At 67.0% G+C, this 56040-nt stretch carries 53 protein-coding genes and 2 pseudogenes (2 of these 55 only partly in view); 22 read left to right on the top strand and 33 right to left on the bottom strand.

Annotation, left to right across the window (positions count from 1 at the left end; genetic code table 11):
* The 4 genes from EV657_RS05340 to hslO all read right to left on the bottom strand — a co-directional run.
* On the bottom strand, window positions 1–1075 hold the 5' portion of the coding sequence (locus tag EV657_RS05340; protein WP_134077344.1) for an ABC transporter ATP-binding protein. The gene continues 767 nt to the left of window position 1, outside the view; only the first 1075 of its 1842 coding nucleotides appear in the window; it begins with the start codon at window positions 1073–1075; its stop codon lies off the left edge, out of view.
* An 86-nt stretch (window positions 1076–1161) separates the two neighbouring features.
* Window positions 1162–2328 carry a CCA tRNA nucleotidyltransferase gene (locus EV657_RS05335; RefSeq protein ID WP_134077343.1) on the bottom strand — a complete coding sequence of 389 codons (1167 nt, stop codon included), beginning with the start codon at window positions 2326–2328 and terminating at the stop codon, window positions 1162–1164.
* Window positions 2325–2921, bottom strand: coding sequence for an NUDIX hydrolase (locus tag EV657_RS05330; protein ID WP_075784157.1), 597 nt, complete (start codon window positions 2919–2921; stop codon window positions 2325–2327). Before EV657_RS05330 ends, EV657_RS05335 begins: the two co-directional genes overlap by 4 nt.
* Entirely contained in the window at window positions 2911–3915 is a 1005-nt protein-coding gene (hslO, locus tag EV657_RS05325) for an Hsp33 family molecular chaperone HslO (RefSeq protein WP_134077342.1), read from the bottom strand. The genes EV657_RS05330 and hslO overlap by 11 nt, the downstream gene beginning before the upstream one ends.
* Window positions 3916–3990: 75 nt before the next feature.
* Between hslO and EV657_RS05320 the strand changes: the two genes are divergently transcribed.
* Entirely contained in the window at window positions 3991–4437 is a 447-nt protein-coding gene (locus EV657_RS05320) for an NUDIX hydrolase (RefSeq protein WP_134077341.1), read from the top strand.
* On the opposite strand, the gene EV657_RS05315 is transcribed toward EV657_RS05320, so the two are convergent.
* A complete protein-coding gene (locus tag EV657_RS05315) occupies window positions 4434–5696 on the bottom strand; it encodes a PP2C family protein-serine/threonine phosphatase (protein ID WP_243627877.1) in 1263 nt (420 codons plus the stop codon). The two genes, EV657_RS05320 and EV657_RS05315, sit on opposite strands and share 4 nt — an antisense overlap.
* A 163-nt stretch (window positions 5697–5859) precedes the next feature.
* Between EV657_RS05315 and EV657_RS05310 the strand changes: the two genes are divergently transcribed.
* Window positions 5860–6189, top strand: a complete 330-nt coding sequence (locus tag EV657_RS05310; RefSeq protein WP_113669463.1) for an Hpt domain-containing protein — start codon at window positions 5860–5862, stop codon at window positions 6187–6189.
* A gap of 14 nt (window positions 6190–6203) precedes the next feature.
* On the opposite strand, the gene ilvA is transcribed toward EV657_RS05310, so the two are convergent.
* Entirely contained in the window at window positions 6204–7451 is a 1248-nt protein-coding gene (gene ilvA, locus EV657_RS05305) for a threonine ammonia-lyase IlvA (protein WP_134077340.1), read from the bottom strand.
* 121 nt (window positions 7452–7572) lie between these two features.
* On the opposite strand from ilvA, the gene EV657_RS05300 reads away from it, so the two are divergent.
* Both EV657_RS05300 and msrA read left to right on the top strand, forming a co-directional pair.
* Complete coding sequence (locus tag EV657_RS05300) at window positions 7573–8805, top strand: argininosuccinate synthase (protein ID WP_134077339.1); 1233 nt, start codon at window positions 7573–7575, stop codon at window positions 8803–8805.
* A gap of 126 nt (window positions 8806–8931) precedes the next feature.
* Window positions 8932–9600, top strand: a complete 669-nt coding sequence (gene msrA / locus EV657_RS05295) for a peptide-methionine (S)-S-oxide reductase MsrA (RefSeq protein WP_113669466.1) — start codon at window positions 8932–8934, stop codon at window positions 9598–9600.
* 7 nt (window positions 9601–9607) lie between these two features.
* On the opposite strand, the gene EV657_RS05290 is transcribed toward msrA, so the two are convergent.
* Window positions 9608–11866, bottom strand: a complete 2259-nt coding sequence (locus EV657_RS05290; RefSeq protein ID WP_075784150.1) for an NADP-dependent malic enzyme — start codon at window positions 11864–11866, stop codon at window positions 9608–9610.
* A 173-nt stretch (window positions 11867–12039) separates the two neighbouring features.
* Between EV657_RS05290 and mutS the strand changes: the two genes are divergently transcribed.
* On the top strand, window positions 12040–14670 hold the full coding sequence (gene mutS, locus EV657_RS05285; RefSeq protein ID WP_134077378.1) for a DNA mismatch repair protein MutS: 2631 nt from the start codon (window positions 12040–12042) through the stop codon (window positions 14668–14670).
* A gap of 58 nt (window positions 14671–14728) precedes the next feature.
* On the opposite strand, the gene EV657_RS05280 is transcribed toward mutS, so the two are convergent.
* Window positions 14729–15277, bottom strand: a complete 549-nt coding sequence (locus EV657_RS05280) for a nucleotide exchange factor GrpE (protein ID WP_075784148.1) — start codon at window positions 15275–15277, stop codon at window positions 14729–14731.
* A gap of 3 nt (window positions 15278–15280) precedes the next feature.
* A complete protein-coding gene (gene hrcA / locus EV657_RS05275; RefSeq protein WP_243627885.1) occupies window positions 15281–16321 on the bottom strand; it encodes a heat-inducible transcriptional repressor HrcA in 1041 nt (346 codons plus the stop codon).
* 158 nt (window positions 16322–16479) lie between these two features.
* Here hrcA and rph point away from each other — a divergent pair, with 158 nt between their 5' ends.
* The 3 genes from rph to hemW are packed head-to-tail and all read left to right on the top strand — an operon-like array spanning window position 16480 to window position 18961.
* Window positions 16480–17196 carry a ribonuclease PH gene (gene rph / locus EV657_RS05270; RefSeq protein WP_134077338.1) on the top strand — a complete coding sequence of 239 codons (717 nt, stop codon included), beginning with the start codon at window positions 16480–16482 and terminating at the stop codon, window positions 17194–17196.
* Between the two features lie 3 nt (window positions 17197–17199).
* On the top strand, window positions 17200–17808 hold the full coding sequence (gene rdgB / locus EV657_RS05265; RefSeq protein WP_134077337.1) for an RdgB/HAM1 family non-canonical purine NTP pyrophosphatase: 609 nt from the start codon (window positions 17200–17202) through the stop codon (window positions 17806–17808).
* A complete protein-coding gene (hemW, locus tag EV657_RS05260) occupies window positions 17798–18961 on the top strand; it encodes a radical SAM family heme chaperone HemW (RefSeq protein WP_113669471.1) in 1164 nt (387 codons plus the stop codon). The genes rdgB and hemW overlap by 11 nt, the downstream gene beginning before the upstream one ends.
* Before the next feature lie 3 nt (window positions 18962–18964).
* Here hemW and EV657_RS05255 read toward each other — a convergent pair whose 3' ends face one another.
* The 7 genes from EV657_RS05255 to EV657_RS05225 form a co-directional block, all read right to left on the bottom strand.
* Window positions 18965–19816, bottom strand: coding sequence for a ParB/RepB/Spo0J family partition protein (locus EV657_RS05255; RefSeq protein ID WP_279587382.1), 852 nt, complete (start codon window positions 19814–19816; stop codon window positions 18965–18967).
* A gap of 63 nt (window positions 19817–19879) precedes the next feature.
* Window positions 19880–20689, bottom strand: a complete 810-nt coding sequence (locus tag EV657_RS05250) for a ParA family protein (protein WP_113669473.1) — start codon at window positions 20687–20689, stop codon at window positions 19880–19882.
* Window positions 20682–21302 carry a 16S rRNA (guanine(527)-N(7))-methyltransferase RsmG gene (gene rsmG, locus EV657_RS05245; protein WP_134077336.1) on the bottom strand — a complete coding sequence of 207 codons (621 nt, stop codon included), beginning with the start codon at window positions 21300–21302 and terminating at the stop codon, window positions 20682–20684. The genes EV657_RS05250 and rsmG overlap by 8 nt, the downstream gene beginning before the upstream one ends.
* Window positions 21299–23164 carry a tRNA uridine-5-carboxymethylaminomethyl(34) synthesis enzyme MnmG gene (gene mnmG, locus EV657_RS05240; protein WP_134077335.1) on the bottom strand — a complete coding sequence of 622 codons (1866 nt, stop codon included), beginning with the start codon at window positions 23162–23164 and terminating at the stop codon, window positions 21299–21301. Before mnmG ends, rsmG begins: the two co-directional genes overlap by 4 nt.
* 12 nt (window positions 23165–23176) lie before the next feature.
* Window positions 23177–24463: a tRNA uridine-5-carboxymethylaminomethyl(34) synthesis GTPase MnmE gene (gene mnmE, locus EV657_RS05235; protein WP_134077334.1), complete on the bottom strand. Its 1287-nt coding sequence runs from the start codon at window positions 24461–24463 to the stop codon at window positions 23177–23179.
* A gap of 24 nt (window positions 24464–24487) precedes the next feature.
* Complete coding sequence (gene rho / locus EV657_RS05230) at window positions 24488–25759, bottom strand: transcription termination factor Rho (RefSeq protein ID WP_075784138.1); 1272 nt, start codon at window positions 25757–25759, stop codon at window positions 24488–24490.
* A gap of 132 nt (window positions 25760–25891) precedes the next feature.
* Window positions 25892–26341 carry a CopD family protein gene (locus tag EV657_RS05225; RefSeq protein WP_075784137.1) on the bottom strand — a complete coding sequence of 150 codons (450 nt, stop codon included), beginning with the start codon at window positions 26339–26341 and terminating at the stop codon, window positions 25892–25894.
* A gap of 440 nt (window positions 26342–26781) precedes the next feature.
* Between EV657_RS05225 and EV657_RS05220 the strand changes: the two genes are divergently transcribed.
* From EV657_RS05220 to dnaQ, 4 genes are read left to right on the top strand one after another with little or no spacing between them, the layout of a single operon-like run.
* Window positions 26782–27381, top strand: a complete 600-nt coding sequence (locus EV657_RS05220; RefSeq protein WP_134077377.1) for a Maf family protein — start codon at window positions 26782–26784, stop codon at window positions 27379–27381.
* On the top strand, window positions 27378–28211 hold the full coding sequence (locus tag EV657_RS05215; protein ID WP_075784136.1) for a shikimate dehydrogenase: 834 nt from the start codon (window positions 27378–27380) through the stop codon (window positions 28209–28211). Before EV657_RS05220 ends, EV657_RS05215 begins: the two co-directional genes overlap by 4 nt.
* Entirely contained in the window at window positions 28208–28804 is a 597-nt protein-coding gene (gene coaE / locus EV657_RS05210; protein ID WP_134077333.1) for a dephospho-CoA kinase, read from the top strand. The genes EV657_RS05215 and coaE overlap by 4 nt, the downstream gene beginning before the upstream one ends.
* Window positions 28797–29534, top strand: a complete 738-nt coding sequence (gene dnaQ, locus EV657_RS05205; RefSeq protein ID WP_134077332.1) for a DNA polymerase III subunit epsilon — start codon at window positions 28797–28799, stop codon at window positions 29532–29534. Before coaE ends, dnaQ begins: the two co-directional genes overlap by 8 nt.
* Before the next feature lie 6 nt (window positions 29535–29540).
* On the opposite strand, the gene secB is transcribed toward dnaQ, so the two are convergent.
* Together secB and EV657_RS05195 are read right to left on the bottom strand one after the other, a co-directional pair.
* Entirely contained in the window at window positions 29541–30047 is a 507-nt protein-coding gene (gene secB, locus EV657_RS05200) for a protein-export chaperone SecB (protein ID WP_075784133.1), read from the bottom strand.
* A 58-nt stretch (window positions 30048–30105) separates the two neighbouring features.
* Entirely contained in the window at window positions 30106–30615 is a 510-nt protein-coding gene (locus tag EV657_RS05195) for an FxsA family protein (RefSeq protein ID WP_113669479.1), read from the bottom strand.
* Between the two features lie 111 nt (window positions 30616–30726).
* On the opposite strand from EV657_RS05195, the gene EV657_RS05190 reads away from it, so the two are divergent.
* On the top strand, window positions 30727–31395 hold the full coding sequence (locus EV657_RS05190; protein WP_075784131.1) for a Tim44/TimA family putative adaptor protein: 669 nt from the start codon (window positions 30727–30729) through the stop codon (window positions 31393–31395).
* Between the two features lie 228 nt (window positions 31396–31623).
* On the opposite strand, the pseudogene EV657_RS22115 reads toward EV657_RS05190, so the two are convergent.
* Window positions 31624–31761, bottom strand: a pseudogene (locus EV657_RS22115) (LysR family transcriptional regulator); the annotation flags it as partial.
* A 163-nt stretch (window positions 31762–31924) separates the two neighbouring features.
* Here EV657_RS22115 and bla point away from each other — a divergent pair.
* Complete coding sequence (bla, locus tag EV657_RS05180; protein ID WP_134077331.1) at window positions 31925–32821, top strand: class A beta-lactamase; 897 nt, start codon at window positions 31925–31927, stop codon at window positions 32819–32821.
* 49 nt (window positions 32822–32870) lie between these two features.
* On the opposite strand, the gene efp is transcribed toward bla, so the two are convergent.
* The gene (gene efp, locus EV657_RS05175; RefSeq protein ID WP_075784130.1) at window positions 32871–33437 is read right to left on the bottom strand and encodes an elongation factor P; all 567 of its coding nucleotides are present in this window, start codon (window positions 33435–33437) and stop codon (window positions 32871–32873) included.
* 103 nt (window positions 33438–33540) lie between these two features.
* Here efp and epmA point away from each other — a divergent pair, with 103 nt between their 5' ends.
* The 4 genes from epmA to EV657_RS05155 all read left to right on the top strand — a co-directional run bounded on the left by epmA (window position 33541) and on the right by EV657_RS05155 (window position 36925).
* On the top strand, window positions 33541–34578 hold the full coding sequence (epmA, locus tag EV657_RS05170; RefSeq protein ID WP_113669481.1) for an EF-P lysine aminoacylase EpmA: 1038 nt from the start codon (window positions 33541–33543) through the stop codon (window positions 34576–34578).
* A gap of 127 nt (window positions 34579–34705) precedes the next feature.
* On the top strand, window positions 34706–35041 hold the full coding sequence (locus EV657_RS05165) for a hypothetical protein (protein WP_075784128.1): 336 nt from the start codon (window positions 34706–34708) through the stop codon (window positions 35039–35041).
* 309 nt (window positions 35042–35350) lie between these two features.
* Window positions 35351–36349: a murein transglycosylase A gene (mltA, locus tag EV657_RS05160; protein ID WP_134077376.1), complete on the top strand. Its 999-nt coding sequence runs from the start codon at window positions 35351–35353 to the stop codon at window positions 36347–36349.
* A gap of 3 nt (window positions 36350–36352) precedes the next feature.
* The gene (locus EV657_RS05155; protein ID WP_243837488.1) at window positions 36353–36925 is read left to right on the top strand and encodes a Smr/MutS family protein; all 573 of its coding nucleotides are present in this window, start codon (window positions 36353–36355) and stop codon (window positions 36923–36925) included.
* 6 nt (window positions 36926–36931) lie between these two features.
* Here the strand turns inward: EV657_RS05155 and hslU are convergent, their stop codons facing one another.
* From hslU to regB, 10 genes are all read right to left on the bottom strand, one after another.
* Window positions 36932–38245 (bottom strand): ATP-dependent protease ATPase subunit HslU, encoded by a 1314-nt coding sequence (gene hslU / locus EV657_RS05150; RefSeq protein WP_113669483.1) that lies wholly within the window; start codon window positions 38243–38245, stop codon window positions 36932–36934.
* On the bottom strand, window positions 38242–38802 hold the full coding sequence (gene hslV / locus EV657_RS05145) for an ATP-dependent protease subunit HslV (RefSeq protein WP_108025716.1): 561 nt from the start codon (window positions 38800–38802) through the stop codon (window positions 38242–38244). The genes hslU and hslV overlap by 4 nt, the downstream gene beginning before the upstream one ends.
* A 110-nt stretch (window positions 38803–38912) precedes the next feature.
* Complete coding sequence (trxA, locus tag EV657_RS05140; RefSeq protein WP_075784124.1) at window positions 38913–39233, bottom strand: thioredoxin; 321 nt, start codon at window positions 39231–39233, stop codon at window positions 38913–38915.
* A 60-nt stretch (window positions 39234–39293) separates the two neighbouring features.
* Window positions 39294–42662, bottom strand: a complete 3369-nt coding sequence (addA, locus tag EV657_RS05135) for a double-strand break repair helicase AddA (RefSeq protein WP_134077330.1) — start codon at window positions 42660–42662, stop codon at window positions 39294–39296.
* On the bottom strand, window positions 42659–45595 hold the full coding sequence (gene addB / locus EV657_RS05130) for a double-strand break repair protein AddB (RefSeq protein ID WP_134077329.1): 2937 nt from the start codon (window positions 45593–45595) through the stop codon (window positions 42659–42661). Before addB ends, addA begins: the two co-directional genes overlap by 4 nt.
* Window positions 45588–46280, bottom strand: a complete 693-nt coding sequence (locus EV657_RS05125) for a nucleotidyltransferase family protein (RefSeq protein WP_134077328.1) — start codon at window positions 46278–46280, stop codon at window positions 45588–45590. The genes addB and EV657_RS05125 overlap by 8 nt, the downstream gene beginning before the upstream one ends.
* Entirely contained in the window at window positions 46262–47269 is a 1008-nt protein-coding gene (locus EV657_RS05120; protein ID WP_134077327.1) for an aminoglycoside phosphotransferase family protein, read from the bottom strand. The genes EV657_RS05125 and EV657_RS05120 overlap by 19 nt, the downstream gene beginning before the upstream one ends.
* The gene (gene tsaE, locus EV657_RS05115; RefSeq protein ID WP_075784119.1) at window positions 47262–47765 is read right to left on the bottom strand and encodes a tRNA (adenosine(37)-N6)-threonylcarbamoyltransferase complex ATPase subunit type 1 TsaE; all 504 of its coding nucleotides are present in this window, start codon (window positions 47763–47765) and stop codon (window positions 47262–47264) included. The genes EV657_RS05120 and tsaE overlap by 8 nt, the downstream gene beginning before the upstream one ends.
* A gap of 41 nt (window positions 47766–47806) precedes the next feature.
* Window positions 47807–49240: a PAS-domain containing protein gene (locus EV657_RS05110; RefSeq protein WP_166673648.1), complete on the bottom strand. Its 1434-nt coding sequence runs from the start codon at window positions 49238–49240 to the stop codon at window positions 47807–47809.
* Between the two features lie 232 nt (window positions 49241–49472).
* The gene (regB, locus tag EV657_RS05105; protein ID WP_075784117.1) at window positions 49473–50867 is read right to left on the bottom strand and encodes a sensor histidine kinase RegB; all 1395 of its coding nucleotides are present in this window, start codon (window positions 50865–50867) and stop codon (window positions 49473–49475) included.
* A gap of 97 nt (window positions 50868–50964) precedes the next feature.
* Between regB and EV657_RS05100 the strand changes: the two genes are divergently transcribed.
* Both EV657_RS05100 and EV657_RS05095 read left to right on the top strand, forming a co-directional pair.
* Entirely contained in the window at window positions 50965–51600 is a 636-nt protein-coding gene (locus tag EV657_RS05100) for an SCO family protein (protein WP_134077325.1), read from the top strand.
* 79 nt (window positions 51601–51679) lie between these two features.
* A complete protein-coding gene (locus EV657_RS05095) occupies window positions 51680–52231 on the top strand; it encodes an ActR/PrrA/RegA family redox response regulator transcription factor (RefSeq protein ID WP_075784115.1) in 552 nt (183 codons plus the stop codon).
* Between the two features lie 52 nt (window positions 52232–52283).
* Here the strand turns inward: EV657_RS05095 and EV657_RS22655 are convergent.
* Both EV657_RS22655 and EV657_RS05085 read right to left on the bottom strand, forming a co-directional pair.
* A pseudogene (locus EV657_RS22655) lies at window positions 52284–52478 on the bottom strand (hypothetical protein); the annotation flags it as partial.
* Window positions 52475–53038 (bottom strand): HD domain-containing protein, encoded by a 564-nt coding sequence (locus tag EV657_RS05085; protein WP_243837487.1) that lies wholly within the window; start codon window positions 53036–53038, stop codon window positions 52475–52477. The gene EV657_RS05085 and the pseudogene EV657_RS22655, both read right to left, overlap by 4 nt.
* Before the next feature lie 138 nt (window positions 53039–53176).
* On the opposite strand from EV657_RS05085, the gene ahcY reads away from it, so the two are divergent.
* Window positions 53177–54571, top strand: a complete 1395-nt coding sequence (gene ahcY / locus EV657_RS05080) for an adenosylhomocysteinase (RefSeq protein ID WP_075784113.1) — start codon at window positions 53177–53179, stop codon at window positions 54569–54571.
* An 80-nt stretch (window positions 54572–54651) separates the two neighbouring features.
* On the opposite strand, the gene trpB is transcribed toward ahcY, so the two are convergent.
* Window positions 54652–55854, bottom strand: a complete 1203-nt coding sequence (gene trpB / locus EV657_RS05075; protein ID WP_134077323.1) for a tryptophan synthase subunit beta — start codon at window positions 55852–55854, stop codon at window positions 54652–54654.
* Window positions 55855–56029: 175 nt separating this feature from the next.
* Here trpB and EV657_RS05070 point away from each other — a divergent pair, with 175 nt between their 5' ends.
* Window positions 56030–56040, top strand: partial view of a DUF2853 family protein gene (locus EV657_RS05070; protein ID WP_075784112.1) — the beginning only. The gene runs 331 nt beyond the window's last position; 11 of the gene's 342 nt are visible here — the first part of the coding sequence; the start codon lies at window positions 56030–56032; its stop codon lies off the right edge, out of view.

Raw genomic sequence — 56040 nt, 5'->3', positions numbered from 1 at the left:
CGCGGAACGCAAGCGCGGCCGCGTCCGGCGCATCGACCAGCTCGATCGGCTGGGCAATGGTCTCCATCCCTTCCGAGATCACCCCGAGCGAGCGGAAGAAGCTCGACAGCGCCCACATGATCCAGCCGGTCGTCGCGTTCAGCCTCAGCGTCAGCGCGGTCGCCGCCGCCACCACGCCGACACTGGCCTGACCCTGCATCCACAGCGCGATGGCCCAGCCGACGACGCCGACGATCAGGAACCCGTTCAGCGCGGTCAGCGCCACATCCATCTTGGTGATGATCCGCATCTCGGTGCCGAAGGCCTTGCGCAGATCCTCGATCGCCTCCTTGGCATAACCAAGCTCGCTGTCGTGATGGGCGAAAAGCTTGACGGAATGGATGTTGGTATAGGCATCGACCACCCGGCCGGTGACGGTGCTGCGCGCATCGGACGAGGCCTTCGAGGCCACGGCGATGTTCTTCATCGTCCAGCGCACCAGCACCGCATAAAGCGCAAGCCAGGCCAGAAGCGGCAGCATCAGCCGCGGGTCGGCCTGCCCCAGCAGCACCAGCGCGCCGCCGACATAGGCCAAGGCAAAGGCGATGGCATCGAAGATCTGGAACACCGCCTCGCCCGCAGCGGGGGGCGTCTGCATCTGGCGGTTGGCGATCCGCCCGGCAAAGTCGTTCTCGAACCAGCCAACGGACTGGCGCAGCACATGGGCATGGGCGCGCCAGCGGATCAGCGTGCCGAAATTGGGCATGATCGCGTTGTTCAGCACTGCCACGTCCAGCGCCTGCAGCGCGGGCCTGAGGACCAGGATGAACAGTGCCAGCCCGATCAGCGACAGGCCGTGCTCCTGCCAGACCTGCTCGGGCGTGCCCGAGGACAGCATGTCGACCAGCCGACCCATGACGTCGATCAGCCAGATCTCGACAATGGCCACCAGCAGCGCCAGCACCGCCGCCACCGCAAAAACCTTGCGGAACGGCCACATATAGGCCGCGAGAAACGGCCAGAGCCGGTTCGGCGGCGTATCGCTCTGCGCATAGGGCGCATAGGGGTCGATCAGGTTTTCGAAATAGCGGAACATGGCGGGATCTCGTTCGGGACGGGCAAAGCTTACAGGGGCGGCCGGGCAAGAGGAACACCCCGCGAACAGGGGGGCGCGACCCGCGCCTATCCCTGCCGGGCGCGGGCGATCAGTTCGGCCGCGCTCAGCCGGAAGCCCGAGGCGACCCAGTCCGCCTCAAGCCGCTTGAGCGCCGCGCCCAGCGCCGGACCGTCGAACCCGGGCATCAGATCGGCCGCGCTGAGCGGAAACCGGGCGGCGGTGCCCCGGGCAAGCTCGGATGCCAGATCGCCGGACAGCGGTTGGCCCAGCGCGGCAGAGCGCAACAGCACCGCATCGCGCGCCATGTCCGGGCCCAGCCGGTAGGCCAGCTCGGCGGCACCCGCCATCTGCCCCGCAGCACCCGTCAACCGCTCCAGGCGCCGGGCCTCGGCCTTGCTCAGGCGCAGCCGTTTGGCCGGGGCCTCGCCGCCCAGCGTCGCCAGCCGCCGGACAGGATCGGGGGGCAGCCCTTGCGCCTGTTCGAGAGCCACCAGAACCGGCAGGGCGCGCGGATCGGCCCCGGGCAGGGTCCGCGCCAGAACCCCCGCCGCCGCCATCGCCGCGACGCTGGGTGCGGGGTCGGGCGCCGCCAGCAGCTTGCGGATCTCGGCGCCGATCCGTTCCTTCGAAAGCGTCTCTATTCCGGCCGAATTCGCGGCCGCGGCCGCCAGACCGTCAGGGTCGAGCCCCGCCTCGGCATCGCCATACCAGGCATGAAACCGGAAAAAGCGCAGGATGCGCAGAAAGTCCTCGCGGATCCGCGCATCGGCATCGTCGATGAACCTGACCCGCCGCGCCGCAAGATCCGCAAGACCGCCAAGGGGATCGATCACCGCGCCCTCGGGCGTGGCATAGATCGCGTTCATGGTGAAGTCGCGGCGGCGGGCGTCTTCCTCGGGACTGTCGGCGAAGGCCACGACGGCGCGGCGGCCGAAGGTTTCGACATCGCGCCGGAAGGTGGTCACCTCATGCGGCAGATGCCCCGCCACGACCGTGACCGTGCCATGGTCGAACCCGGTCGGCACCGCCTTCAGCCCGGCGGCCTCGGCCAGCGCCATGACGGTTTCGGGCCGGGCATCGGTGGCGATGTCGATATCGGTCACCGGCACGCCCAGAAGCGCGTTGCGCACACAGCCGCCGACGAAAAGCGCCCGGTATCCGGCGCGGGTCAGCACTGCGCAGACCGCCTGGGTGTGGTCGGCGAAGAACCAGTCGCCGAAGACGCGCGTCATGACGCCACTCGGTCGGCCAGCGCGCGCAGGATGCGGGCGGTCGCGCCCCAGATGTAATAGGGGCCGTAGGGCACGGTGTAATAATAGCGCCGCTGGCCTCGCCAGATCCGGTACTGGATCGAAAACCGGGCGGGGTCGCGGACATGGTCGAAGGGCACGTCGAAGACCTCGTCGACCTCTCCTGCCTCGGGCACCCGCAGGAAATCCGGCCGCAGCCGGGCCAGCACGGGCGTCACGGTAAAGGCGGTCACCGTCTCGTGCGGCGGCATGGTGCCCAGCACCTCGACATGGCTTTCGGGCAGGCCGATTTCCTCGCGCGCCTCGCGCAGCGCCGCCGCGACCGGCTGTTCGCCCGGTTCCAGCTTGCCGCCGGGAAAGGCGATCTGGCCGGGATGGTGGGTCAGCCGCGACGACCGTTTGGTCAGGATCAGCTGCACCCCGTCCGGCCCCGGCACGAGGCCGACCAGCACCGCCGCCGGGCGCAGCACCCGCCCCTCGGGCAATGCAAATCCCGGGTTCAGGTCGTGGTCCGAGGTTTCGCGCCCCGGCCGGGCCAGCGCCGCGGCCAGCGCCTCGAACGGGTCACTCGGCATCGGGGTCCTTCTCCGCCTCGAAGCCCAGCGTCGCCGGGTCCAGCACGTAATGCGCGCCGCAGAACTGGCAATCGGCGGTCACCACACCCTCGGGCGTCGTCATGTGGCCGATATCCTTGGCCGAATAGATCGACAGGCTCTGCCGGACCCGCGCCTCGGAACAGGTACAGCCGAACTGCACCGGCTGCGGGTCGAAGACCCGCGGGCGCTCCTCGTGAAAGAGCCGCACCAGCAGGTCGGTCGGCTGCACGCGCGGCCCGACCAGTTCGATTTCCTCGACGGTGTCGAGCAGGATGTTGGCGCGCTTCCAGTGTTCGGCCTGGGCGCCCTCCAGCATGTCCTCGGCCTGAAGCAGACCCTCCTCGCCGCTGCCGCCCTCGGGGCTTTGCGGGATCGAGGCCCTGGGCATCAGCTGCAGCATCACCCCGCCCGCGCGCCAATGCTCGCCCTTGCCCGACCCAGGCAGCATCGCCCGCCCGAAGCTGAGCGCGAAGCGGGTCGGCAACTGCTCGGACTGGGCGAAATACGTCTCTGCACAGGCCGAAAGCGAGCCACCGGCAATGGGCGTGATGCCCTGATAGGGCACCGTGCCCGGCCCCTGGTCGAGCAGCACGGCGAAATAACCCTGCCCGATCTGCGAGAACGGGTCGGCCGAAGGGTCCAGCCGGTCCTTGTCGAAGCTGGCATAGGCGCGGATGCGGGCCGGGGCGCCATCCTCGGACGGCGCATAGTAATCGGTCGCGATCAGCCGCGCGGGGCCATCGCCCCGGACCTGAAGGCTCAGCTTCCAGCGCAGTTTGATGGTCTGCCCGATCAGCGCGGTCAGCAGCGCCATCTCGGCCACCAGCGCCTCGATCAAAGGCGGGTAGTCGTGCTGCGCCAGCACATGGTCGAGCACGCCGTCCAGTCGGGCGACCCGCCCGCGAACGTCGCTGCGGTCAAGCTGGAAAGGAAGGACGGTATCGTCCCAGGCGATCTTCGATCCGATGGACATGAGGTTCCCTTGGGCTCTGGGCCTTGGCATACCCGCCTTATATAGACGCGGCAACGAAAGCACAAAGAGGCGGCAATGATCCGGCGATTCGGCGAGGCGGTCAGGGCGGACCAGAGCTACAAGCTGAGACAGGGCGCCTACGCCCTTCTGGAACGCGACGGGCTCTTGCTGGTCACTCATCAGCAAAGGCCGGTGCCCGAATACCAGCTGCCCGGCGGCGGCATCGACCCGGGCGAGTCGCCCCTGCAGGCGCTGCATCGCGAGGTGTTCGAGGAAACCGGCTGGAAGATCGAGCTGCGTCGGCGGCTGGGCGCATTCCGGCGCTTCACCTACATGCCCGAATACGACATCTGGGCGGAGAAGCTCTGCACCATCTATCTTGGCCGTCCGGTCCGCCCCTATGGTCCGCCCAGCGAGCCCGGGCATACCGCGCTGTGGATGCCGGCCGGCGTGGCCGCGCGACAGCTTGGCAATGCCGGCGACCGCCATGCGGTGCGGCGGTGGCTGGGGCTGGCGCGCTAGCCGACCTCGAACAGCACGGCCGAAACGTCATCGGGGAATTCGCCGCGGCCGCCCGCAAAGGCGGTCAGCCCGGTCTGGATCGCATCGAGGAAGGCCGGGCCGCGCACCCCGGCATTGGCCTCGATCAGCCGACGCAGGCCTTCGTCGCCCAGTTGGGCGCCGTCCGGCGCCGGGCATTCGGTGATGCCGTCCGACACCAGAAGAACCCGGTCGCCCGGCGCAAGCCGGACTTCGCAGCTTTCGAAGTTGGCGCCCGGGATCAGGCCCAGCGGCAGCCCGCCTTCGCCCAGATAGTCAAGCGCCCCATCCGCGCGCTGCACCACCGGATGCGGATGCCCGGCCTGAACGAACCGCATCTGCCCGGTGTCCAGCGTGACGAAGGCCAGCAGCAGCGTGAAATAATGTTCGGTCTCGATATCCTCGAGAAACAGCCGGTTGAGATGCGCGGCGACCTCGGCGGGCGGGCGGGCGCGATAGCTGCCCCCGGGCGCGGGTTCCAGCGCGATGTTCTGATCGGGCGACCGCGAGCCCAGAAGCCCCGCCAGACGCGCGGTCAGCATGGCCGAACTGATCCCGTGGCCCGACACATCGGCCGAGAACACCCCGACCTCGCCCGGCCCGGCGGGAAAGAACCCGACCAGATCGCCGCCGACATGGCCGCAAGGGCGCAGCAGAAGCGACACCTCGCACCCGCCGAACCGGCGGTGGCGTTCGGGCACCAGCGATTGCTGAAGCTTGCGCGCCTCGACCAGATCGCGGTCGAGCGCGTCGTAAAGCGTGCGCAATTCGGCCAGCGCATCGGTCAGCAGGCGGTTCTTGTCGCGCAGCTGATGTTCCATCCGGAGGATGCGTTCGCCCGAGGCGATCCGGGCACGCAACTCGCTGGCATTGACCGGCTTGGTCAGGAATTCGTCGGCCCCGACATCGAGCCCGTGGATCATCTCGACCATTTCGGATTTCGAGGTCAGCAGGATGAAATAGCCGTAGCTTTCGCGCGGCAAATCGCGAAAGGCCTGGCAGAACTCGGGGCCGTTCATGCCCGGCATCATCCAGTCGCTGATGATCAGGTCGACCGGCCGGTCGCGGCAAATATCCAAAGCCTCTTCGGCCGAGCCGCATTCGGCGACCTCATATCCCCAGCGTTCCAGCGATGCGCGCAGGATCCGCCGTTGCAGGCGGCTGTCATCGACCAGAAGAACCAGTCGCACGAGACTGGCCTTGGCAGGGTCGAGATGCGTCGGGTCTGGCTGGGCGTTCACGGGAGTCCCGGTCCTGATCTGGCTTTAGTTCATAAAGCCGCCGACTTAACGCCCCATGAACGCGCGAATTAGACCCATCTGTCCAGATATGGGCTAAGACCCCGTTAAGCGGTCTCGGCTAGCCTCCGGGCCGACGGAGAGGCAAGGCGATGGAGTATGTGCGATGATCGACTGGACTCGCGTTGACGAGTTGCGGGACGAAGTCGGCGAAGACGCGTTCGACGAGGTGCTCGATCTTTTTCTCGAAGAGGTCGACGAGGTGATCGAGCGTGTGGCGCCGGGGCGCGACCCGGCCGATCTGGCCGCCGATCTGCATTTCGTGCGCGGCTCTGCGCTCAATCTCGGGTTCAAGGATTTCTGCGTGCTCTGTCAGGGCATCGAACGCCAGCTGGCCCAGGGCCAGAACGTCGATCTGGTGCCCTTGACCGCGGCCTATGCCAGTTCGAAGGTCGAGCTTCTGGGCAGGGTCCGCACGCGCCGCGACGTCGCCTGACGAGCAGGCGCCCGTCAGATCAGGAAATCGGCGAGCGTCGGGTCCTCGGTAATATCGCGATAGGTCAGGCCCTGCGCCTCCATCCGCGCGAAAAGCGCTGCAAAATTGCGCGCCTCCGTCGTTTCGATCCCGATCAGGACGGTGCCGAAATTGCGCGCCGATTTCTTCAGATATTCGAAACGCGCGATATCGTCCTCGGGCCCCAGAAGATCGAGAAAATCGCGCAATGCACCGGGCCGCTGCGGCATCCGCAGGATGAAATACTTCTTCACGCCCGAAAACCGCTGGGCGCGTTCCTTCACTTCGGGCAGCCGCTCGAAATCGAAATTGCCGCCCGAGGTGACGCAGATCACCGACTTGCCCTCGATCTCCTCGGCCAGCCCCGGCAGCACATCGACCGACATCGCGCCCGCGGGTTCCAGAACGATCCCCTCGACATTCAACAGATCGAGGATGGTGGTGCAGATCCGGTCCTCGGGCGCCAGCAGCACATGCGCCGGGTCGATCCCGCGCAGCCGCTCGAAGGTGCGCGCGCCGATCCGGGCCACCGCCGCCCCGTCGACGAAGGTATCGACCTTGGGCAGGGTCGCCGGCCCGCCCTCGGCCAGCGCGGCGGTCAGCGAGGCGCCGCCCGCTGGCTCGACGAACCGGAAGCCGATCCCGGGCGCGGTCTCGCGCAGGAAGGACACGACCCCGGCGGCCAGACCGCCGCCGCCCACCGGCAGAATCACCAGATCGGGGGTGTGATACAGCACAGACATCATCTCGACCGCGACCGAGGCCTGCCCCTCGATCACGTCCTCGTCGTCGAAGGGCGCAAGAAAATGCCCGCCCACTTCGCGGCAATAGGCCTGGGCCGAGGCCAGCGTGTTGTCGAAATAGTCGCCGGTCAGGCGGATCTCGATATTCTCGCCGCCGAAGATCCGGGTCTTGCCGATCTTCTGGTCGGGCGTCGTCACCGGCATGAAGATCACGCCCCGGACCCCGAAATGCCGACAGGCGAAGGCCACGCCCTGGGCGTGGTTCCCGGCGCTGGCGCAAACAAAGACCGGTGCCTCGGTGGCACCTTCCAGCGCTTTGCGCATCGCGTTGAAGGCGCCGCGCAGCTTGTAGGACCGCACCGGGCTGAGATCCTCGCGCTTGAGCCAGATATCGGCCTTGTAGCGTTCGGACAGGTGCACGTTGCGTTGCAGCGGTGTGGGCGGGAACAGCGCGCGCATCGCCTTTTCGGCGGCGCGGGCCTTTTCGGCAAACTCGGTCATGCCGCAGCATTGGCGCGTTCGCCCTGCGCGCGCAAGCGTCCCGTTGCGCGCGGGTTCCCTTGCTCTGGCCCCGGAAAAGAGCTATCCGCCGCCCGATATCCGAATGACGAAAGGTCGCCCCATGTCTGCGCCCAAGTCCGCGCCCAAGAAAGTCGTCCTGGCCTATTCCGGGGGTCTCGACACCTCGATCATCCTGAAATGGCTGCAAACCGAATACGGCTGCGAGGTGGTGACCTTTACCGCCGATCTGGGCCAGGGCGAGGAACTCGAGCCCGCCCGCAAGAAGGCCGAGATGATGGGCGCCAAGGAGATCTTCATCGAGGATCTGCGCGAGGAATTCGTGCGCGACTTCGTCTTCCCGATGTTCCGTGCCAATGCGGTTTATGAGGGGCTGTACCTGCTGGGCACCTCGATCGCGCGGCCGCTGATTTCCAAGCGCCTGATCGAGATCGCCGAGGCGACCGGCGCCGATGCCGTGGCCCATGGCGCCACCGGCAAGGGCAACGACCAGGTCCGGTTCGAGCTGTCGGCCTATGCGCTGAACCCGGAAATCAAGGTGATCGCCCCCTGGAGGGAATGGTCGCTGACCAGCCGGACCAAGCTCCTGGCCTTCGCCGAGGAAAACCAGATCCCGATCGCCAAGGACAAGCGCGGCGAGGCCCCCTTCTCGGTCGATGCGAACCTCCTGCACACCTCGTCCGAGGGCAAGGTTCTGGAAAACCCCGCCGAAGAGGCGCCCGATTACGTCTATCAGCGCACCGTCGACCCCGAAAAGGCGCCGAACGAGCCTGAATATATCGAGGTCACCTTCGAGAAGGGCGACGCGGTCGCGATCAACGGCGAGGCGATGTCGCCCGCCACGGTCCTGACCAAGCTGAACGAGCTGGGCGGCAAGCACGGCATCGGTCGGCTCGATCTGGTCGAGGGGCGCTTCGTCGGCATGAAGTCGCGCGGCATCTACGAGACGCCCGGCGGCACGATCCTTCTCGAGGCCCATCGTGGCATCGAGCAGATCACGCTCGACCTTGGCGCGGCGCATCTGAAAGACGAGCTGATGCCGAAATATGCCGAGCTGATCTATAACGGCTTCTGGTTCAGCCCCGAACGCGAGATGCTGCAGGCGCTGATCGACAAGAGCCAGGAACACGTCTCGGGCACCGTCCGGCTGAAGCTCTACAAGGGCTCGGTCCGCACCGTCGGCCGCTGGTCCGAGGCCTCGCTTTATTCCGAAAGCCACGTCACCTTCGAAGACGACGCCGGCGCCTACGACCAGAAGGATGCGGCGGGCTTCATCAAGCTGAACGCCCTGCGCCTGCGCCTGCTGGCGACGCGGAACCGCAAGTTGAAGGGCTGATCCGCTTCAGGGACCGGTCCTGCGCGGGCCGGCCCCGCTTTCGCGAGTTCACGCGCTTTTGCGTTTCGCGCGATTTCCCGGGGGCTCTATCCTTTTCCTCGACGATATCGGGAAAGGGAGGCCTTCATGGGCACGTCCTTCGGAACCATCAGAACGGCCTTGCTGATCGCGGCCATCGCCCTGGGCCATATCGCACAGGGCCATCGCGCCCAGGCCGCCGAGCCGCAGACAGCGATCTTCGCAGGCGGCTGCTTCTGGTGCGTCGAGGCCGATTTCGAGAAGGTCCGGGGCGTGAGCGACGTCGTCTCGGGCTATACCGGCGGTCATGTCGACCATCCCGCCTACCGGCAGGTGGCGCGCGGCGGCACCGGCCATGTCGAGGCGGTAAAGATCACCTACGATCCGGACGTGGTCAGCTATGAAAGGCTGGTCGAGCTGTTCTTCCGCTCGGTCGATCCGACCGATGCGGGCGGTCAGTTCTGCGACCGGGGCGAAACCTACCGGACCGCGATTTTCGTCTCTGATCCGGCCGAACGGCGCGTGGCAGAGGCCGAAAAGGGCAAGGCCGGGCGGGCGCTCGGGTCCGGGATCGCGACCGAGATATTGCCCGCCGCGACCTTCTGGAAAGCCGAGGCCTATCACCAGGACTATTACAAGAGCCGCGACCTGATCCTGACCCGGTTCGGGCCCAAGACCAAGGCCGAGGCCTACAAGCTTTATCGCGCGGGCTGCGGGCGCGACGAAAGGGTGCGGGCGCTTTGGGGCGACGCCGCGCCCTTTGCCGGAGCCTCGTGACGCGCGCTTACCCGACCTCGCAGGCGGCAAGCAGCGCCATGTTCAGGATGTCGTTGACGGTCGAGACCGTGGAACAGATCTGGATCGGCTTGTCGACACCGGCAAGGATCGGGCCGATCACCGTGGCCCCGGCCATCTCCTGCATCAGCTTGACCGAGATCGAGGCCGAATGCCGGGCCGGAACCACCAGCACGTTTGCAGGCCCCGACAGGCGGCAGAACGGATAGCGCGCCATCGCCACCGGGTTCAGCGCCACATCGACGGTCATCTCGCCGTCGAATTCGAAATCGACCCCGCGTCTGGCCAGCACCTCCGAGGCGCGATGCATCTTGGTCGCGCGCTCGCTGACCGGATAGCCGAAGGTCGAGAAGCTGAGGAAGGCCACGCGCGGCTCGATCCCCAAACCGCGTGCGACATTGGCCGCGTGCACGGCGATATTGGCCAGATCCTCTTCCTCGGGCCATTCATGCACCAGCGTATCGGCGATGAAGACGATCTTGCCCTTGTGCAGCAGAGCGGTCACGCCGACCGCGCCGTCCTGGGCGCGGGCATCGAAGACGTGATTGATCAGTTCCAGCACATGGGCCGATTTCCGGGTCGCCCCGGTCACCAGCGCATCGCCATGGCCATTGGCCAGCATCAGCGCCGAAAAGACGTGCCGGTCGCGCGCGGCCAGCCGGTTGATGTCATGGGTATCGTAGCCCTTGCGCTGCAGGCGCTGGTACAGGAACGACCGATAGGCCTCGAGATGGCCGGTATTGGCCGCGTTCACCACCTCGAGTTCGCGATAGGCATCGGCAAGCCCCGCCTGCTGCAGCTTTTCCCTCACCTCGGCCTCGCGGCCGACGACGATGGCCTGGCCATAGCCCGCGCGGTGATAGCTGACGGCGGCGCGCAGCACGCGTTCGTCATCGCCCTCGGCAAAGATCATCCGGGCCTGCGCCGCCTTGGCCCGCGCCGCGATCCCCGACAGGACCGAAGCCGTCGGGTCCATCCGCGCTTTCAGCCGCTGTTCGTATTCGTCCATGTCGACGATCGGCCGCCGAGCGACGCCGGTATCCATCCCGGCCCGCGCCACCGCCGGCGGAATGGTGTAGATCAGCCGAGGATCGAAGGGCGTCGGGATGATATAGTCGCGCCCGAAGGTCAGCTTGGTGCCATAGGCCATCGCGACCTCGTCGGGCACGTCCTCGCGGGCGAGTGCGGCCAGCGCGTCGGCGCAGGCGATCTTCATCTCGTCATTGATCGCCCGGGCATGGATATCCAGCGCCCCGCGGAAGAGATAGGGAAAGCCCAGCACGTTGTTGACCTGGTTCGGATAGTCCGACCGCCCGGTCGCGACGATGGCGTCGGGCCGCACCTCCTGCGCCTCTTCGGGCGTGATCTCGGGATCGGGGTTCGCCATCGCGAAGATCACCGGGTTCTCGGCCATCGAGGCCACCATCTCGGGCGTCACCGCGCCCTTGGCGCTGACGCCCAGGAAGACATCCGCCCCCACCATCGCGTCTTCCAGCGTGCGCGCGTCGGTCTTGGCGGCATGGGCCGATTTCCACTGGTTCATGCCCTCGGTGCGGCCCTGGTAGATCACGCCCTTGGTGTCGCAGGCGATGCAGTTGTCATGCTTCGCCCCCATAGCCTTGATCAGTTCCAGGCAGGCGATCCCGGCCGCACCCGCGCCGTTCAGGACGATCTTGCAATCCTCGATCTTCTTGCCCGACAGATGCAGCGCGTTGATCAGCCCCGCCGCGCAGATCACCGCCGTGCCGTGCTGGTCGTCATGGAAGACCGGAATGTCCATCTCTTCCTTGAGCCGCTGCTCGATGATGAAACACTCGGGCGCCTTGATGTCCTCGAGATTGATCCCGCCGAAGGTCGGCCCCATCAGCCGCACCGCCCGGATGATCTCTTCCGGGTCCTCGGTGTCCAGCTCGATATCGACCGCGTTCACATCGGCAAAGCGCTTGAACAGGACCGACTTGCCCTCCATCACCGGCTTCGAGGCCAGCGCGCCCAGATTGCCCATGCCGAGGATCGCGGTGCCGTTCGAGATGACGGCGACCATGTTGCCCTTGGTGGTGTAGTCATAGGCGGTCTCGGGCGCGTCGGCGATGGCCTGCACCGGCACCGCGACCCCCGGGCTGTAGGCCAGGCTGAGATCGCGCTGGGTGGTCATGGGCTTGGTCGCCACGATCTCGTATTTCCCCGGCACGGGCTCGATATGATAGCTCAGCGCTTCTTCCGGTGTGATCTTGGACTTCTCGGCCATTGTCGGGGGTCTCCTCCTAGGTGAAAAGCGTCTTAACCCTCCGGCGCCCGCGCCTCAATAGACTTGAAAATCGACATGGATTTCCCGCTTTTCGCCGCAGGGTCGGATTTGTAAGGTCCGCGGACCAGCGACAGGGGGGTTCCGTGACCGAAGCCGGCGCATCCGTCACACCGATGATGGCGCAATATCTGGACATCAAGGCCGCCCATCCCGGCGCGCTGCTGTTCTACCGAATGGGCGATTTCTACGAGATGTTCTTCGACGACGCCGTGGCCGCGGCCGAGGCGCTGGACATCGCGCTGACCAAACGCGGCAAGCATCTGGGCGAGGACATCCCGATGTGCGGCGTGCCGGTCCATGCCGCCGAAAGCTATCTGCTGACGCTGATCCGCAAGGGGTTCCGGGTCGCGGTCTGCGAACAGATGGAAGACCCGGCCGAGGCGAAGAAGCGCGGGTCGAAATCGGTCGTGAAACGCGACGTGGTCCGGCTGGTCACGCCCGGCACCCTGACCGAGGAAAGCCTTCTGGAGGCCCGGCGCCACAACTTCCTGGCCGCCTTCGCCGAGGTCCGGGGCGAAGCCGCCCTGGCCTGGGTCGACATCTCGACCGGCGCATTCCGGGTGATCGGTTGCCCGGGCGTGCGGCTGGGCGCCGAACTGGCCCGGCTTGCCCCGCGCGAGGTGCTGCTGAACGAGGCCACCGAACGCGATTGGGCCGAGGCAGTCTCTGATGCGGGCGCCGCCGTGACCCCGCTGTCGCGCATGAGCTTCGACAGCGCCTCGGCCGAAAAGCGGCTGACCGCGCTGTTCTCGGTCGGCACGCTCGAAGGCTTCGGCAGCTTCGGCCGGGCCGAGCTGTCGGCGATGGGCGCGCTGGTCGACTATCTGGAGATCACCCAGAAGGGCAAGCTGCCGCTGTTGCGCCCGCCGGTGCGCGAGGCGATGGGCGGCACCATGCAGATCGACGCCGCGACCCGGCGCAATCTGGAACTGACGGCCAGCCTTTCCGGCGGGCGTGAGGGCAGCCTGCTGGCCGCCATCGACCGAACCGTCACCGCCTCAGGCGCGCGGCTGCTGGAACGGCGGCTTTCCAGCCCCTCGCGCGATCTGCCGACGATCCGCGCGCGGCTCGATGCGGTCCGCGCACTGGTTGAGGATTCCGGGCTGCGCAATGCGCTGCGCGACGAGTTGCGGAAATGCCCGGACATGGACCGGGCGCTGTCGCGGCTTGGGCTCGACCGGGGCGGGCCGCGCGATCTGGCCGCGATCCGTACGGGGCTGACCCAGGCGGGCGCGCTGGCCGACCGGCTGGGCTGCGATCTGCCAGCCCTGATCGCCGAGGCGCGTCGCTCGCTGACCGGGCATGACGCGCTGGTCGACCTGCTCGACCGGGCGCTGGTGGCCGAACCGCCGCTGCTGGCACGGGATGGCGGCTTTATCGCCACCGGTTATGACGAGGGTCTCGACGAGGCACGAACGCTGCGCGACGAGGGCCGGGGCGTGATCGCGCGTATGCAGGCAGGGTTCATCGACGAGACCGGCATTTCCTCGCTGAAGATCAAGCACAACAACGTGCTGGGCTATTTCATCGAGGTGACCGCGACCCATGCCGAGCGGATGCTGTCGCCGCCGCTGTCGGACACCTTCATTCACCGCCAGACCACGGCCAATGCGCTGCGCTTTACAACGGTCGAGCTGTCTGAACTGGAAACCCGCATCCTGAACGCGGGCAACCGGGCGCTGGAAATCGAAAAGCGCCTTTTCGACGACCTCCGGGCGGCGATCCTGACCGAGGCCGGGCCGGTCGGGCAGGCCGCCGCCGCGCTGGCCGAGATCGACCTGACGGCAAGCCTTGCCGATCTGGCCCGGGGCGAGGACTGGTGCGAACCGCTGGTCGATGACAGCCGCGCCTTTGCCGTGACCGCAGGCCGGCATCCGGTGGTCGAACGGGCGCTGCGGCGTCAGGGCGGCGCGCCCTTCATCGCCAACGATTGCGACCTGGCCCAAGGCGGGCAAGGTGCCGCGATCTGGCTGCTGACCGGGCCCAACATGGCCGGTAAGTCAACCTTCCTGCGGCAGAACGCGCTGATCGCGCTGCTGGCGCAGGCGGGCAGCTTCGTGCCCGCCGCCTCGGCCCATATCGGGCTGGTGTCGCAGCTGTTCAGCCGGGTCGGCGCCTCGGACGATCTGGCGCGGGGCCGGTCCACCTTCATGGTCGAGATGGTCGAGACCGCCGCGATCCTCAATCAGGCCGATGACCGCGCGCTGGTGATCCTTGACGAGATCGGGCGCGGCACCGCCACCTATGACGGGCTGTCGATCGCCTGGGCGACGCTGGAACACCTGCACGACACGAACCGCTGCCGCGCGCTCTTCGCCACCCATTACCACGAGATGACCGCGCTGGCGCAAAAGCTGGCGGGGGTCGAGAACGCGACCGTGGCGGTCAAGGAATGGGAAGGCGACGTGATCTTCCTGCACGAGGTCCGCAAGGGCGCGGCCGACCGGTCCTACGGGGTGCAGGTGGCGCGGCTGGCGGGCCTGCCCGACAGCGTCGTGGACCGGGCCCGGGTGGTGCTGGACGCGCTGGAGCGCGGCGAGCGCGAGGGCGGGCGGTCCCATGCCACGCTGATCGACGATCTGCCGCTGTTCTCGGCCGCCGCGATCCCGCAGCGCCCTGCCCCGGTGCCGGCCGGCCCCTCGCCGCTGGAAGACCGGATGTCGGCCATCCATCCCGACGAACTGACCCCGCGCGAAGCGCTGGAGCTGCTTTACGAACTGAAGGCCCTGGCGCGGCCGGACTAGCGCCGAAAGAAAAACGCCCGGCCTATGCGCCGGGCGTTTCACAGGAAACAGTTAGGTCTCAGGAGGCCGGTGTCGACGAGACGCCCACCTGCGCCGGACGCAAAAGCCGGTCATGCAGCATGAAGCCCGAGGCCATCACCTGGATGATGTCGCCCGCCTTCGTGCCGGGCACCGGGGCCTCGAACATCGCCTGATGATGCTGCGGATCGAACTTGTCGCCAACTTCGGGCGCCAGCCGCACGATCCCGTGCTTGGAGAAGACGTTCAGAAGCTCGCGCAGGGTCAGCTCGACCCCTTCCAGCAGCGCCGCATTGGCCGCACGCTGTTCGTCGGTCACGACCTCCAGCGCCCGCGAGAGGTTGTCGTAGACCGGCAGCATGTCGCGCGCGAGTTTCGAGCCGCCGTAATTCTCCGCCTCACGGCGGTCGCGGTCGGCCCGCTTGCGGGCGTTCTCGGCATCGGCCAGCGCCCGCATGAACCGGTCGCGAAGCTCGTCCCGCTCGGCCCTCAGCGCCTCGACCTCCGCCGGGGTGATCTCGGGGGCTTCGGTTTCGCCTGCGGTCTCGGTCGCAAGGTCTTCGGGTTCGGTCTTTTCAGGTTCTGCCATCTTTCATCCCTTGCCGCGGTCGGCGATCAGCTTGCCCACCAGCTGGGCGGTATAGTCCACGATCGGCACGATCCGCCCGTAGTTCAGCCGGGTCGGTCCGATCACCCCCACGGCGCCAATGATCTTACGGTCCGCGTTCATATATGGAGAGACCACCAAAGAGGAACCCGAAAGTGAAAAAAGCTTGTTCTCGGAGCCGATGAAGATGCGCACGCCTTCGCCCTCTTCGGCCAGTTCGAGGAATTCGGCAATGTCGCGCTTGCGTTCCAGATCGTCGAAGAGGCTGCGGATCCGGTCCAGATCGGCGGCCTCTGCCGGATCGGACAGCAGGTTCGCCCGGCCGCGCACGATCAGCCGCGCCTGATCCTGACCCTCGCTCTCCCAGACCGCAAGCCCCGCCTCGACCATGGTGCGTGCCAGCTCGTCCAGTTCCTGCCTGCGCCGCGCGATCTCGACCTTCATCGCCTCGCGCAACTCGCTGAGCGTGCGCCCCTCGGCCAGCGCATTGAGGAAATTGGCGGCCTCCCGCATCGAGGACGGTGTCTGCCCCGGCGCGGGCTGGAACAGACGGTTCTCGACATGGCCGTCGGCAAAGACAAGAACCGTCAGCGCCCGGTCGGCCCCGAGGCTGACGAATTCGATATGCTTGATCGGCGCCTCGTGCTTCGGCGCCAGGACGAGGCTTGCGCCATGGGTCACGCCCGACAGTGCCGCGCCCACCCGGTCGAGCAGCGTCCCCACATCGGACGTATTCGACCCCAGCGTCGCATCGATCTTCTCGCGGTCTTCCTCCTTGAGATCGCGCACCTCCAGAAGCCCGTCAACGAACATCCTCAGCCCCAGCTGCGTCGGCACCCGCCCGGCCGACACATGGGGGCTGTTCAGAAGACCCAGGAATTCCAGATCCTGCATCACATTGCGGATCGTGGCGGCGCTGACCTTCTCGCTCATCGTCCGGGTCAGCGTGCGCGACCCGACCGGGTCGCCGGACTCGAGATAGCCCTCGACCACGCGGCGAAACACTTCGCGCGAGCGGTCGTTCATTTCTTCGAGAATGCCTTGGGTGCTCACCTGCCGCGCCTCCATCGAAGCGGTGCCATTAAAGGGAAGATCCCGATCACGTCAATCGGCCCGATCAATCGGGGTTGCATCGGCGTCCGGCTCATGGGAGCAAAGCGCCAACGCCAAGAAAGGACAGTCCGATGCGCCCATCAGGTCGTGATGTAAGCGAACTCCGCCCGGTTTCAATCGAGACCGGCGTGACCAAGCATGCCGAAGGCTCCTGCCTCATCCGCATGGGCGATACCCATGTCCTGTGCACCGCGACGCTGGAAGAGCGCGTTCCGCCCTTCCTCAAGAACAGCGGTCTGGGCTGGGTCACCGCCGAATACGGGATGCTGCCGCGCGCCACGACCACCCGGATGCGCCGCGAAGCCGCCCAGGGCAAGCAGGGCGGCCGCACGGTCGAGATCCAGCGCCTGATCGGCCGCAGCCTGCGCGCGGGCGTCGACCGCGTGGCGCTTGGCGAACGCCAGATCACCGTCGACTGCGACGTGATCCAGGCCGATGGCGGCACCCGCTGCGCCTCGATCACCGGCGGCTGGGTCGCGCTGCGGCTGGCCGTGAACAAGCTGATGAAGACCGGCGAGGTCATTTCGGACCCGCTGGTCGATCCGGTCGCCGCCGTCTCTTGCGGCATCTATGCAGGTCAGCCGGTGCTGGATCTGGACTATCCCGAAGACAGCGAAGCGGGCGTCGACGGCAATTTCGTAATGACCGGGTCCGGCAAGCTGATCGAGGTGCAGATGTCGGCCGAAGGCTCGACCTATACCCGCGCACAGATGAATGCGCTTCTCGATCTGGCCGAAAAGGGCGTGGCCGACCTGGTCGCCGCCCAGAAAGCTGCGATCGGAGCCTGAGACATGCGCCGGTTTGACGGAAAGACGCTGCTGGTGGCGACCCATAACAGCGGCAAGCTCGAAGAAATCGCCGATCTGCTGAAGCCTTTCGGCATTTCCGTCACCGGCGCCGCCGACCACGCCCTGCCCGAACCCGAAGAAACCGAGGACACATTCGTCGGCAATGCGCGGATCAAGGCCCATGCGGCGGCGAAGGCGACCGGCCTGCCCGCTTTGGCCGACGATAGCGGCCTTGCGGTCGATGCCCTGGACGGTGCCCCGGGCGTCTATACCGCCGATTGGGCCGAAACAGGCTCTGGTCGCGACTTCCCGATGGCGATGGAAAAGGTCTGGACCAGACTTCAGGAGGCCAACGCCCCCGAGCCCCGGACCGCGCAATTCTGCTGCACCTTCGTGCTGGCCTGGCCCGACGGCCATGACGAGGTGTTCGAGGGCCGCATGCCCGGCCGCATCGTCTGGCCGATGCGCGGCGATCAGGGCCATGGTTTCGACCCGATCTTTCAGCCCGAAGGCTACGACATCACCTTCGGCGAGATGGACCGCTGGGAAAAGAACAAGATCAGCCACCGCGCCCGCGCCTTCGAGAAACTGGTGAGCCTGTTTGACCGCTGAAGACTGGCAGGAAGGCGGGTTCGGGCTTTACGTCCACTGGCCGTTCTGCCTGTCGAAATGCCCCTATTGCGACTTCAACAGCCATGTGTCGGCCGAGATCGACACGAAACGCTGGCAAGACGCCTATCTTTCCGAAATCCGCCGCCTTGCCGCCGAAACCGGCCCCCGTGTGCTGAACACCGTCTTTTTCGGCGGCGGCACCCCCAGCCTGATGGCCCCCGACCTGGTCGGCGCCATCCTCGAGACCGCCCGGTCTGTCTGGACCCCCGCGAATGACATGGAAATCACGCTCGAGGCCAATCCGACCTCGGTCGAGGCCGGACGTTTCACGGGATTTGCCGAGGCCGGCGTCAACCGCGTCTCGCTGGGCGTCCAGGCCTTGAACGATGCAGACCTGAGGCGGCTCGGCCGGATGCACAGCGTAGCCGAGGCCCGCGCCGCCTTCGAGATCGCCCGCGCCCGCTTTCCCCGCGTCAGTTTCGACCTGATCTATGCCCGGCAGGCCCAGTCCCTCGCCGCCTGGCGCGAGGAATTGACCGAAGCGCTGGCCATGGCCGCCGATCACCTGTCGATGTACCAGCTGACCGTCGAACCCGGCACCGCCTTTGGAGACCGGCTGGCGCGCGGCGGTCTGAAGGGCCTGCCCGACGAAGATCTCGGCGCCGATCTTTACGCCCTGACGCAAGAAATCTGCGGCGCCGCCGGAATGCCCGCCTATGAGGTCTCGAACCACGCCCGGCCCGGTGCCGAGTCGCGGCACAACCTGATTTACTGGCAGGCGGGCGACTATGCCGGAATCGGCCCCGGCGCCCATGGCCGGTTGACCCTGGACGGCGCACGGCTGGCAACCGACACGCCGCTTGCCCCGGCCGCCTGGCTCGACCGGGTCGCCCGCACCGGCACGGGCGAGCTGTCGCGAAGCCCGGTTTCCCCTGCCGATCAGGGTGTCGAATATCTTATGATGGGGCTCCGCCTCGCCCGTGGACTGTCGCTGACGCGCTACGAGAGGCTGGCGGGCGTGCCGTTGGATTCTAAAGAAATCAATGAGTTGTCCGAACTTGGCCTGGTCCGGGCCGAGGCGGGTTTCCTACGCGCCACGGCCGCGGGCCGCGCTGTGCTGAATGCGGTAATCCGCGCGCTGCTGCCCGATTAACCCTCAGTCGAAGCCGCCCCCGGGCGAGCTCAGCGCCGCACAAAGCCGGTCCAGCTCTTCAAGCGAGGCATAGGACAGGACAAGATCGCCAGATCCGTCGGTGCGATGCTCGATCGAGACGCCAACGCCAAGATTGGCCGCCAGATCCTGCTCGAGCGCGCGGGTATCGGCATCTTTCGCAAGTGGTGGCGGAACCCGGCGCGGCTTCGGCCCAGAGCCCGCCTTGGCCAGTTTCTCTGTCGCACGCACCGAGAGCTGACCCTTGATCACCTGCCGCGCCAGTTTGGCCGGATCTTCAGTCGTAATCAGCGCGCGGGCGTGGCCCGCGCTCAACCGCCCTTCGCGCAGATGGCCCTGCACCTCTTCCGGCAATTGCAGCAGACGCAACAGATTGGCGATGTGGCTGCGGCTTTTCCCAAGCGCCTCGGCTACCTTATCTTGTGTGTGCCCAAAGCGATCCATCAACTGACGGTAGCCCATCGCCTCTTCCAGCGGATTCAGATCGGCCCGCTGGATGTTTTCGATGATGGCGATCTCCAGCACCTCGATATCGTCCAGCTCGCGGACGATGACCGGCACCTCATGCTGCTGGGCCAGTTGCGAGGCGCGCCAGCGGCGTTCACCCGCGACGATCTCGAATCGCCCTTCGCTGCGCTTGCTGGGCCGCACGATCAGGGGTTGGATGACCCCCTTCTCACGAATCGAGTCGGAAAGCTCCTTAAGCGCCTCTTGGGCAAACATCCGCCGCGGCTGATCCGGATTGGGCTCCAGCAGATCCAAGGCCACCATCAGATCGGCCTTGCCGCGCGTCGCCTCGCCCCGCTCGGCCGCGGGCTCGATCTTGACGTCCGCCATCAGCGCCGACAGGCCGCGCCCGAGGCCGCGTTTTTCCGGTTGTCTCATGTCAATCTCCCCGCCTCAGGCGCCAACCGGCACCTTCGGCTCCAGCATTTCCTGCGCCAGAGCCCGATAAGCCTCGGCCCCGCGTGAATTCGGATCGTAGTCGAGCACTGGCATCGCATAGGACGGCGCCTCGCTGACCCGCACATTGCGCGGGATCACGGTCTGGAACACCAGATCGCCCAGATAGGCCCGCGCATCGTTTTCGACCTGTTGCGACAGGTTGTTCCGGCGGTCGGCCATGGTCAGCACCACGCCCTCGATCCGAAGCGTCGGGTTCGCGGTCTGGCGCAATTCGCGGATCGTGAGCATCAACTGCGACAGCCCTTCCAGCGCGAAAAACTCGCTTTGCAGCGGCACCAGCACCGAATGAGCCGCCACCATCGCGTTGACCGTCAGAAGACTCAGCGCCGGCGGGCAGTCGATCAAGACGAAATCGAACGCGTAGGCGTCAATCGCCGGTTGGCGCAAGGCGTCATGCAGCAGAAAGCTGCGCCGCTCGTTTGCCACCATTTCGATATCGGCAGAGCTCAGATCCGTGGTTGATGGCGCAATATAAAGCCGGTCCGATTTCGTTTTCATCAGAATTTCGGACAAGGGGGCGTCGCCGAGGATCAGATCGTAAGTGGTCCGGGTCCGCGCGTCGGGGTCGACCCCCAGTCCGGTCGAGGCATTGCCCTGTGGATCGATGTCGACAATCAGCACGGTCTTGCCAAGCTCGACCAACGCCGCGGCCACATTGATGGCGGTGGTGGTCTTGCCCACCCCACCCTTCTGGTTTGCAACCGCGATGATTTTCGGCCCTTTGGGGCGCGTGGGATCAGACACGGGCGATGCCTCCGAGTTTCAGAACGACGGCCTGCGGATCGGTCTTGCTGGGATGGTTTTGAACGTCGAACCGCCAGGATGCAAGCGCCGCGTCGAGCTCTTCAGCATAACGCGCGCCCTTCGGGAAGAGTGCGACGCCTCCGGGCGCCAGATGCCTGTCTGCGTAGTCCAAAAGCCGGGGCAACGGGGCCAGGGCGCGGGCCGACAGGACATCCGCGCCCTGCGGTTTCGCTGACTCGATTCGGGAGTCGATCACGTTTGTCGCCGCAAGGCCGAGATCCCGGCACACCGTCCGCAGAAACGCGGCCTTCCGCTGATCGCTCTCAATCAGCGTCACATGCAGATCCGGGGCCAATTCGCGCGCCAGGATGGCAATCACGAGTCCCGGAAAGCCTCCGCCGCTTCCCAAATCGACCATATGGCGGGCGTCTGTCGGGCATAGCCCGAAAAGCTGTGCGGAATCCTTGAAATGTCGGGTCTCCAGATCGTCCAGCGTCGAGCGCGCCACAAGATTGATCGCCGGGTTCCACTTGCGCAGAAGCGCAGCATAGGCGGACAGTCGCTCGGATGTTTCACGTGAAACATCGCCGAGCACCTGGAGGGAGCCGCTCATGCCGATCGTCGCCCCATCTGCCGAAGCCGCGCCAGAATCAGCGTCGCGGCCGCCGGGGTCATGCCATCGATGCGCGCGGCCTGCGCCAGAGTTTCGGGCCGTGCTTGTGATAGCTTGCACTTCAATTCGGTCGACAGACCTTCCAACTGATCGTAAGGGAAGTCCGCCGGGAGGCTTTGCGCCTCGTCACGGCGCATGGCTTCTACATCTTGGGCCTGTCTATCGATGTAATGCGCATATAGTGCGTCGCGCGCCAACTGGGTTCGGATCTCGATATCGACATTCTCAAGCGCGGGATCGAGCGGAATCAGGTCGTCGAACACGACATCCGGGAAGGCAAGAAGATCGGCGCCGTTTCGACGGGTCCCGTCCGCGTTGACCTTGATCCCCGCAGCCGCGATCTGCTTTGGCGTCAGAGACAGGGATTCCAGCCGACCACGCGCCGCAGTAAGCCGCTCCATCTTGTCGCCAAAGGCGCGTTTGCGCGTCTCACCCACGCAGCCAACCTCGATCCCCGCGGGCGTGAGGCGCTGATCCGCGTTGTCTGCGCGCAACGAAAGACGGAATTCGGCGCGCGAAGTGAACATGCGATAGGGCTCGCTGACACCGCGCGTCACCAGATCGTCAATCATCACGCCAATATAGCTTGTCGTCCGCGTGAAGGTCGCGGGCCGCTGGCCCTTCACTTGCAGCGCGGCGTTGAGCCCGGCGACCACCCCCTGGGCGGCCGCCTCCTCGTAGCCCGTCGTGCCGTTGATCTGCCCGGCAAGGAACAACCCCGGCACGTCGCGCAATTCCAGCGACGAGCACAACGCGCGCGGATCGACATAGTCATACTCGATGGCATAACCGGGTTGCAGGATCTGTGCCGACTCGAGTCCCACTATGGAATGGACGTAAGCCTCCTGCACGTCCTCGGGCAGAGATGTCGAAATGCCGTTCGGATAGACGGTCGGGTCGTCGAGGCCCTCGGGTTCAAGGAAGACCTGATGCGATTCCTTGTCGGCAAAGCGCACGACCTTGTCCTCGATCGAGGGGCAGTAGCGCGGGCCGACCCCTTCGATATGACCGCCGTACATCGCCGATCGAGGCAGATTTTCCCGAATTATTTCATGCGTCTGCGGGTTCGTGTGCGTAATTCCGCAGGCCACTTGACGGACCTCGATCCCTTTCGACAGAAATGAAAACAAGACCGGGTCCTCATCGCCGGGCTGGCTGTCGAGCCGATCCCAATCGATGGTCCTTCCGTCAAGGCGAGGCGGTGTGCCGGTCTTGAGCCGACCGAGCGGGAGACCGAAGCCGTCGATCCTTTCCGCCAGACGCACGGAGGGCCGGTCCCCGATCCGGCCGCCGGGTCGACGCTGGTCGCCGATATGGATGACGCCGCGCAAGAATGTCCCGGTCGTCAGAACCACGGCGCCCGCCGTGATCTCCCCCCCGTCCGCGAGGACAATCCCCGCCACCCGGCCATCGCGTTCGATCAGGTCGGCGGCCTCACCTTCTATGATCTCCAGGCCGGGCGTGACGGACAGCATCGTCTGCACGGCGTTGCGGTACAATTTTCGGTCAGCTTGGGCGCGTGGCCCTTGCACGGCGGGACCCTTACGACGATTCAGAAGCCGAAACTGGATCCCGGCACGGTCGGCCGCCCGCCCCATCAGCCCGTCAAGCGCATCGACCTCCCGCACCAGGTGCCCCTTGCCAAGCCCGCCAATGGCCGGATTGCAGGACATGACGCCAATCCCGTCGCGGCGCAGTGTCACGAGGGCGACCTGCGCGCCCAGCCGGGCAGCGGCATGCGCCGCTTCGGCCCCGGCATGGCCGCCGCCGACCACGACGACATCGAAGCTGCGATGTTTCACGTGAAACACTCCTCACTTTCCCAGACAGAAGCGCGCAAAGATCTCATCGAGCAGGTTTTCGACATCGATCTTGCCAAGCAGCGACTCGAGCGCCCGCGCTGCCCGGCGGATATCCTCAGCCGCCAGCTCCGCCGTTTCCATGCCGTGAGATAACTGATTCTGCGCCTCGGCGATAGCGCCTCGCGCCCGCCTCATCGCTTCAGCATGCCGTTCTCGCGTCGCCGTGACCGCCCGTGTCGAGCGGTCATCAAGGATCGCGGCAATTCGCTCGACCAGCTCGGCCACGCCCTGCCCCGTTTTGCCCGACACACCTGCCGCCCCGCTGTCCAGATCGGCCTTGCCGCGCAAAACGATGTCCTCCGGCCCCGGCGCCATGCCCTCGGTTCGGCCGGTCTCGTCAAGAAGGAAGACGCGCAGATCCGCCGCGGTTGCCCGGTCGATGGCTCGCGCAATCCCGATGGTTTCCACCTCGTCGGTGCTCTCGCGCAGGCCGGCGGTGTCGAGAAATGTCACGGGAAGACCGCGCAGATCCAACCGAACCTCGATCACGTCGCGCGTCGTGCCCGCGTGTTCTGAAGTGATCGCCGCCTCTCGGCCCGCCAAGAGGTTCAAAAGCGTGGATTTTCCGGCGTTCGGCGGTCCGACGATGGCGATTTCAAAGCCTTCCCGGATGCGCTCGGCCATTGCGACGCCCTCGATCTCTGTCTCAAGCGCGGTCGAGACCCCGGAAAGAAGACCGGCGACCTCGGGGGTCACGTCGACCGGTACATCCTCGTCAGCAAAATCGATGGTGGCTTCCAGCAGCGCGGCAGCGCGGACCAGAGACTCGCGCCACAACGCGACCTTTTCCCCAAGGGCTCCCGACAGGACGCGCATGGCCTGACGCCGCTGAGCCTCTGTCTCTGACTCAAGCAGATCTGCCAGCCCCTCGACCTGGGCCAAGTCCAGCACGCCATTTTCCAGCGCCCGCCGGGTGAACTCTCCGGGCTCGGCCAGCCGCAGCCCATCCTGTTCGCCCAAGGCACGCAACACTGCAGCGACCGTTGCAGGGCTGCCATGGCATTGAAATTCTACAACATCCTCGCCAGTAAAGCTCGCCCCCTTCGCAAAGCAAAGCACCAGAGCCTCGTCCAGAAGCACGCCCTCGGCATCAGTCAGCCGACGCAGGCCCGCCTGTCGAGGTGCGGGAAGCGATCCGGCCAGCGCGCGCGCAGCCGTCATGGCCCGCGGGCCGGAAACGCGGATCACGGCGACGCCCGCCTTTCCGCGTGCCGTCGCCTGGGCGAAGATCGTGTCCAGGGATCACCTCCGGGCGATGCCGCCTCAGGTGTTCATCGAATCGAAGAATTCCGAATTCGTCTTGGTTTGCTTGAGCTTGGAAATCAGGAATTCGATGGCATCGGTCGTGCCCATCGGGTTGAGGATCCGGCGCAGAACGAAGGTTTTCTGCAGATCGGACTTGTCGACCAGAAGATCCTCTTTCCGCGTGCCCGATTTGAGGATGTCCATCGCCGGGAAGACCCGCTTGTCGGCGACCTTCCGGTCGAGCACGATCTCGGAGTTACCGGTGCCCTTGAATTCCTCGAAGATCACCTCGTCCATGCGCGAGCCGGTGTCGATCAGGGCGGTCGCGATGATGGTCAGCGACCCGCCCTCTTCGATGTTCCGCGCGGCCCCGAAGAACCGTTTCGGCCGTTGCAACGCATTGGCGTCGACACCACCGGTCAGCACCTTGCCCGAGGACGGCACGACGGTGTTATAGGCCCGCCCAAGTCTTGTGATCGAATCGAGAAGGATCACAACATCTCGTTTGTGTTCAACCAGACGCTTGGCCTTTTCGATGACCATCTCGGCCACCGCGACGTGGCGCGTCGCCGGTTCGTCGAAGGTCGAGGAAATGACCTCGCCCTTCACCGACCGCTGCATGTCGGTCACCTCTTCCGGCCGCTCGTCGATCAGCAGGACGATCAAATAGGTCTCGGGGTGGTTGGTCTCGATCGAATTGGCAATGTTCTGCAGCAGGACGGTCTTGCCGGTCCGCGGCGGCGCCACGATCAGCGCGCGCTGGCCCTTCCCGATCGGCGCCACCAGATCGATGATCCGGGCCGACCGGTCGCGGATCGTCGGATCCTCGATTTCCATCTTCAGCCGCTCGTCCGGGTAAAGCGGCGTCAGGTTGTCGAAGTTGATCTTGTGCCGGGCCTGCTCGGGATCCTGGAAGTTGATCTTCGTGACCTTGGTGATCGCGAAGTAGCGTTCATTCTCGCGCGGCGCCTGCATCACGCCCTCGACCGTGTCGCCGGTGCGCAGGGAATGCATGCGGATCATGTCGGGCGAGACATAGATGTCGTCCGGACCCGGCAGGTAGTTTGCTTCGGGCGAGCGCAGGAAGCCGAAGCCGTCCTGCAGGACCTCGAGGACGCCATCGCCCGAGATTTCCCAGCCATCTTCGGCGCGCTCTTTCAGGATCGAGAACATCATCTCGCCCTTGCGCATCGCCGACGCGTTCTCGATCTCAAGTTCTTCCGCCATGGCAAGAAGATCCTTGGGGCTTTGGGCCTTGAGATCGGCAAGGTTCAGACAGTCTTGGGTCATGGGAAAGCTTTGCGGATGACGGCGCCGGGCAGGCTGCGCACACGTTATACGGGAATCCCCGGACCGGACGATCCGAGTTAAGAAAGCTGCTTAGCCCGGTGCGGCCCCCGAGTCAACTCGGAGCAGCGCGGCCTAGAACTTGACGACCACCGAAAACACGATGACCAGCATCAGAAGCGTCGGCACTTCGTTCATCATGCGGAAGGTCCGACCGGTCCGGGTGTTGCGCCCGGCCACGAAATCCTTGCGCCGCGCCCCCAGCCACATGTGGAACCAGGTCATCGCGATCACGCAGGCCCCCTTCGTATAGGGCCAGATCGAGTCCCAGTACACCACATTTGGTGTAAGCACCAAGGCCAACCCGAAGATCCAGACCGCGATGATCGAAGGGTTCATGATGTAGCGGTACAGCTTCATCTCCATGACCTGAAACAGCGCGTCCGTCTCGTGGCCCGGGGTCACCTTTTCGGTGTGATAGACGAAGATCCTCGGCAGATAGAACAACCCGGCCATCCAGGTCAGCACTGCGATGATGTGGAGCGACTTGGTCCACGGATACAGGTTGGACAGGAATTCGGACATCGTCTGCCTCGCTACGCTTGGTCGCCTACCGCGCCTCTTCTAGAGCAATAGGAAAAGAAAAGAAAAGATGATGATTTTGTAGGGCCTGTGGAGGATGTGGATTACTGGTCACTCCACGCTCTCATCCACAGCTCGGGCCCTTGTGGAAGAAAGTGGAGATAACTTGTCGAGATCTGCGCGGAAAATCGGTAACCTTCTATTGTAAAAAGAAAATACACCTCATGGATCGGTCTGCGATCTGTGGATAACTTTTGAATGAATGGTCTGCGACGATTCGTTCACAGGTCGGGATCCCATCCATCCACGGTGGATTTGAGTCCCCGGATTCTTGACATTTCCACCCCGGAACGGCACCCCAAGGCTCTGAGGCCTCTTATCCTGAAACCGTGCGACCGTCTCACCTGTGTTTTTCCACAGGGTTGCCCAGAATGCCCGAACCGATGCCCGAACCTGTGATCCTTGCCTCCGGCTCTGCCATCCGGCGCCAGCTTCTGACCCGGGCGGGGCTTGTCTTCGACGTCGTGCCCGCGCGCGTCGACGAAGACGCGATCCGTGCCGCGATGGAGGCCGAGGCCGCGGGGCCAGGCGACATCGCCGAGGAACTGGCCGCCTTCAAGGCCAAGCGGGTCGCCGAAAAGCACCCCGGTACCCTGGTGATCGGCTGCGACCAGGTGCTGGCCCATCGTGGCAAGGTGCTGGCCAAGGCCGAAACCTGCGAGGCGGCGCGCGATCAGCTGCGCAACCTGCGGGGCGGCAAGCATCAGCTTCTGTCGGCGGTGGTGGTCTATGACGACATGCGCCCGCTTTGGCGCCATGTCGGCGAGGTCTCGCTGACGATGCGGCCGTTTTCCGACCGCTACCTGGACGAGTATCTTGACCGGAACTGGCCCGCCGTGCGCGATGCGGTGGGCGGCTACAAGCTGGAAGAAGAAGGCGTGCGTCTGTTTTCCGCCATCGAGGGCGACTATTTTGATGTTCTGGGTTTGCCCTTGCTACCGCTGCTGACCTTCCTGACGACCAGAGGAGTCTTGATGGCATGAGTGACAGAATCCCCCTCGCCGGTGTCATCGGCTCTCCCATCGCGCATTCGAAATCGCCGCTGCTGCACCGCCACTGGCTGGAACGCTACGGCATTCGCGGCTTCTACATTCCGATGGACGTGGCCCATGCCGACCTGAAACAGGTGCTCGAGGCGCTGCCGCGCATGGGATTCGTGGGCATCAACGTCACGATTCCGCACAAGGAAACCATCCTCAGTCTGGCCGATTCCGTGTCCGATCGCGCCGCCCTGATCGGGTCGGCCAACACGCTGATCTTCCGCGCCGACGGCAAGGTCTATGCCGACAATACCGACGGGATCGGGTTCATCGAGAACCTGCGCCAGGGCGCGCCGGGCTGGGATCCGACCGCCGGGCCCGCCGCGGTTCTGGGGGCGGGCGGCGCCGCGCGGGCCGTCGTCGCCGCGCTGTCGGAACAGGGCGTGCGCGAGATCCGCGTTTCCAACCGCACCCGCTCGCGCGCCGAGGCGCTGCGGGCCGAGTTCGGTCCCAAGATCGTGGTGCATGACTGGGTGCAGGCGGCCGCGATGATCGACGGCGCCGCGACGGTGGTGAACACCACGTCGCTGGGCATGGTCGGCAAGGCCGAGTTCAAGGTGCCGCTCGACGCGCTTTCGCCCGATGCGGTGGTCAGCGATCTGGTCTATGTGCCGCTGGAAACCGCCTTCCTGCGCGAGGCGCGCGCGCGGGGCTGTGTCGCGGTCGACGGGCTGGGGATGCTGCTGCATCAGGCCGCGCCCGGGTTCGAGCGCTGGTTCGGTCGCCGCCCCGAGGTCGACGAGGCCGCGCGCGCAGTGCTGCTGGACGCATGAGCCGGCCGTTTCTTCTGGGGCTGACCGGCTCCATCGGCATGGGCAAATCGACCACAGCCGCGCTGTTCCGCGAGAAGGGCGTGCCTGTCTGGGATGCCGATGCCGCCGTGCACGCGCTTTATGCCGAAGGTGGCGGCGCGGTCCGGCCGCTGGCCGCGCTCTGCCCCGAGGCGGTCCGTCACGGGGCCGTCGACCGCGACGCGCTGAAGGCCTGGATCGCGCGCGAGCCCGAGGCGCTGATGCGGATCGAGGCGGTGGTGCATCCGCTGGTCGCGGCCGACCGGCAGGCCTTCATCGACCGGCACCGCGAGGCGCCGCTTCTGGTGCTGGACATCCCGCTTCTGTTCGAGACCGGGGCCGATAAATGGCTCGACGCGGTGCTGGTGGTGACCGCGACGCCCGAGGCTCAGCGCGCCCGGGTGCTGGACCGTCCGGGCATGACCGAGGCGCAGCTGGACGCGATCCTGGCCCGGCAGATGCCCGATGCCGAAAAACGCGCCCGCGCCGATCATGTGATCGAGACGCTGACGCTCGACCAGGCCGGGGCCGGGGTCGCGGCGCTGATCGACAAGCTGGGGACTGCCGATGCGTGAGATCGTTCTCGATACCGAAACCACGGGTTTCGAGCCCGAGACCGGCGACCGGATCGTCGAGATCGGCGCCGTCGTGCTCTGGAACCATCTGCCGACCGGCGAGACGTTTCACGTCTATATCAACCCCGGCCGCGACATGCCGGACGAGGCTTTCGGCGTGCACGGGATCGGGCCGGATATTCTGGCCAATCCGCGACCGGCGAAGCCCGGAGAGGTCACGCTGCGCGACAAGCCGCCCTTTTCCGAGGTCGGGCGGAAATTCCTCGATTTCGTGCAGGATTCGAAACTGGTGATCCACAATGCCAGTTTCGACATGAAGTTCCTGAACGCCGAACTGGGCTGGCTCGGCCTGCCCAAGCTGCCGATGAGCCAGGCGCTCGACACGCTGGCCATGGCGCGCAAGAAGTTTCCGGGTTCGCCCGCGACGCTGGACGCGCTCTGCCGCCGCTTCGGCATCGACAACACGATGCGCGAAAAGCACGGCGCCTTGCTCGATTCCGAGATCCTGGCCGAGGTCTATCTGGAACTGATCGGCGGCCGACAACCCGATTTCATGCTGGCCACCCGGTCTCGGGCCACGGGCGGCGGGTCCGAGGGAGACGCCGCTGCCTGGCGCCCGCGCCCGCGGCCGACCCCCCTGCCCCCGCGACTTACGGATGACGAAGCCGCCGCCCATCGGGCCTTTGTTCAGGCGATGGGCGACGGCGCGCTTTGGAAAAACTACGACTGAGCGGGGTCAGGCGGTGCCGCTCGGCGTCTGTTCGTTCTGAACGGCGGCGGCGCGGCGCGCGATTTCCTGACGGTACAGTGCCACGAAATCCACGGGCTCGAGGTTCAGCGACGGGAAACCGCCGTCACGCGTCACGTCCGACACGATGCGCCGCACGAAGGGGAACAGCATGCGCGGACATTCGATCAGCAGGAAGGGATGCAGCTGGTCCTCGGGCACGTTCTCGATATGGAAGAGCCCGGCATAGTCCAGTTCCATCAGGAAAAGCTGGCTTTGGTCGGCCTTGTTCTTCGACGAGACGGTGAACTTGGTGATGATCTCGTACTGGTGCTCGGCCGGACGTTTGCGCGCGTCGAGTGCGACCTGCACCGTCACGTCGGGCGTCACCTCGCCCGAGGCGCCCTTCTGGACCAGAATGTTTTCGAAGGACATGTCCCGGATGTACTGGCCCAGGATCTGCAGTCTCACTTGCGGCGGTTGCGCGGCGGCGCCGTTGCCTTCGGTCTCGCTCATGGCGTGCTCCTGCGAAGGGTTGCGTTGCGCTTTCGCTTAGCAGGTCAGTCCCCGCCGCTCAATGCCGCGTCCAGCCCGAAGGCGGCAGCGAGTCACGGTCTTCCGGTGCGCCCTGCGACGACAGGTCCTCGAAATCGCCGTCGATGATGTCCTCGCGGGCCGGGCGCGGCCGGGCATGGGCCGGGCCGCCGCGCGGCGGGGCGCCGAAGCCGACCGACTGCACCACCACGCGTTTGGACAGCCAGCGATAGGCCGCCGACCGGACCGGCGGGATCAGCAGCAGAAGGCCCATCGTGTCGGTGAAAAAGCCCGGCGTCAGCAGCATCGCCCCGGCAAAGAGGATCATCGCGCCATGGGCCAGCGGCTCGGTCGGGTCGCGCAACTCGTTGAACGAATTGCGTACCTGCGACAGCGCCAGCGCGCCCTGCTGGCGCATCAGCCAGGTGCCCGCCACGGCGGTCGCCAGCACGATGCCCAGCGTCGGCCACAGCCCGATCAGCCCGCCCACCTGGATGAAAAGCGCGATCTCGATCAGCGGGATCGACAGGAACAGCAGGAAAAGCCACATTGCATCACCTCATTCTGCTTCGTGCGGCCCGGTGGACTTGATCGAAGGCGTACCTTACATATGTGCGGTAACGCTTCGATACAAACGCTTCCCGCGACCCGCGAGGTTTTCATGAGCTCTGCCATCATCCAGCTTCTGGTTCTCGCCGGGATCGCCGTGTTCCTGATCCTGCGGCTGCGATCCGTCCTTGGCACGCGCGAAGGGTTTGAAAAACCGCCCGTGCAGATGCCCGATCCCGCGGCGCGCCGGGCCGACAGCCGCCGGGCTTTCGAAGTGATCGAGGGCGGTCCAGATACCGACATCACCGACCATGTCGAGGATGGCAGCCCGGCCGCGAAGGCGCTGGCAGCGATGAAACTGGCCGAACCGGGCTTTTCGGTCGGCGAATTCCTGCATGGCGCGCGCGGCGCCTACGAGATGATCCTGATGGCCTTCGAGCATGGCACCATCGAGGACGTAGCGGCGTTTCTGGCCCCCGATGTCCGCGACAGCTTTGCCGAAGTGATCCGGCTTCGCGAGGAACAGGGCCTGTCGGTCGATGCCAATTTCGTCGGCGTGCGCGAGCTGTCGCTGAAGGATGCGACCTATGACCGCGAGACGGGCGAGGCCGAACTGATGGTGCGGTTCGTGGGCGAACTGACCTCGGTCGTGCGCAACGAGGCGGGCGAGATCGTCGAGGGCAGCCCCAGCGAAATCAAGCGTCAGCGCGATGTCTGGACCTTTGCCCGCGTGATGGGCTCGGACGATCCGAACTGGCAGCTCGTCGCGACCGACGAGTGACGCGCCAGGCCGCGATGCGGCGGCGCGCCTGAAGGCCCCTCGTCCCCTTTCAGTGCCTCGGCCTTCAGCCAGGCGGCAAGACGGGCCATTTCCGGCGTCGGCGCGCGATCCGGTCGAGCGCCCCCGCCATTCCGTCGTGCCCCTGTTCCAGCACCGGACACAGCATCCGCCCTCGTCGGTCGGCACCAGTCCGCGGGGCGTGCGCGGCCGAAGCGCGGTGCCCGGCAGATCTTCCACCCGCGAGATCTGATGGCTGACTGAGGCCTGTGCCACCCGCAGTTCGACTGCCGCGAGGGTAAAGCTGCCCTGCCGCGCCGCGACCTCGAAGACGCGCGGGCCGTTCAGCGGAATGTCGGGCCGGTCCATCTCCATTACCTCTGCTCATGCGGCGCGTGACGATTTCTCGTTGGTCTCGGACGGGGTGCCTCCCTATCAGATCTTCAGGACCACGCGCGCCCTCGATCCCCATGACCGGCCCTTTCGGGCCCAGACCCGGTCGGCCGGTCGCCGCCAAGGAGTGTCTTTCGCGATGTCCCATGCCCTTCGACTGCCGCGCCTTCTGGCGGGACTTGCCCTCGGCCTCGCGCTAAGCAGCCCTGCCCTTGCCCGCACCGCGGAGGACGACGCGGCCCAGGCGCTGGCCGACACCATCTCCCGGCTTGAAAGCGCCCTGCCCGCGCGGATCGGCGTCGCAATCCGCGACAGCGGGTCCGACTGGGGTTGGGGCCACCGCGACTCAGAACGGTTCCTGATGGCCAGCACCTTCAAGTCGGTGCTGTGCGCCGCTGTGCTCGATCGCGCCGACCGGGGATTGCTGTCGCTGGGCGATGCGGTGGCGATCCCGCCCGAGGCGATCCTCGACTACGCCCCGGTGGCCGAGACCCATGTCGGCGGGACGATGACGCTTGGCGATCTCTGCCTCGCCACCCTCGACATGAGCGACAACACCGCCGCCAATCTGCTGATCGCGCGGTTGGGCGGCCCGCAGGAGGTGACGGCCTTTCTGCGCCGGATCGGCGATCCGGTGACGCGGCTCGACCGCACCGAACCCGACCTGAACCTGTTGGACCCGGCCGATCCGCGCGACACCACCAGCCCCGCGGCGATGGCGGCGACCTGGCAGAGGCTGTTGCTGGGGGATGTGCTGTCGCCCGCCTCTCGGGCACGCCTTGCGGACTGGATGAGCCATGGCTCGGTCACCGCGTCGCTGATCCGTGCCAGCGCGCCGCCGGGCTGGACGGTTTCCGACAAGTCGGGTGGCGGCCGGGAGTATACCCGCAATCTTGTGGCGATGATCCGGGCCCCGGGCCGGGCGCCGGTCGTCGTGGCGATCTATCTGTCCGATTGTCCCGCCGACTGGGCCACGCGCAACGCCGCCGTGGCCGAGATCGGAGCGGCGGTGATCGCGCTTCTGAAGACGCGCTAGGCGTCCTCGGGTCCGGCCGCGCGGCAGGCGGCCGGACATCCCGCCCGGATCAGTCCTTCGAGCGTTCGACGTAGGTGTTGTCGGCGGTGTTGATCACGATCCGGGTGCCGACGTCGATATGGGGGGGCACCATCACCCGCACGCCGATATCGGTCATCGCGGGCTTGTAGCTCGACGAGGCGGTCTGCCCCTTCACCACCGGTTCGGTCTCGGCGACCTCGACCACCATCTTCTGCGGCAGTTCGATCGAGATCGGGTTGCCCTCGAAGGTCTGCAGGAAGACCCGCATCCCCGGCTGCAGATAGGCCGCCGAGTCGCCGACAACGTCGGGATGCGCCGCCACCTGATCGAAGCTTTCCGGGTTCATGAAGTGGAACCCTTCCGCGTCGTCATAGAGAAAGTCGTATTCGCGCTCGTCGACATTGGCCTTTTCCACCTGTTCGGTGGTCTTCCAGCGCTCGGTGGTCTTCACGCCGTCCGAAATCCGGCGCATGTCGACCGAGGTGGTGGGCGTGCCCTTGCCGGGATGGAAGTTCTCGGCCTTGAGAACGACGTAGAGCTGGCCATCCTTTTCGACGACGTTGCCCTTGCGGAGCGAGGAGGCGATGACTTTCACGGGGGATTCCTTGTGGACGGTCTTGCTGCGGTATATCCGGCTGATCGGACACGGCCGTAGCCGAACTTGGCGCGAAATTCCAGAAGAAAGAAAGGCGCAGCGCATGACCGACACGCCCTGGTGGACCCCGACCCGGCATGCCGACCGCCGCCCGGCGCTATTGGCGCGCAACCGGATTCAGGCCGCGATCCGGGGCTGGCTGGCGGCTCGGGATTTCGTCGAGGTCGACCCGTCCGCGCTGGCGATCAGCCCCGGCAACGAGGCGCATCTGCATGCCTTCGCGACCGAGGCCATCGGCACGGACGGGGGGACGCGGCGGATGTATCTGCACACCTCGCCCGAATTCGCGATGAAAAAGCTGCTGGCCGCGGGCGAGACCCGGATCGCGGCCTTCGCCCATGTCTGGCGCAACCGCGAAAGCGGGCCGCGCCACAGCGCCGAATTCACCATGCTGGAATGGTATCGCGCGGGCGAGGATTACACCCGGCTGATGGAGGACACCGCCCGCATGCTGCAACTGGCCTGCGAGGCGGCGGGCACAAGGCGGCTTTGCCATGGCGGGCAGGAGTGCGATGCCTTCGCCCCGGTCGAGCGGCTGTCGGTGGCGCAAGCCTTCGCCGATCTTGCCGGGATCGACCTTCTGGCGACGCTTGCGCCCGGGGGCGGCACCGACCGGGACGGGCTTGCCGCCCAGGCCAGCGCCGCCGGGATCGCCTTCGGCGCGGGCGACAGCTGGTCGGACATCTTCAGCCGGGTTCTGGTCGAGAGGATCGAGCCGCATCTGGGGCGCGGCCGGATCACCGTGCTCGACCGCTATCCGGCCGCCGAAGCCGCACTGGCGCGGGCCTGCCCCGACGACCCGCGCGAGGCCGAACGGTTCGAAGTCTATGCCTGCGGGGTCGAACTGGCCAACGGCTTCGGCGAGCTGACCGACCCCGCCGAACAGCGCCGCCGCTTCGAGGCCGAGATGGACGAGAAAGAGCGCGTCTATGGCGAGCGCTATCCGCTGGACGAGGATTTCCTTGCGGCGCTGGCGCTGATGCCGCCCGCCTCGGGCATCGCACTCGGCTTCGACCGGCTGGCGATGCTGGCCACCGCCGCGCCGCGGATCGAAGACGTGCTCTGGGCTCCGGTGTCCTGAACCCTCTACCCGGCCCCGCGGTTCCAAACGCTGCGTCAGATTTCTCCCGGCGCGAAACGGCTGGCATTCTCATCCCGGGAAGGTATTCACCCTTTCGTGATGAGTTCCATTTTTTGAGGTTGCTGCAGTGAAATATCGTTTCGTCGGACTGCTGTCCGTTGCCCTGGTCCTGTCGGTTTCTGCCTGTGCCAAACGCCCCGACGCCATCGCGCCCGCTCCGATGCCCGCCGGCATGTACGACAAGATGAGCTGCACAAAGGCCCGTGACGAGCTGATGAAGGTCAATGCCGAGGTCGAAGAGCTGTCGCGCAAGCAATCGGGCGCCGCGACCGCCGATGCGATCGGCGTCTTCCTGATCCTGGTGCCGATGTCGACCCTTTCGGGCGGCGACAAGGCGGGCGATCTCGCGGCCGCCAAGGGCCGGAAACTGGCGCTGGAAGCGCGGCTCGAAAACTGCCGCTGACCGGGTGACCGGCCCGGCGGGACTGCGGCCTGCCGGGTCAGCCTGTCTTTCGATCATTCCGCCGATCCGGGCCGGTTTCGGCACATCCGGTCTGGGACCGGGCGGCGTTTGGCGCTATCACGGGGCTTGGCCCCGACCTGCGCCCGGGGCGCGCGCCTGCGCCCGGCCGGACCCGGGTCGGGCGGAACGCGGCGCAGCGGATCGCGACAGCAGGGCCCCGTGGAAAAGCGCAGCGCAGCACCCTCCCCGACCAGCGACGAGGCGCCCTCGCGCGCGCTTCGCGGCTTCGGGGCGGCGGTCTGTCTGGCGATGGCCCTGGGCGGCGCCGGCCCGGGCACGGCGGCGCCATCGGTCGAGATGCTGTCCTTTGCCGATCTCAAGGGCTGGGACACCGACGATCATGCCCAGGCGCTGGCCACCTTCCGCGAAACCTGCCCCGACCTGCCCGATCCGCCCTGGACCTCGCTTTGTGCCCTGTCCGAACGGCAATCGAGCGCCCGCAGCTTCTTCGAGCTGTTCTTCCGGCCGGTCCTGATCGGCGGCGACAGCCCGGCGCTGTTCACCGGCTATTTCGAGCCCGTGCTCAAGGCCGCCCGCGCCCCCGATGCCCGCTTTCGCTATCCGATCTACCGCCTGCCGCCCGACCTGCCCGCCGACCGGCCCTGGTTCTCGCGCCGCGAGATCACCGAAGGCGGGGTGCTTGACGGGCGCGGGCTGGAAATCGCCTGGCTTGAAGACCCGGTCGACGTGTTCTTTCTTCAGGTGCAGGGATCGGGCCGACTGACCCTGCCCGACGGCACCCTGCTGCGCGTCGGCTATGGCGGCAAGAACGGCCACGACTACCGGTCGATCGGCAAAGAGCTGGTCCGGCGCGGGGTCTATGAGGCGCATCAGGTCTCGGCCCGGGTGATCCGCGCCTGGGTCCGGCGCCATCCCGAAGCGGGGGCCGAGCTTTTGCTGCACAACCCGTCCTTCGTCTTCTTCCGCGAACTCGACGCGCTGCCGCCGGGCAAGGGGCCGCTCGGGGCGATGAACCGCCCGGTCACGCCGATGCGCAGTCTCGCGGTCGATCCCGCCTACGTGCCGCTGGGCGCCCCGGTCTGGATCGAGAAGGGCGGGCGGCATCCCTTGCACCGGCTGATGGTCGCGCAGGATACCGGCTCGGCGATCAAGGGGGCGCAGCGGGCCGACATCTTCTATGGCACCGGCGCGGGTGCCGGGCGGCTGGCGGGCGAGGTGCGCGATCCGGGCCGGATCGTGGTGCTGCTGCCGATCGACCTGGCGCTTGCGCTTCTGCCAGGAGGCTGAGCCTTGCGTCGCCGCCGCCTCAGCCGCGAGGACCGCGCAGTTTGGGACGAGGTCGCGCGCCGGGTTCGCCCGATGCGCGACGCAGCCCCCGACCCCGTGCCCGACACGGCACCGCCCGCGCCGGTCCCCGCCCCGCCGCTCAAGGCAGCGCCGCCGCCGCTGGCACCGTTCCGGCTGGGCGCGAAGGCGCCCTCCCCGGCCGCCGCGCCCGACCCGGCCCCGGCCTCGATCCGCATGGACCGCAAGGCGTTTCTGCGGATGAAGGGGGGCAAGCTCGACCCCGAGGCACGGATTGACCTGCACGGCATGACCCTGGCCGAAGCGCATCCGGCGCTGATCGGGTTCATCCTGCGCAGTCAGGCCGAGGGGCGGCGGCTGGTGCTGGTGATCACCGGCAAGGGGCGCGGCACGGAATGGGAACCGGCCTTCGCCGACCGGCGCGGGGTTCTGCGGCGGCAGGTGCCGCACTGGCTGCAACAGGCGCCGCTGACCGGCGCGGTGCTGCAGGTGACCCCCGCCCACCGCAAGCATGGCGGCGAGGGCGCCTTCTACGTCTATCTGCGGCGACCCCGCTAGGCGGGATCAGAGGATATAGCGGGTCATGTCGGCCGATCTGGTCAGCTCGCCCAGGTTTTTCTCGACGAAATCCGCATCGACCCGGACGCTGTCGCCGCCCCGGTCGGGCGCGGTGAAGCTGAGTTCCTCGAAGACCCGTTCCATCACCGTGTAAAGCCGCCGCGCGCCGATATTCTCGATGCTTTCATTGACCTCGGCCGCGACGCGGGCCAGCGCCGCGATGCCGTCTTCGGTGAATTCGACGGTGACATCCTCGGTGCCCATCAGCGCGGTATATTGCCGGGTCAGGGCGTTGTCGGTCTCGGTCAGGATGCGGACAAAATCGCCCTCGGTCAGTGCCCTGAGTTCCACCCGGATCGGCAACCGGCCCTGCAATTCGGGCAGCAGGTCCGAGGGCTTGGCGATATGGAACGCGCCCGAGGCGATGAACAGGATATGGTCGGTCTTCACCGGCCCGTACTTGGTCGAGACCGTCGTGCCCTCGATCAGCGGCAGCAGGTCGCGCTGTACGCCCTCGCGGCTGACATCGGCGCCGCGCATGTCGGACCGGGCGCAAACCTTGTCGATCTCGTCGAGGAAGACGATGCCGTTTTCCTGCACCGCCTCCAGCGCGGTCCGGTTCACCGTCTCGTCGTCGAGAAGCTTGTCGGCCTCTTCCGAAATCAGGATCTCGTAGCTTTCGGCCACGGTCATCCGCTTCTTGACGGTGCGCCCGCCGAAGGCCTTGCCGAAGAGATCGCCCAGCGACATCATCCCCTGCTGGCCCTGCCCCGGCGCCATGCCCGGAAGCTCCATCCCTTGCAGCGGGTTCGAGGTGTCGGTGATCTCGAGTTCGATCGTCGTGTCGTCAAGCTCGCCCTTCTTCAGCTTGGTGCGGAACATCTCGCGGGTCTGCTCGCGCGCATCCGATCCGGCGATGGCGGCGATCACCCGGTCCTCGGCGGCCTTGTAGGCGGCGGCCTTGACGTCCTCGCGCATCCAGTCGCGGGTCTGCACCAGCGCGATATCGACCAGATCGCGCACGATCTGTTCCACGTCGCGGCCGACATAGCCCACTTCGGTGAACTTGGTCGCCTCGACCTTGATGAAGGGCGCCCGGGCCAGCCTGGCCAGACGGCGCGAAATCTCGGTCTTGCCGACGCCGGTCGGGCCGATCATCAGGATGTTCTTGGGATAGACCTCTTCGCGGAGGTCGTCGGCCAGCTGCTTGCGCCGCCAGCGGTTTCGCAGCGCGACCGCGACCGCGCGCTTGGCATCGCTTTGGCCGATGATGAACCGGTCGAGTTCCGAGACGATTTCGCGGGGGGTCAGGTCGGTCATCGGGAAATGGTCTCCACCGTCAGGTTGCCGTTCGTGTAGACGCAGATATCGGCCGCGATCGCCATCGCCCTGCGGGCGACGTCTTCGGCCGAAAGCTCGGTATTTTCCATCAGCCCCCGGGCCGCGGCCAGCGCGTAGTTGCCGCCCGATCCGATGGCGGCCACGTCGAATTCGGGGGCAAGCACGTCGCCCGCGCCGGTGATCACGTAAAGCTCGGCCCCGTCGCTGACGATCAGCATGGCCTCGAGCTTTTGCAGATACTTGTCGGTGCGCCAGTCCTTGGCCAGCTCGACCGCGGCGCGCTGCAGCTGGCCCGGGGTTGCCTGCAGCTTGGCCTCCAGCCGTTCGAGGAGTGTGAAGGCATCGGCCGTCGATCCGGCGAACCCCGCGACGACGTCATAGCCGCCGGGCGACAGGCGGCGCACCTTGCGGGCGGTGCCCTTGATGACGGTCTGGCCCAGGCTGACCTGTCCGTCGCCCGCGATCACCACCTGCCCGCCGCGGCGGACGCCGATGATGGTGGTCCCGTGCCATCCGGGAAACTCGGTTTTCGACATGCCGTTCTCCTGCGATTTCCGGGTCCGATATATGCGCGCGATGCTGCCCCACAAGCCGGGCACGAAAAAGGGGCGCCGGGGCGCCCCTTTGTCTCAGCCTGAACTTGGGGTCAGACGGATTCGTGGATCCAGTTCTGCAGCGCGGCCTTGGGCGCGGCGCCGATCTTGCTGGAAATGACTTGTCCATCCTTGAACAGAAAGAGCGCGGGGATGCCGCGCACGCCCAGCTGGGCCGGGCTGGTCGGGTTGTCGTCGACATTGACCTTGACGATCTTCACCTTGCCTTCCAGCTCGACCGACAGCTCTTCCAGGGCCGGGCCGATCTGCTTGCAGGGGCCGCACCATTCGGCCCAGAAATCGACGACGACGGGAATGTCGGACTGGCGCACCTCGGCGTCGAAGGTGTCGTCCGTGACGGCATGGGTGGGCATCTGGGTCTCTCCTTGGAACCTGGGATCGAGGCCGGAAAGTAAGGACCGCGACCCTTAGCGTCAAGCCAGCCCCGCCCGGGCCAGCGCCGCCTGGCCCAGCTCTCGCGGGATCGTCATCAGCCTGGCCGTCCGGGTCCACAGAACGGCCGTCTCGATCTCGCGGCCGGGATAGATCTGCGCCAGCGCCACTGCATAGGCGCCCAGCTGGCGCAGGATGCCCTCGGGCGTGTCTTCGGGCCGGTACGGCACGACCGCGTTGGTCTTGAAATCGACGGCGGTGATCCGGCCGGGCGAGACGATCAGCCGGTCGACCGTGCCGCTCAGCCGCCCCTGGCCCAGGGGCGCGGTCAGCGGAACCTCGGCCAGCGTGCCGGGGGCGAAGACCGGCGCCAGATCGGGCCGCGCCATCAGGGCCTCGGCCTCGGCGGCAAGGGCCGGGATCGCGGCCTCGGGCGCGGGCGGGTCGGCCGTGGCCAAAAGCGCGCGGGCCAGCGCCGGGCGGTCGGCCGGATCGGTGCCCGGCAGATGTTCCAGGAGCAGGTGCATCCAGGTGCCCGCCGCCCGGACATCCTCGGTCTCGGCGGTGCCAAGCGGGTCGCCCGACAGGGCCTTGGCGCCGCCCAGATCGGACGGCGACAGCGGTTGCGGCGGCCGTTCGGGGCGGGGCGCGTCGCGCAGCGCCCAGTCGGCAAGCGCGGTTTCGGGCAGCGCCGTCTCGGGCGCGATCACGACGCGGTCTTCCGGCCAGAGCCCGCGTTCATAGCGCAGCCCCTCGCCGAAACCGAAATCGTGTGGCACGGGGCCAAGCGCCTCGGTGCCGCGGCGGATGCGGCTGTACCAGTCGCTGCCATCCTTCGCGAGCTTTCCGGCCGCCGCCACGATCAGCCATTGTTCGGCCCGGGTCATGGCGACGTATAACAGCCGCGACCGTTCCTCCTCCTCGCGCTGGACACGCGCCGCATGGGCGGCTGCCAGTGCCTCGGGGCGCTCGTCCGATCCGGTCTTCCATGCGGGCAGGCCGTTTTCCAGCGTATAGATCTGGTCGCGGATGGTGACAGTGCGCTGCGCCGTATGCGGCAGGATCACCACCGGCGCCTCGAGCCCCTTGGCGCCATGCACCGTCATCACCCGGATCCGCCGCCCCGCCGCATCGAGCTGGCGCTTGATCTCGACCTCGCCACTCGACAGCCAGGCCAGGAAGCCTGTTAGCGAAGGGACCTCGGTCGTCTCATAGGACAGCGCCTGGGTCAGCAGCGCATCGATGCCGTCCTCGGCCTCCTGCCCGAGCCGCGCCACCAGCCTGCGGCGCCCGTCATGGCGGGTGAGGATGCGTTCCAGCAGGTCGTAGGGGCGCAGGAAATCGGCCTCGTCCAGCAGCGCCTGCAACACCGGAATCGTCTCTGTGCCAGTCCAATCGGCGTGTCTAAGCGCCTGCCAGAGATAGCCCTTGCGGCGTGCTGCCAGCCGGAACAGGGCATCCTCGCTCCAGCCGAACAAGGGCGAGCGCAGGGCCGAGGCCAGCGACAGGTCGTCCTCGGGCAACGCCAGGAAGGAGAAAAGCGCGGTCAGGTCGCGCACCGCAAGTTCGCCGCCGATCTTCAGCCGGTCGGCGCCGGCCACTTCCAGCCGCTCGGCCTTGCAGGCGCGGATGATCTCGTGAAACAGATCCGTCCGGCTTTGCACCAGGATCAGGATGTCGCCCTCATGGATCGGGCGGCGTCCCCCGCCCTTGGCGGCAACGGTCTCGCCCCGGTCGATCATGGCGCGGATTTCCGATGCCACCTGACGCGCCAGCCGCACGCTGTGATGCGAGGCGCCCAGCATGTCGACCGGATCGGCCCAATGCCCCGGATCGGCGGCCTCGCTATCCTCGACCACGGGCCAGATATCGACCCGCCCGGGCAGATCGGCATGGAAGGCGCGGTGCCGCATCTCGCGGTCGAGCCCCGCCCGCGCGCCTTCCGGAAAGGTCCGGTCGACGGCGCCGAGGATCGCCTCGGAGGAGCGGAACGAATACTCCAGCGTCAGGTTCAACAGGCCGCGGTCGACATTTTCCAGCCGGTCGCGGAACAGCGCGCGCATCCGGTCGAAGCCCTCGGGGTCGGCGCCCTGGAAGGAATAGATCGACTGCTTCTTGTCGCCGACGACGAAGATCGTGCGCTCGACCCCGCTCCGCGCGCCCTCGCCCGCGGTGAATTCCTGCGCCAGAAGCTCGATCACCTGCCATTGCACCGGGCTTGTGTCCTGCGCCTCGTCGACAAGGATATGGTCGAGCCCGCCATCGAGCCGGAACAGCACCCATTGCGCGACGCCCGGATCGGTCAGCAGATCGCGCGCCTTCAGGATCAGGTCGTCGAAATCGAGCCAGCCCTGCAGCTGTTTGCGCGCCGCATAGGCGGGCAGGAAGGCTTCGGCAAAGCGGTGCAGGGCCAGCGTCCGCTCGGCCGCATCCAGCGCCAGCCGCCGGGGCCGCGCGGTTTCGACCCGGATCATCAGGTCTTCCAGCGGCACCAGATCGGCCCCCAGCGCGGCCCGGACCGCCTTGGTGGGAAAAGACCCTGTCTTGGCCGAAAACGGCTGTTTGGCGGCCGAGCCGGTCAGCAGGATATCTTCAAGCCCCAGCAACAGGGCCCGGTCGGCCCCGCCGAGATTCAGCGCGCCAAGCTTGGCGGCGGCGGTCTGATCGGTCTTGCCGCCTCCGGCCAGCGCGGATTTCAGCCGGGTCAGCAGGGCCTCTTCGGTCCCGGTGAAGACGCCGCGCAGCAGGACCGTGCTGTCCTCATCGGTGGAAAGGCCGAAGCTTTTCCAGATCGCGCCCGGGTCGGCGGTGGCCGGAAACCGGTCGCGATGGCTGGCGATCTCGGCGGTCAGCGCATCCAGCTCGGCATCGGTGTGAAACCGGGCCAGATCGGCAAAGCGATCGGCCTCAGGCCCTTCGGCCAGCGCATCGACCAGCTCGGCCCGCAGGCGGCGGGCGTTGCGGTCGTCCATCTCGACGAATTGCGGCGAGACCCCGGCCTCGAGCGGAAACCGCCGCAGAAGCCCCGCGCAGAAGGAATGGATGGTCTGGATCTTCAACCCGCCCGGCGCCTCGATGGCACGCGCGAAGAGCCGCCGCGCCTCGCGCAGGGTGTCCTCGCCGATGGCGGTCTCGACGCCCAGCTCGTGCAGCGCCTTGCGCAGATCGGCATCGGCCAGCATCGCCCAGCCACCCAGCCGGTCGAACAGCCGGTTCTGCATCTCGCCTGCGGCGGCCTTGGTGTAGGTCAGGCACAGGATGCGCTGCGGCGGCACCCCTGCCAACAGAAGCCGTGCCACCCGGTCGGTCAGAACCCGGGTCTTGCCCGACCCCGCATTGGCCGACAGCCAGACAGACCCCGACGGGTCGGCCGCCTGGATCTGCCGTTCGGTCGCCTCGTTCCGGGTCATCCCACATCCTCCGGGTCTGGCGGGTCGGTTTCATCCCATTCGCCAAAGCGCGACAGCAGGTCGTAATCGGTGATGTCGCTGCGCTTCTGGATGCGGTTGCGGGCGGTATAGCCCTGTTCCGGCCGGGCATAGCGGGCGATCAACCGGTCAAGCTCGGCCCAGGTTCGCGCGACCAGATCGTCGTCCAGCGTATTGGTCACGGTCTTCGGCGGCTGGCCGAGGCCGATATAGGTGACGTGATCGACGGGCGCGGCCGGGATGTCCTCGAAGCCGCCGCGTTCGGCGATGCAGGCCTCCAGCAGCAATTGCTTGTCGAAAGCCTCCATCGCCTTCAGGCTGGGTGGCGTGCCGGTCTTGTAATCGTAGAGGATGAGGCGGCCATCGGGGCGGCGGTCGATCCGGTCGGCCTGCGCGGTGAGGGTGAAGCCGTTGTCCAGCCGCGCCGCGCCCGGGTGTTCGCGGGCGATGCAGACGGCCTCGGCCTGGCGCACCGCCTCGTCGCGCAGAAAGCTTTCGGCCGCGCGCCCGAGCCGTGCCCGCCAAAGCGCGCGGGCCGCGGGCCAGGGTGCCTCGGTTGCCAGAACCTCGTCGGCGATGGCCATCAGATCGGCCTGGGCCCGGTCCGGATCGGGGTCGAGCGGCTGTGACAGGAACCGCTCCATCACCTTGTGCAGGACCGTGCCCCGCAGCGGCGCATCGGCGCTGCGCACCAGCGGATCGAGACGCTTCAGCCGCAGGATATGGCGGGCATAGACGGCATAGGGGTCGCGGATCAGCCGCTCGACAGCCGTGACCGACAGCCGGTCGGGGCGGCGGTCGACGGGCGGCCGGGGCGAGGGGCGACGCGCGGCGGGCAGCGGTTCGGCGGGCCGGTCGAGCGCCTGCGCCATGTCAAGCCAGCCTTGCCCCCGCGCCCGCATCGCGGCCAGCGCCTCGGGGCCGCCAGTGCCGCCCAGCCCGTCCATCAGGTTGGTCAGCCGGTTTAGCCAGCGCGCGGGCACGGTCTGGGCCTCGGCCGTGCGGATCGCGCGCGAGATCACCACTTCGGGGGCGCAGACCGCCTGCTGAAAGTCATGCGCGGCCAGCCCGATCTGACGTTCGGGCAGCAACAGCCCCGCCTCGGCCCGCATCTGCCGGTTCAGCCAGGGATCGGGCGCCGGGGTTTCGGGCCAGGTGCCCTCGTTCAGTCCGCCGAGGATCACCAGATCGGCGCCCTGAACGCGGGCCTCGAGTGTGCCCCAGATCATCACCCCGGGATGCGGCTCGACCGCGCTGCGCACGGTGCCGTCGCGCAGCACCGAGTCGAGCAGCGCCGAAAAATCGCCGGGGGTCATCTCGCCGCCCGCGTCGGCTTCGTCGGCCAGCAGGTCCAGCGCCGCGCGGGACTGCGCACCCGCCTCCTCCAGCCAAAGCCCGCCGGGGTCGGTGCTGCCGGGACCTGCGGCGAGGGTCTCGCAGGCCGCACGGTGGCGCACGACATGGGTTGAAAGCGGCTCTGTTCCGGCCCGATCGACGCCATCCAGCGCTGCGGAAAGCCACACGGCCCAGGCCTCGCGCCCGTCCTCGCTGCCCGCCGCCCAGCCGATCAGCGCGCGACCATCGGGGAAGGCCGGACCGTTCCGGCGCAGATGCAGTTCCAGCTCGCGGGTCCAGCGCAGGTGATCGGCGCGCAGGCCCGGGCCTGAGGCGGTCAGCGGATGCTTGAGCAGCGCCAGCAGCGTCTCGACCGTCAGCGGCCGCCCGAACAGTGCCGCGACCTGGCGCAGGAACCGCCCCGGCGGCGACAGCGGCAGCGGCATGCCCGCACTGTCGTCGGGCCGGATGCCCCAGCGGTCGAGCGCAGCGGTCACCTGCCGGGTCAGGGTCCGGTCGGGTGTGACCAGTGCGGCGCTTTGCCCGTCCTCGGCGGCCCGGCGCAGCCGCAACGCGATGGCCAGCGCCTCGGCGCGCGGCGAAGGCGCCTCGATCAGGGTCAGCCCCTCTGTGGCCCGGTCGAGCCCGGTCAGCCGGGGGCCGTCCTCCATCCACTGATCGGTAACGGGGGCGGGCCGGAGCGCGAGCGAGACCAGACGATTGCGCGGCGGGCACGGGGCGGGCGTGCCGATCCAGGGCGCGACTGCCTCGGGGGCCATCCCCATGTCGTCGAGAATTCGGCGAAAGCGGAACTGGGGGTGGTCCTCGGCGGCCAGCGCGTCGTCAAGGCCTTCCCAGATCGCGGTGGGCATGTCGAAGTCGAAGCCGGGCAACACGGCGGCCCCCTGGGGCAGACCGGCGACCGTCCTGAGGAACAGCGCGGTCGCGCCACGCGATCCGGTCGTGCCGGCGACGATGACGGGATGGCGGGGCGGATCGGCGCGCCAGCGCGCGGCCAGGCGTTCGACCGCCAGCCGTTGGCGGGCGCCGGTGCCGGGCCGGTCGGACAGGTCGGCGCCAAGCCAGCCCTCGACCAGCGTCAGGAATTGCCGCGCCCGCGCCCAATGCGCCGAGAGGTTCCCGACATCGAGCTGGTGCAGCACGCGGGGCGGCACGCCCTCAGTTTGCATTTCGTCCAGCAACGCGGCGAGGCTGTCGGCCAGATCGAAGGCCGAACTGCGCGCCGCCAGATCGGGGGCGCGGTCCAGCAGCGCGCGGACCAGTTGCGCCAGTTCCAGCCGCCGCCGAAGCGGCGAAACGGGCGCGGGCAGATCGGCGAGGATCGGATGGCGGGACAGCTCTGCCACCAGGCGGATGCGCGGCAGCAGGCGCGGCGGCCCGGCCTGGAAAAGGGCGACCAGACGCCGCCGCATGCGTTCGGTATTGACCCAGATCTCGACCTCGGCCCAGGCCTCGGGAGGGGCGCCGGACAGTCTCTGTTCCAGCCCGATCAGCAGATCGCGCGGGAAATCGGCGCCGGGCGGCAGGCCATAGAGGCGGGGCGTGCTTCCCTCAAACATCAGTCTGCTCCGCCAGCAACGCCTCGGCCTCGGCGATCCCGCCCGGATGGCCCACATCGCACCATCCGCCGGGATGCAGAACGCCGAAAAGCCGCCCCTCGGTCAGCATCCGGTCCCAGAGGCGGTTGAGCGAAAAGACCGGCTCGGGGATCTCGGCCAGCCCGTCGGTCCTGAGGATCTGGGCGCCCGAATAGACCCCGCCCGGGCCACGGGTCAGGCGTCCGTCGGCATCGCACCGGAAATCGCCCGTCCCGGCGTGACCGGTCGCGCGGTCGCGCGGGATCAGCAGCAAAAGCCCGTCCATCCGGGCCGGGTCCCAGGCGGCGGCCAGCGTGGCCAGCGGGTTCGGCCCGGTCCAGACCGCGTCGCTGTTCAGCGTGAAGACCGGGCCCCTGCCCAGCAGCGGCAGCGCATGGCGCAGCCCGCCGCCGGTATCGAGGATCTCGGGGGTCTCGCGCAGGACGGCGATGCCGTGGCGTCCGGCCAGATGGCTCTCGATCTGCCCGGCGCGGTAATGCGCGTTCACGACGATGCGGTTCAGCCCGGCGCCTTCGGCCAGCGCCAGCGCATGGTCGATCAGCGGCCGCCCTGCCACCTCGATCAGCGGCTTGGGCCGGTCGTCGGTCAGCGGCCGCATCCGGGTGCCGAACCCGGCGGCGAACAGCATCAGGGCCGTCGGGCGCATCGGCTTTCGATCCTGGCAAGGCGGTCGGGGTCGGGCGGGGGCAGCAGGCGGAGCGCCTGATCGCGCAGGTCGGCCAGCGCCGGGTGGTCGAGATCGGTCATCAGATGCGCCCAGACCCGGGGCATCAGCCGCAGATAGCCGGGTTTGCCGTCGCGCAGGCACAGCCGGGCGAAAACGCCCAGAATGCGCAGGTTGCGCTGGGCGCCGGTCAGGGCATAGGCGCGGGCGAAGGCGTCGGGATCGCTGCCGGTGCGGGCGACATAGCGCGCGCGCATCCGGACCTGCAGCGCCGGGGGCACGTTGCGGCGCGCGTCTTCCAGAAGCGACACCAGATCGTAGGCGGGATGGCCCACGCGCGCGTCCTGAAAATCGAGAAGCCCGACCCGGGCGGCGCCGCTGCGGTCGGGCAGCCAGATCAGGTTTTCGGCGTGATAATCGCGCAGGATCAGCACCGAGGGCGGCGCGGTGGACTCCAGTCGGGTCCTGATCGTGGCGCGAAAGGCCGCGATCTCTGCCTGGGGCGCGGGCCTGCCAAGCCCGGTCAGGTACCACTGGAACGGCAGGCAGGCCAGATCGGCCATGGTCTCGGCGTCATAGGCGGCAAGCCCCGCAGGCGGGGCCGCGCGGTGCAGATCGGCCAGCAGGTCGGTGGCGGCGGCGTAAAGCGTGTCTTCCGGTCCGGGATCGTCGGCAAGCACCCGGGCGAACAGGGCGTCGCCCAAATCCTCAAGCAGCAAAAAGCCCTGCGTCGCGTCCTCGGCCAGGATCGCGGGGGCCGAGAGGCCAAGCCCGGTCAGGTGCCGGGCGATGGCGATGAAGGGGCCGACATCCTCGCCCCGCGCCGGATCGGCATCCATCAGAACGGCGGTTTCGGTCCCGCGGGCCAGACGCTCGTAACGGCGGTTCGAGGCATCGCCCGCCAGGGGCGCGCGGCGGGCCTCGGCCCATCCGGCGCGGGCGAGGAAATCGGCGCAGGCAGTGTCACGCATCGGGGTCGTCTTTTGCAGCAGGGAAGGACAGGCGGTCGGCCCAGGACGGGTCGGCCGAAACGAGATCGAGCGTCCGGGCGGTGTCGGATGGGCCGGGGCCGAAGGTCAGGCGCAGGGCGTCTGCCGGGGCCAGGTCGCCCAGCCGGTCGGGCCATTCGATCAGGCAAAGCGCCAGCTCGAACGCCTCGTCGAGCCCGAGTTCGAGCACCTCATGGGGATGGCCCAGCCGGTAAAGATCGGCATGCCAGATCTCGAACGGCCCCGCCTCGTAGGTCTGGACCAGGGTGAAGGTCGGCGAGGGCACGTCTTCGACCGGCAGCCCGGCGCGGGCCTGCGCGGCCTGAATCAGCGCGCGGGCGAAGGCAGTCTTGCCCGCTCCGATCGGCCCGTCGAGAAGCAGCGTGTCGCCAGCCCCGAGGACCGCCGCCAGCCGGTCGGCGAGGGCGCGGGTCTGGGCCTCGGAGGCCAGCGAAAGGGAAAGACGGGTTCCGGACATGGACGCATGTTTAACGCCTGCCCGAGGCCCCGCAAGTCGGATCAGCCCGTCGAGGCGCGCGGCACCGGGTGGGCGTCCGCCGCATCGGCCTGGGTCGCGTCGCGGAACTCGACCATCATGCAGCCGCCCGCGACGGGTTTGAGGAAGCAGTCGAGCCGTCTGCCGTCGCGGCGGATCAACTCGCAGCTCCAGGCTTCGCGCTGGCGGATGCGGTGCGACAGATCGGCGGCGGCCTCGGATTGGGTCAGCAGGCATTGCGCCTGCCATTTCGCCGTGGCCCCGGCGATATCGGTGGTACCCATCACCAGGCGCGGGTCCTCGCCCCAAAGCTCGGCATAGGCGCTGTTCGACAGGGTCAGGACCCCGGCGCTGGAAAACACCACGATGGCTTCGGGCAGCGAGTCGATCACGGCCTGCCCGGTCTCGATCTCGCCGCGGAACCGGCGGGTCATCGACATTTCGGTGCTGATATCCTCGAACAGGAAGGCCACGGCGCCGTCGGGATGCGGGCGCCCGGTGACCCGGTAGACCTGTCCGCCGGGCAGGGTCCAGGTGTCGGAATAGACGCCGTCGCTGGCATCGCGTTCCAGCCGCAGGATCTGTTCGCGCCAGGACCGGTAGTTCTTCGGCTCGGGCATCATCCGGGTTTCGCGCAGCCGGTCTAGCACGTTCAGAAGCGTGGGCCGTCCGGTCAGGAATTCGGGCTCGAGGTTGAAAAGCTCGGACATGGCGGGGTTGAACAGCACCAGTTCGCGCCTGCGGTTGAAGACGGCCAGTCCGATGGGCAGTTCGGCGAAGGTCTTGGTCAGGGTCTGCACGAAGTTCCGAAGCGCGGTCTCGGCCCGGACGGTGGCATCGGCCGGAAGCGCGAAATGCAGCGAGGCACCATGGGCCTCGACGGCCACACAGTCGAACCAGCGGTCGCGGCCAGCACCAGTCCCAGAGCCGCTGCCGGTGTCGATGACCTGACGGTGCGGCGAGCCCGGTTCCCCCTTGGGTTGTGAAAACAGCACCGGCAGCGGCCAGACGATCTGGCCCGCGTCATGGCGGCTGCGCACGATGTCGAGATAGGCGCTGTTGGCCCAGGCCACACCCCCCTTGTCGTCCTGCTGCCAGGCCGGGGTCGGCATCGCCTCGACCACATCGCGGAGCGTGGCCAGTTCCGCGGTCAGCGCGGCCAGGCTCTGGGCGTCGGTCAGGCCCGCATCCTCGTCGAAGCGCGGCATCTGCAGCGTCAGGCGGATCACCCCGTCAAGCCAGGTCGCGGTCAGCTGCGCCTCGCCCCCGGCTTCGGTCAGAAGGGCCGAGCCGTCCTTGGGCAACCGCTCCATTCGTTCGGGAAAACCGGGGAAACGCGGCACGATCAGGGCGCAGAACCGCTGCCAGTCGGTCAGGCCCTTGGGGCCGCCTGCCAGAAACCGGCGCCCGTCCGGCGTGGCATCCACCAGATGTTCTCCATCGAAGAGAAATACCATGCTGTTTCTGGATTCCGCGCCCGGGGACGGGGAGCGTCGGGGAATGAGGGGCAAAAGGAATACCGCCACCAACGCGCTGATCAGGGATACGCCCGCAAGAACCAGCGCAGAGGTCAAGTCGATATCCATGGTGCGGGCGAGGCTCCTTCGGTCAGTCTGTTCAGTAAAACGTCATCTTGGTTAAATTCCAGTTAACTCAACGTATGCGTGTGGTGATTGATCCGGGGCGGTCTCAGGCCTCGATCGGGGTGTTCTCGCCCAGAGCCGCCAGTTGCGCCTCGGCACTGACGCCGATCTTGGAGGCGGACCATTCGACCTCGACCACCGCGCCGCGCTGATCGGACCGTTCCGAGGTCAGCATCGGGTCGCGCCCGTTGGCAAAGCTCAGCGTGGCGCCCGAGCGTTCCAGCAGCGTCTTGGCGATGAATAGCCCAAGTCCCATGCCTTCGTATTCCGGCCGCTTCTTCTGATGTTCGGAGCTTTTGCGCATCCGCACGAACGGGTCGCCGATGCGGCCCAGCAGGTGCGACGGATATCCCGGCCCGTCATCCATGATCCGGACGCTGATTTCGTCCTGGGTCCATTGCGCCACGACCCAGACCCGGCTTTCGGCGAAATCGACGGCGTTCTGGATCAGGTTTCTCAGCCCGTGGATCACCTCGGGGCGGCGGTAGATCACCGGCATCCGCGGGCTGCCGCCATGGATCGGCTCGAAGCTGAAGACGATCTCCTTTCCGCGATCCAGATGCGGCTCGGCCGCCTCGTCGATCACCGCCTTCAGCGGCGCGGTATGCATATGCAGGTCGTCCTTGCCCGCCCGTCCCATCGACCGCAGGATGTCGCGGCAGCGGTCGGCCTGCTCGCGCAGCGTCTCGATGTCCTCGCGCAGGCCGGGCTTGTCCTCGACCTCGTCCAGCAGTTCCGAACTGATCAGCTTGATCGTCGCCAGCGGTGTGCCCAGCTCATGCGCTGCGGCGGCGACCACGCCGCCCAGATCGGTCAGCTTCTGTTCGCGGGCCAGCGCCATCTGGGTCGCCAGCAGCGCGTCCGACATATTGTTCATCTCCGAGGTCACGCGGTCGGCGTAAAGCCCCAGGAAGGAAATCCCGATCACCAGCGCGGCCCAGAAGCCGAACAGGAACAGATGGGGCAATTCCTGGATCTCTCCCGCGGCATCGACCAGAGGCACATGATAGAAGGTCATCAGCGTGATCAGCGCGAAGGCGGTATGGGCGATGAACAGCGTCGACATCCGCCCCAGCGCCGTCGCCGAGATGGTGACCGGCGTCAGCAGCATCAGCGCGAAGGGGTTGTTGAGCCCGCCGGTCAGGAACAGAAGCGCCGACAGCTGCACCACGTCGAACAGCAGCGTAAGCATCGCCTCGTTTTCCGACAGGCGCCGGTTTTCGGGATAGATCGCCACCGCGATCACATTGGCCAGGACGCTGGCGCCGATCACCAGCAGGCACAGCCCCAGATCGAGCTGGATCTGGAAATAGAGGATGGCCACCGCGATGGCGACGACCTGTCCCGCGATGGCCGCCCATCGCAGAAGGATCAGGGTCCGCAGGCGGATCCAGTTGCTGCGCTCGGTTGGCGGCAGCAGGCCGGTTGCAATATCGGACATCGGACCCCCAGGTTCAGGCTGTCCCCTTGTTAATCGCGGCACGAGGGGCGATCAATGTGGGAAGCACATCGGGTGTCGGATGGCGGCGGAGGCGCGGATGAGACGGTACATACTGGCAGGCGCGGCCCTTGCGCTTCTGGCGGCGGTCGCGGTGCCTGCGCTGTTCATCTGGGGGCCCTGGGCGCCCGAGGACCGGTTTGCCGCCTGCCGCAGCGGTGGCTCCCGGTCCGGTCTGTCCGAACTGGGCGGACCCTTTACCCTGACCGACCAGACCGGCGCCGCACGGACAGAAACCGATGTGATCGACGGCCCGACGCTGATCTATTTCGGCTACACCTTCTGCCCCGATGTCTGCCCGTTCGACAATGCCCGCAATGCCGATGCCGTCGATCTTCTGGAACGGCAGGGGTATCAGGTGCGTCCGGTCTTCATCTCGGTCGATCCGGCCCGCGACACGCCCGAGGCCCTGGCGGCCTTCGCCTCGATGATGCATCCGCGGATGCTGGCGCTGACCGGCACGCCCGACCAGGTGCAGGGGGCCAGCCGCGCCTACCGCACCTTCTTTCGGATCCGCGACCCCGAGGACCCCTATTACCTGATCGACCATTCGACCTTCACCTACCTCGCCTTTCCCGGCGCGGGCGTGGTCGAGGTGTTCGATCGCGACACCACGCCCGAAGACATGGCCGCGCGGGTGGCCTGCCTTGTCGACAACGGCGCGGGAAAGCCCTGAGCGGGAACGAGTTAAATTGACCCTGCCCCGTTAACATTCTAGAACGTCCGGAATATTACGCTCACCAGGAGGGTGTCGCATGGCTGAGCAGGAGTATGAAATCGGGGACGACCCGTCGCTGTTGATCGTTGACGACGACGAACCGTTTCTCCGGCGTCTCGCGCGGGCAATGGAAAAGAGGGGGTTCCAGCCCGAAATGGCCGAGACGGTCGCTGCCGGAAAGGCCATCGCCTCGGCGCGCCCCCCGGCCTATGCCGTGGTCGACCTGCGCCTGGAGGATGGCAGCGGGCTCGACGTGGTCGAAACCCTGCGTGAAAAGCGTCCCGATGCCAAGATCGTGGTGCTGACCGGCTATGGCGCCATCGCCACCGCCGTCGCCGCGGTCAAGATCGGCGCGACCGACTATCTGTCGAAGCCCGCCGACGCCAATGACGTCACCGCAGCACTTCTGTCGAATGGCGAGGCGCTGCCGCCGCCGCCCGACAACCCGATGTCGGCCGACCGCGTGCGCTGGGAGCATATCCAGCGGGTCTACGAGCAATGCGACCGAAACGTCTCGGAAACCGCGCGTCGGCTGAACATGCACCGCCGGACGTTGCAGCGGATCCTGGCCAAGCGCAGCCCGCGGTAAGACCGCACCTGATCCGGGCAGGCCTCAGATCCTGACGTGAGGCCTGCCGCAACCAGTCGATGAAGGCGCGCAGCCGCGGGGAATGCTGCCCCGGCCGGGTCACGATGTGATGGCCGATCCGCTGCCAGTCCTGATCGAACAGCGCGGACTGCCTGCCTGCGGCCAGATCGTCCTCGACCGGGGTGATCGGCTGGATCGACAGCCCGTACCCGGCACGCGTCGCCGCCCCATCGGGCGGTCGCGTTATAGACGCGCCATCAGCTCGGCATGACGCGCGGTATAGGCCGCGCGTACCTCGACCGGCGGGCGCAACCGGATCTCGAGCCCCTCGATCAACTCGGGTCGGGGGCGACCGAAGAACCGGTTCGCCTCGATCGCGTCGAACCCGGCAATCTGGGTCGCCTCAAGCCAGGCCGACAGGCTGTCGGCCCGCTTGATCGCCTTCTTGGTCCGCTCGGGCACCGCCGCGGGCAGACCGAAGCGGATATGGATCGCCGAGGCCAGCCGCTTGTCAAGCTCGCCATAGCTTGGGCCTACGGCGGCTTTCACCGGCGAGATCATGTCGCCGATCACGTATTCGGGCGCATCGTGCAGCAGTGCAGCCAGCCGCCAGCGGACCGGCGCCTCGGGCTGCATCCGGCCGTAGATTTCCTCGACCAGAAGGGAATGTTCGGCCACCGAATAGGGATAGTCGCCGCGGGTCTGGCCGTTCCAGCGCGCCACGAAGGCAAGGCCATGGGCGATGTCCTCGATCTCGATATCGAACGGCGTCGGGTCCAGCAGGTCGAGCCTGCGTCCCGACAGCATTCTCTGCCATGCGCGCGCTTGTTTCATAGCGATCCGTTTCCCTTGGGCCGCCCGATTGCCACGGCGCAGCCGCATTGTCGAGCCATGCGCGTGATGGTATGTGCCGTTCGAGCCGACAATTACGAGGAGAGTTGCGCCATGGCGCCGGACTACATCGTCAAGGACATCGCGCTGGCCGGGTTCGGTCGCAAGGAACTGGACATCGCCGAAACCGAAATGCCCGGCCTGATGGCGCTCCGCGAGGAATACGGTGAGGCCAAGCCGCTGAAGGGCGCGCGCATCGCCGGGTCGCTGCACATGACGGTGCAGACCGCCGTTCTGATCGAGACGCTGGTCGCGCTCGGCGCCGATGTGCGCTGGGCGTCGTGCAACATCTTCTCGACCCAGGACCATGCCGCCGCCGCGATCGCCGAGGCCGGGGTGCCGGTCTTCGCCATCAAGGGCGAGACGCTGCCCGATTACTGGGCCTATACCGACAAGATCTTCCAGTTCGCCGAGGGCACGGCCAACATGATCCTCGACGATGGCGGCGACGCCACGCTTTACGTGCTGCTGGGCGCGCGGGTCGAGAATGGCGAAGACGACCTGATCGCCGTGCCGACCTCGGAAGAGGAAGAGGCGCTGTTCGCCCAGATCCGCAAGCGGCTGGCCGAAACCCCCGGCTGGTTCACGAAACAGCGCGACGCGATCAAGGGCGTCTCGGAAGAGACCACGACCGGCGTGCACCGGCTTTATGATCTGCACAAGAACGGCCTGCTGCCCTTCCCGGCCTTCAACGTGAACGACAGCGTGACCAAGTCGAAATTCGACAACAAGTACGGCTGCAAGGAAAGCCTGGTCGACGGCATCCGCCGCGCCACCGACGTGATGATGGCGGGCAAGGTCGCCGTGGTCTGCGGCTATGGCGATGTCGGCAAGGGCTCGGCCGCGTCGCTTCGCGGTGCCGGCGCCCGGGTGAAGGTGACCGAGGTCGACCCGATCTGCGCGCTGCAGGCCGCCATGGACGGCTTCGAGGTGGTCGTGCTGGAAGACGTGGTCGCCTCGGCCGACATCTTCATCACCACGACCGGCAACAAGGACGTGATCCGCATTGAGCATATGCGCGAGATGAAGGACATGGCCATCGTCGGCAATATCGGCCACTTCGACAATGAAATTCAGGTGGCCGCGCTGAAGAACCACAAATGGACCAACATCAAGGACCAGGTGGACATGATCGAGATGCCCTCGGGCGCCCGCATCATCCTGCTGTCCGAAGGCCGCCTGCTGAACCTCGGCAATGCCACCGGTCACCCGTCCTTCGTGATGTCTGCCTCCTTCACCAACCAGGTGCTGGCGCAGATCGAGCTGTTCACCAAGGAGGGGGACTATCCGCCCGGAGTCTACATCCTGCCCAAGCATCTGGATGAAAAGGTCGCCCGGCTGCATCTTGCCAAGATCGGCGTCAAGCTGTCGACCCTGTCGCCCGAGCAGGCCGCCTATATCGGCGTGACGCCCGAAGGCCCCTTCAAGCCCGAGCATTACCGCTACTGATCTGCGCGCGTCGTGCGCGAGGCTGGCGCCGTCCGGATTTCCGGGCGGCGCCTTGCTTTATGCAGGTTCGGCCGAGCGGCTCAGAGAGCCTCGCCGAAGCCGAAGGTTTCGGTCACATAGTCGATATCCTTGTCGCCGCGCCCCGACAGGTTCACGAGGATCGACTTGCCGGGATGCGCCTTGGCCTCGCGCATCGCGAAGGCCACCGCATGGGCGCTTTCCAGCGCGGGAATGATGCCTTCGCGGCGCGACAGCTCGAAGAAGGCTTTCAGCGCCTCGGCATCGTTGGCGGTGGTGTAGGTGACCCGTCCGCTGCGGTGCAGATGCGCGTGCTCCGGCCCGACCCCGGGATAGTCCAGCCCCGAGGCCACGGTGTGCACCGGTGCCGGTTCGCCATTCTCGTCCTTCAGCACGATGGTGCGGAACCCGTGGATGTCGCCATCCTCACCAAAGGCTATGGAGGCGGCGTGATCGCCCAGGTTGGACGAGGTGCCCGCGGGCTCGACCCCGTAAAGCGCCACGTCATCCTCGATGAAGCCCGAGAAGATCCCCATCGCGTTCGACCCGCCGCCGACGCAGGCCGCGACCATGTCGGGCAGCTCGCCGGTCATGTCCAGGAACTGTTCGCGCGCCTCGACCCCCACCACATGCTGGAAGTTGCGCACCATCATCGGGAAGGGATGCGGCCCCACCACCGACCCGATGGCGAAAAGCGCGTGATCGGCCTGGGCGATATAGCTTTGGAAACAGCTGTCCACGGCCTCTTTCAGCGAGCGACCGCCAAAACCCACCGGCACCACCTCGGCCCCCAGAAGCTTCATCCGGGTGACATTGGGCGCCTCCTTGGCGATGTCGATCTCGCCCATGTGGATTTCGCACTCCATGCCGAAATAGGCCGCGGCGGTGGCCAGCGCCACGCCATGCTGGCCCGCGCCGGTTTCGGCCATCAGCTTGGTCTTGCCCATGAACTTGGCCAGCAGGCCCTCGGCCATGCAATGGTTCAGCTTGTGTGCGCCGGTATGGTTCAGATCCTCGCGCTTGGCATAGATCTGCGCACCACCGCAAAGATCGCTGAGGTTCCTCAGGTACGAGACCGGCGTCGGCCGCCCCTGGAAATGGGTGCGGATATAGCGCAGCTCGCGGATGAAATCGGCCGATTTCGAGATCCGGTCATAGGCCTCGCGGATCTCGCCGAAATGCGGCTCCAGCGGCGGCGGCAGTGTGGCGCCGCCATAGCTGCCGAAAAAGCCGTCGCGCGTCGGTGTGGTCTTCAGGTAGGTCACGTCGTTTTTTCCCTCTGTCCAGGCCCGGGCGCGATCTGACACCCTGCGCCCGCCGGTCTCAAGACGCGAAAGCGACACATCGGGCGGCGCGGGGCCCGGATTTTCCTTGCCCGACGGTCCGGGGCGCCTAGGCTCGATCCCGGAGAGGAGGCCTCAGGACAAAGGAGGAGGAAAGATGGGAAAGCG

It is taken from the genome of Rhodovulum visakhapatnamense, assembly GCF_004365965.1.
Classification (GTDB): Bacteria; Pseudomonadota; Alphaproteobacteria; order Rhodobacterales; family Rhodobacteraceae; genus Rhodovulum; species Rhodovulum visakhapatnamense.
Note: the sequence above shows the minus strand (reverse complement) of the source record. Positions and strands in the feature narration are given on the sequence as shown.

What these genes read in the sequence shown, in the direction of transcription:
- EV657_RS05335 (WP_134077343.1), bottom strand. Translation starts at nt 2,328, where the DNA reads ATGACGCGCGTCTTCGGCGACTGGTTCTTCGCCGACCACACCCAGGCG.
- EV657_RS05330 (WP_075784157.1), bottom strand. Translation starts at nt 2,921, where the DNA reads ATGCCGAGTGACCCGTTCGAGGCGCTGGCCGCGGCGCTGGCCCGGCCG.
- hslO (WP_134077342.1), bottom strand. Translation starts at nt 3,915, where the DNA reads ATGTCCATCGGATCGAAGATCGCCTGGGACGATACCGTCCTTCCTTTC.
- EV657_RS05320 (WP_134077341.1), top strand. Translation starts at nt 3,991, where the DNA reads ATGATCCGGCGATTCGGCGAGGCGGTCAGGGCGGACCAGAGCTACAAG.
- EV657_RS05310 (WP_113669463.1), top strand. Translation starts at nt 5,860, where the DNA reads ATGATCGACTGGACTCGCGTTGACGAGTTGCGGGACGAAGTCGGCGAA.
- ilvA (WP_134077340.1), bottom strand. Translation starts at nt 7,451, where the DNA reads ATGACCGAGTTTGCCGAAAAGGCCCGCGCCGCCGAAAAGGCGATGCGC.
- EV657_RS05300 (WP_134077339.1), top strand. Translation starts at nt 7,573, where the DNA reads ATGTCTGCGCCCAAGTCCGCGCCCAAGAAAGTCGTCCTGGCCTATTCC.
- msrA (WP_113669466.1), top strand. Translation starts at nt 8,932, where the DNA reads ATGGGCACGTCCTTCGGAACCATCAGAACGGCCTTGCTGATCGCGGCC.
- EV657_RS05290 (WP_075784150.1), bottom strand. Translation starts at nt 11,866, where the DNA reads ATGGCCGAGAAGTCCAAGATCACACCGGAAGAAGCGCTGAGCTATCAT.
- mutS (WP_134077378.1), top strand. Translation starts at nt 12,040, where the DNA reads ATGATGGCGCAATATCTGGACATCAAGGCCGCCCATCCCGGCGCGCTG.
- EV657_RS05280 (WP_075784148.1), bottom strand. Translation starts at nt 15,277, where the DNA reads ATGGCAGAACCTGAAAAGACCGAACCCGAAGACCTTGCGACCGAGACC.
- hrcA (WP_243627885.1), bottom strand. Translation starts at nt 16,321, where the DNA reads ATGAACGACCGCTCGCGCGAAGTGTTTCGCCGCGTGGTCGAGGGCTAT.
- rph (WP_134077338.1), top strand. Translation starts at nt 16,480, where the DNA reads ATGCGCCCATCAGGTCGTGATGTAAGCGAACTCCGCCCGGTTTCAATC.
- rdgB (WP_134077337.1), top strand. Translation starts at nt 17,200, where the DNA reads ATGCGCCGGTTTGACGGAAAGACGCTGCTGGTGGCGACCCATAACAGC.
- EV657_RS05255 (WP_279587382.1), bottom strand. Translation starts at nt 19,816, where the DNA reads ATGGCGGACGTCAAGATCGAGCCCGCGGCCGAGCGGGGCGAGGCGACG.
- rsmG (WP_134077336.1), bottom strand. Translation starts at nt 21,302, where the DNA reads ATGAGCGGCTCCCTCCAGGTGCTCGGCGATGTTTCACGTGAAACATCC.
- rho (WP_075784138.1), bottom strand. Translation starts at nt 25,759, where the DNA reads ATGACCCAAGACTGTCTGAACCTTGCCGATCTCAAGGCCCAAAGCCCC.
- EV657_RS05225 (WP_075784137.1), bottom strand. Translation starts at nt 26,341, where the DNA reads ATGTCCGAATTCCTGTCCAACCTGTATCCGTGGACCAAGTCGCTCCAC.
- EV657_RS05220 (WP_134077377.1), top strand. Translation starts at nt 26,782, where the DNA reads ATGCCCGAACCTGTGATCCTTGCCTCCGGCTCTGCCATCCGGCGCCAG.
- EV657_RS05215 (WP_075784136.1), top strand. Translation starts at nt 27,378, where the DNA reads ATGAGTGACAGAATCCCCCTCGCCGGTGTCATCGGCTCTCCCATCGCG.
- coaE (WP_134077333.1), top strand. Translation starts at nt 28,208, where the DNA reads ATGAGCCGGCCGTTTCTTCTGGGGCTGACCGGCTCCATCGGCATGGGC.
- dnaQ (WP_134077332.1), top strand. Translation starts at nt 28,797, where the DNA reads ATGCGTGAGATCGTTCTCGATACCGAAACCACGGGTTTCGAGCCCGAG.
- secB (WP_075784133.1), bottom strand. Translation starts at nt 30,047, where the DNA reads ATGAGCGAGACCGAAGGCAACGGCGCCGCCGCGCAACCGCCGCAAGTG.
- EV657_RS05195 (WP_113669479.1), bottom strand. Translation starts at nt 30,615, where the DNA reads ATGTGGCTTTTCCTGCTGTTCCTGTCGATCCCGCTGATCGAGATCGCG.
- EV657_RS05190 (WP_075784131.1), top strand. Translation starts at nt 30,727, where the DNA reads ATGAGCTCTGCCATCATCCAGCTTCTGGTTCTCGCCGGGATCGCCGTG.
- bla (WP_134077331.1), top strand. Translation starts at nt 31,925, where the DNA reads ATGTCCCATGCCCTTCGACTGCCGCGCCTTCTGGCGGGACTTGCCCTC.
- epmA (WP_113669481.1), top strand. Translation starts at nt 33,541, where the DNA reads ATGACCGACACGCCCTGGTGGACCCCGACCCGGCATGCCGACCGCCGC.
- mltA (WP_134077376.1), top strand. Translation starts at nt 35,351, where the DNA reads ATGGCCCTGGGCGGCGCCGGCCCGGGCACGGCGGCGCCATCGGTCGAG.
- hslU (WP_113669483.1), bottom strand. Translation starts at nt 38,245, where the DNA reads ATGACCGACCTGACCCCCCGCGAAATCGTCTCGGAACTCGACCGGTTC.
- hslV (WP_108025716.1), bottom strand. Translation starts at nt 38,802, where the DNA reads ATGTCGAAAACCGAGTTTCCCGGATGGCACGGGACCACCATCATCGGC.
- trxA (WP_075784124.1), bottom strand. Translation starts at nt 39,233, where the DNA reads ATGCCCACCCATGCCGTCACGGACGACACCTTCGACGCCGAGGTGCGC.
- addA (WP_134077330.1), bottom strand. Translation starts at nt 42,662, where the DNA reads ATGACCCGGAACGAGGCGACCGAACGGCAGATCCAGGCGGCCGACCCG.
- addB (WP_134077329.1), bottom strand. Translation starts at nt 45,595, where the DNA reads ATGTTTGAGGGAAGCACGCCCCGCCTCTATGGCCTGCCGCCCGGCGCC.
- EV657_RS05125 (WP_134077328.1), bottom strand. Translation starts at nt 46,280, where the DNA reads ATGCGCCCGACGGCCCTGATGCTGTTCGCCGCCGGGTTCGGCACCCGG.
- EV657_RS05120 (WP_134077327.1), bottom strand. Translation starts at nt 47,269, where the DNA reads ATGCGTGACACTGCCTGCGCCGATTTCCTCGCCCGCGCCGGATGGGCC.
- tsaE (WP_075784119.1), bottom strand. Translation starts at nt 47,765, where the DNA reads ATGTCCGGAACCCGTCTTTCCCTTTCGCTGGCCTCCGAGGCCCAGACC.
- EV657_RS05110 (WP_166673648.1), bottom strand. Translation starts at nt 49,240, where the DNA reads ATGGTATTTCTCTTCGATGGAGAACATCTGGTGGATGCCACGCCGGAC.
- regB (WP_075784117.1), bottom strand. Translation starts at nt 50,867, where the DNA reads ATGTCCGATATTGCAACCGGCCTGCTGCCGCCAACCGAGCGCAGCAAC.
- EV657_RS05100 (WP_134077325.1), top strand. Translation starts at nt 50,965, where the DNA reads ATGAGACGGTACATACTGGCAGGCGCGGCCCTTGCGCTTCTGGCGGCG.
- EV657_RS05095 (WP_075784115.1), top strand. Translation starts at nt 51,680, where the DNA reads ATGGCTGAGCAGGAGTATGAAATCGGGGACGACCCGTCGCTGTTGATC.
- EV657_RS05085 (WP_243837487.1), bottom strand. Translation starts at nt 53,038, where the DNA reads ATGCTGTCGGGACGCAGGCTCGACCTGCTGGACCCGACGCCGTTCGAT.
- ahcY (WP_075784113.1), top strand. Translation starts at nt 53,177, where the DNA reads ATGGCGCCGGACTACATCGTCAAGGACATCGCGCTGGCCGGGTTCGGT.